Origin of the sequence: Streptococcus sp. 1343 (genome assembly GCF_013277355.1) — a bacterium.
GTDB lineage: Bacteria > Bacillota > Bacilli > Lactobacillales > Streptococcaceae > Streptococcus > Streptococcus pseudopneumoniae.
The window spans coordinates 1-40433 of record NZ_VMMT01000036.1 but is presented as its reverse complement, the minus strand read 5'-3'; the positions used below and the strand labels follow the sequence as shown (position 1 = coordinate 40433).

General features: G+C 41.2%; 36 protein-coding genes and 1 pseudogene. 33 read left to right on the top strand and 4 right to left on the bottom strand.

What is annotated here, in order from left to right; genetic code table 11:
* The 10 genes from HT709_RS05910 to HT709_RS05865 all read left to right on the top strand — a co-directional run.
* Nucleotides 1-1367, top strand: a 1367-nt coding sequence (locus HT709_RS05910; protein WP_172925594.1) for an Ig-like domain-containing protein, incomplete at its 5' end; no start/stop codon positions are given.
* A gap of 336 nt (nucleotides 1368-1703) precedes the next feature.
* Nucleotides 1704-2054: an IS66 family insertion sequence element accessory protein TnpB gene (tnpB, locus tag HT709_RS05905; RefSeq protein WP_023937629.1), complete on the top strand. Its 351-nt coding sequence runs from the start codon at nucleotides 1704-1706 to the stop codon at nucleotides 2052-2054.
* A 237-nt stretch (nucleotides 2055-2291) separates the two neighbouring features.
* Nucleotides 2292-3569, top strand: a complete 1278-nt coding sequence (locus HT709_RS05900; RefSeq protein WP_119919461.1) for an ABC transporter permease — start codon at nucleotides 2292-2294, stop codon at nucleotides 3567-3569.
* 126 nt (nucleotides 3570-3695) lie between these two features.
* Nucleotides 3696-4343: an ABC transporter ATP-binding subunit Vex2 gene (gene vex2 / locus HT709_RS05895; protein ID WP_000173719.1), complete on the top strand. Its 648-nt coding sequence runs from the start codon at nucleotides 3696-3698 to the stop codon at nucleotides 4341-4343.
* A gap of 55 nt (nucleotides 4344-4398) precedes the next feature.
* Nucleotides 4399-5778, top strand: coding sequence for an ABC transporter permease subunit Vex3 (vex3, locus tag HT709_RS05890; protein WP_000902986.1), 1380 nt, complete (start codon nucleotides 4399-4401; stop codon nucleotides 5776-5778).
* Between the two features lie 297 nt (nucleotides 5779-6075).
* Nucleotides 6076-7896: a CAP domain-containing protein gene (locus HT709_RS05885; RefSeq protein ID WP_172925593.1), complete on the top strand. Its 1821-nt coding sequence runs from the start codon at nucleotides 6076-6078 to the stop codon at nucleotides 7894-7896.
* Nucleotides 7859-8620, top strand: coding sequence for a hypothetical protein (locus HT709_RS05880; protein WP_014017210.1), 762 nt, complete (start codon nucleotides 7859-7861; stop codon nucleotides 8618-8620). Before HT709_RS05885 ends, HT709_RS05880 begins: the two co-directional genes overlap by 38 nt.
* Before the next feature lie 355 nt (nucleotides 8621-8975).
* Nucleotides 8976-9632, top strand: a complete 657-nt coding sequence (gene vncR / locus HT709_RS05875; RefSeq protein ID WP_000697964.1) for a response regulator transcription factor VncR — start codon at nucleotides 8976-8978, stop codon at nucleotides 9630-9632.
* Nucleotides 9629-10957, top strand: coding sequence for a sensor histidine kinase VncS (vncS, locus tag HT709_RS05870; RefSeq protein ID WP_001254965.1), 1329 nt, complete (start codon nucleotides 9629-9631; stop codon nucleotides 10955-10957). Before vncR ends, vncS begins: the two co-directional genes overlap by 4 nt.
* A 140-nt stretch (nucleotides 10958-11097) precedes the next feature.
* Nucleotides 11098-11979, top strand: a complete 882-nt coding sequence (locus tag HT709_RS05865; RefSeq protein WP_001019001.1) for a class II fructose-bisphosphate aldolase — start codon at nucleotides 11098-11100, stop codon at nucleotides 11977-11979.
* A 320-nt stretch (nucleotides 11980-12299) separates the two neighbouring features.
* Here HT709_RS05865 and HT709_RS05860 read toward each other — a convergent pair whose 3' ends face one another.
* The 3 genes and pseudogenes from HT709_RS05860 to HT709_RS05850 all read right to left on the bottom strand — a co-directional run.
* Complete coding sequence (locus tag HT709_RS05860) at nucleotides 12300-13490, bottom strand: ferric reductase-like transmembrane domain-containing protein (protein WP_000835817.1); 1191 nt, start codon at nucleotides 13488-13490, stop codon at nucleotides 12300-12302.
* A gap of 281 nt (nucleotides 13491-13771) precedes the next feature.
* A complete protein-coding gene (locus tag HT709_RS05855) occupies nucleotides 13772-14431 on the bottom strand; it encodes an amino acid ABC transporter permease (RefSeq protein WP_000443887.1) in 660 nt (219 codons plus the stop codon).
* Nucleotides 14432-14668: 237 nt separating this feature from the next.
* A pseudogene (locus HT709_RS05850) lies at nucleotides 14669-15298 on the bottom strand (amino acid ABC transporter ATP-binding protein); the annotation flags it as partial.
* Nucleotides 15299-15474: 176 nt separating this feature from the next.
* Between HT709_RS05850 and recJ the strand changes: the two are divergent.
* The 8 genes from recJ (at nucleotide 15475) to HT709_RS05810 (ending at nucleotide 26458) form a co-directional block, all read left to right on the top strand.
* A complete protein-coding gene (recJ, locus tag HT709_RS05845) occupies nucleotides 15475-17697 on the top strand; it encodes a single-stranded-DNA-specific exonuclease RecJ (protein WP_171043527.1) in 2223 nt (740 codons plus the stop codon).
* A 174-nt stretch (nucleotides 17698-17871) separates the two neighbouring features.
* Nucleotides 17872-19533, top strand: a complete 1662-nt coding sequence (locus tag HT709_RS05840) for a ribonuclease J (protein WP_055310796.1) — start codon at nucleotides 17872-17874, stop codon at nucleotides 19531-19533.
* Nucleotides 19534-19601: 68 nt separating this feature from the next.
* A complete protein-coding gene (locus tag HT709_RS05835) occupies nucleotides 19602-20381 on the top strand; it encodes an alpha/beta hydrolase family protein (protein WP_055310795.1) in 780 nt (259 codons plus the stop codon).
* Nucleotides 20382-20511: 130 nt separating this feature from the next.
* Nucleotides 20512-21732, top strand: a complete 1221-nt coding sequence (locus tag HT709_RS05830; RefSeq protein WP_138701768.1) for an aminoacyltransferase — start codon at nucleotides 20512-20514, stop codon at nucleotides 21730-21732.
* Between the two features lie 4 nt (nucleotides 21733-21736).
* Nucleotides 21737-22969 carry a peptidoglycan bridge formation alanyltransferase MurN gene (gene murN / locus HT709_RS05825; RefSeq protein WP_023936587.1) on the top strand — a complete coding sequence of 411 codons (1233 nt, stop codon included), beginning with the start codon at nucleotides 21737-21739 and terminating at the stop codon, nucleotides 22967-22969.
* Between the two features lie 78 nt (nucleotides 22970-23047).
* Nucleotides 23048-23749, top strand: a complete 702-nt coding sequence (locus HT709_RS05820) for a M57 family metalloprotease (protein WP_031222852.1) — start codon at nucleotides 23048-23050, stop codon at nucleotides 23747-23749.
* 38 nt (nucleotides 23750-23787) lie between these two features.
* Nucleotides 23788-25635, top strand: coding sequence for an excinuclease ABC subunit UvrC (uvrC, locus tag HT709_RS05815; RefSeq protein ID WP_023936583.1), 1848 nt, complete (start codon nucleotides 23788-23790; stop codon nucleotides 25633-25635).
* Nucleotides 25625-26458, top strand: coding sequence for a metallophosphoesterase family protein (locus tag HT709_RS05810; RefSeq protein ID WP_023936581.1), 834 nt, complete (start codon nucleotides 25625-25627; stop codon nucleotides 26456-26458). Before uvrC ends, HT709_RS05810 begins: the two co-directional genes overlap by 11 nt.
* A gap of 65 nt (nucleotides 26459-26523) precedes the next feature.
* Here the strand turns inward: HT709_RS05810 and HT709_RS05805 are convergent, their stop codons facing one another.
* Nucleotides 26524-27324: an amino acid ABC transporter substrate-binding protein gene (locus HT709_RS05805; RefSeq protein ID WP_050223147.1), complete on the bottom strand. Its 801-nt coding sequence runs from the start codon at nucleotides 27322-27324 to the stop codon at nucleotides 26524-26526.
* Between the two features lie 170 nt (nucleotides 27325-27494).
* On the opposite strand from HT709_RS05805, the gene HT709_RS05800 reads away from it, so the two are divergent.
* The 15 genes from HT709_RS05800 to HT709_RS05735 all read left to right on the top strand — a co-directional run bounded on the left by HT709_RS05800 (nucleotide 27495) and on the right by HT709_RS05735 (nucleotide 40086).
* Nucleotides 27495-28100 (top strand): nitroreductase family protein, encoded by a 606-nt coding sequence (locus HT709_RS05800; protein WP_050223148.1) that lies wholly within the window; start codon nucleotides 27495-27497, stop codon nucleotides 28098-28100.
* A gap of 12 nt (nucleotides 28101-28112) precedes the next feature.
* Nucleotides 28113-29513: a dipeptidase PepV gene (gene pepV, locus HT709_RS05795; protein ID WP_023939001.1), complete on the top strand. Its 1401-nt coding sequence runs from the start codon at nucleotides 28113-28115 to the stop codon at nucleotides 29511-29513.
* A gap of 42 nt (nucleotides 29514-29555) precedes the next feature.
* Nucleotides 29556-30134: a uracil-DNA glycosylase family protein gene (locus HT709_RS05790; RefSeq protein ID WP_023938999.1), complete on the top strand. Its 579-nt coding sequence runs from the start codon at nucleotides 29556-29558 to the stop codon at nucleotides 30132-30134.
* 155 nt (nucleotides 30135-30289) lie between these two features.
* Entirely contained in the window at nucleotides 30290-30577 is a 288-nt protein-coding gene (locus HT709_RS05785) for a rhodanese-like domain-containing protein (RefSeq protein ID WP_000659161.1), read from the top strand.
* Between the two features lie 171 nt (nucleotides 30578-30748).
* On the top strand, nucleotides 30749-32074 hold the full coding sequence (gene brnQ, locus HT709_RS05780) for a branched-chain amino acid transport system II carrier protein (RefSeq protein WP_031222542.1): 1326 nt from the start codon (nucleotides 30749-30751) through the stop codon (nucleotides 32072-32074).
* Between the two features lie 97 nt (nucleotides 32075-32171).
* A complete protein-coding gene (locus HT709_RS05775) occupies nucleotides 32172-33209 on the top strand; it encodes a M42 family metallopeptidase (RefSeq protein WP_023938993.1) in 1038 nt (345 codons plus the stop codon).
* A gap of 1 nt (nucleotide 33210) precedes the next feature.
* Nucleotides 33211-33681, top strand: a complete 471-nt coding sequence (locus HT709_RS05770) for an HIT family protein (RefSeq protein WP_050223150.1) — start codon at nucleotides 33211-33213, stop codon at nucleotides 33679-33681.
* A gap of 2 nt (nucleotides 33682-33683) precedes the next feature.
* On the top strand, nucleotides 33684-34400 hold the full coding sequence (gene ldcB, locus HT709_RS05765) for an LD-carboxypeptidase LdcB/DacB (RefSeq protein ID WP_023936566.1): 717 nt from the start codon (nucleotides 33684-33686) through the stop codon (nucleotides 34398-34400).
* Nucleotides 34401-34522: 122 nt separating this feature from the next.
* A complete protein-coding gene (rplK, locus tag HT709_RS05760) occupies nucleotides 34523-34948 on the top strand; it encodes a 50S ribosomal protein L11 (protein WP_001085812.1) in 426 nt (141 codons plus the stop codon).
* Nucleotides 34949-35155: 207 nt separating this feature from the next.
* Entirely contained in the window at nucleotides 35156-35845 is a 690-nt protein-coding gene (rplA, locus tag HT709_RS05755; protein WP_001085675.1) for a 50S ribosomal protein L1, read from the top strand.
* Nucleotides 35846-36079: 234 nt separating this feature from the next.
* Nucleotides 36080-36442, top strand: a complete 363-nt coding sequence (locus tag HT709_RS05750; RefSeq protein ID WP_000895062.1) for a protein-export chaperone SecB — start codon at nucleotides 36080-36082, stop codon at nucleotides 36440-36442.
* Between the two features lie 398 nt (nucleotides 36443-36840).
* Nucleotides 36841-37086: a hypothetical protein gene (locus HT709_RS12180; RefSeq protein WP_000643401.1), complete on the top strand. Its 246-nt coding sequence runs from the start codon at nucleotides 36841-36843 to the stop codon at nucleotides 37084-37086.
* 400 nt (nucleotides 37087-37486) lie between these two features.
* Nucleotides 37487-38479, top strand: coding sequence for an ATP-binding cassette domain-containing protein (locus tag HT709_RS05745; protein ID WP_172925592.1), 993 nt, complete (start codon nucleotides 37487-37489; stop codon nucleotides 38477-38479).
* A gap of 1 nt (nucleotide 38480) precedes the next feature.
* A complete protein-coding gene (locus HT709_RS05740; RefSeq protein WP_000594191.1) occupies nucleotides 38481-39299 on the top strand; it encodes an ABC-2 family transporter protein in 819 nt (272 codons plus the stop codon).
* Nucleotide 39300: 1 nt separating this feature from the next.
* Entirely contained in the window at nucleotides 39301-40086 is a 786-nt protein-coding gene (locus HT709_RS05735; protein WP_000760734.1) for an ABC transporter permease, read from the top strand.
* The last annotated feature ends 347 nt before the right edge of the window (nucleotides 40087-40433 follow it).

Sequence of the window (40433 nt, the reverse complement as noted above, 5' to 3'; positions counted from 1 at the left end):
CAGCTAAACCAGTTGTAGAAACAGATTTAACAGGCAAAGCCGGCACTAAAGATCCAGTTGAAGTAACAGCAGAACCAGGATCTAAGGTTGAGTTGTTCGACAAAGATGGCAACAAGATTGGTGAAGGTACAGCTAACGACGAAGGCAAAGCAACCATTACACCAACGAAAGAACTTCCAGCAGGTGGCGTAACAGCTAAAGCAACAGATCCAGCCGGAAACGTATCAGAAGCAAGTGAACCAAAAGAAGCAACACCAGCTAAAGATACCACAGCGCCAGCTAAACCAGAAGTTAAGACAGACTTGACAGGTAAAGCCGGCACTAAAGATCCAGTTGAAGTAACAGCAGAACCAGGATCTAAGGTTGAGTTGTTCGACAAAGACGGCAACAAGATTGGTGAAGGCGTAGCTAACGACGAAGGTAAAGCAACCATTACACCAACGAAAGAAATTCCAGCAGGTGGCGTAACAGCTAAAGCAACAGATCCAGCCGGAAACGTATCAGAAGCAAGTGAACCAAAAGAAGCAACACCAGCTAAAGATACCACAGCCCCAGCTAAACCAGTAGACCCATCAACTAAGGATACAGACAGCGATGGCTTGACTGATAAGGAAGAAGTAGAAAAAGGAACAGACCCTACTAAAGCTGATACAGATGGCGATGGCTTCACAGATAAAGAAGAAGTAGATAAGGGAACAAATCCGAAAGATCCAAACTCGAAACCAGAATCTAAACCAGTAGGTCCATCAACTAAGGATTCAGATAGTGTTAAAGATCTATCAGTAACATCAGTTAAAGATCCAAGCAACTTGACTGATGCAGAAAGAGCTAAGGTAGCCGAAGAAGTTAAGAAATCTAACCCAACTGCAACAGATGTTAAAGTAGGTAAAGATGGAACAATAACTGTAACCTTCCCAGATGGCTCAACAGCAGTAATTCCAGCAGCTAAAGCAGTTGAGAAAGCTAAAGATGCAGATAGTGTTAAGGACCCGTCAGCAACACCAGTTAAAGATCCAAGCAACTTGACTGACGCAGAAAAAGCTAAGGTAGCCGAAGAAGTTAAGAAATCTAACCCAACTGCGAAAGATATTAAGGTAAACAAAGACGGATCAGTAGTTGTAACCTTTGAAGATGGTACTACATCTGTTATTCCAGCAGATAAGACAGTCAAGAAATCAGATAGTTCAGTAGCAGTTAATCCAGCTACCAACCAAGATTCACCTGCTCAAGCACCAGCTGAGAAAGCAGGAGCGAAAGAATTGCCAAATACTGGTACAGAACAATCTAGCGCTTCACTTGCTCTAGCACTTCTTGCAGCAGCAACAGGGGGACTCCTTATCGCGAAAAAGCGCAAGGAAGAAGAGTAAGAAATTACTTTGATAAAATAATTCATAGGATAAACATTCTGTAAATTTAACGAAAATAGATTGGAACACTATGTTCTAGTCGCCCCCAAAAGGATAGCATCTCCGAGAGGAGATGTTATCCTTTTTTTACTAGTGAATCAAATGATATAGTGGATTGAATTTATAATAGCACGGTAAGCGCGTCATAACAAGGTATCTATCATTCATGGAGTTCCTCCTGTATACTATTCGTAAAGTAAAACTATTGGAAGATATTTTAATGCCACAACCTATTGTTCCTGTAGAGATTCCACAATCTCGAAATGATAGAAGAGCTTTTGGATAAGGTGTTGCTCTATGACAATTCATCTATCTAGCCTAGGGCAGGTCTATCTCGTGTGTGGGAAAACGGATATGAGGCAAGGCATTGATTCACTGGCTTATCTCATTAAAACCCACTTTGAATTAAATCCCTTTTCAGGTCAAGTCTTTCTCTTTTGTGGTGGACGTAAAGACCGCTTTAAATCCCTTTACTGGGATGGTCAAGGATTTTGGCTACTATATAAACGCTTTGAGAGCGGCAGACTGACTTGGCCCAGTACAGAAAAGGATATCAAAGCTCTCACGCCTGAACAAGTAGACTGGCTTATGAAGGGCTTTTCTATCACTCCCAAAATAAATTCATCAGAAAGTCGTGATTTCTATTGAAAGACGGGCATCTGGNNNTGGACTCTTTTAGCCTAAGAAAAACGTGGACTGATTTTGTGTTTGGATTATGACCTTGAACGACATGCTTTAAAAGTTAGTTGAACCGCCGTATGCCGAACGGCACGTACGGTGGTGTGAGAGGGGCTAGAGATTATCCCCTACTCGATATTTTTTTCGTATTTCATAAACATTTCATATTTGGGTTTTATAATAGTCTTACAAATATGGAGGTGACAAATGAATCCAATCCAAAGATCTTGGGCTTATGTCAGCAGAAAACGACTGAGAAGTTTTATTTTATTTCTGATTTTATTGGTCCTATTGGCTGGAATTTCAGCCTGTTTGACGCTGATGAAGTCCAACAAAACAGTTGAAACCAATCTTTACAAATCACTCAATACATCTTTTTCTATTAAGAAGATAGAAAATGGTCAGACTTTCAAGTTGTCGGACTTATCATCCGTGAGCCAGATTAAGGGACTGGAACATGTCTCTCCTGAACTCGAGACGGTCGCAAAACTAAAAGACAAGGAAGCAGTGAGTGGCGAGCAGAGCGTGGAGCGTGATGATTTGTCAGCTGCAGACAAAAACTTGGTCAGCTTAACGGCTCTTGAGGATTCATCCAAGGATGTGACCTTTACCAGTTCGGCCTTCAACCTAAAAGAAGGGCGACACCTTCAAAAAGGGGATTCCAAGAAAATCCTGATCCACGAAGAGTTGGCTAAGAAGAACGGTCTTTCGCTTCATGACAAGATTGGCTTGGATGCTGGTCAGTCTGAATCTGGAAAAGGACAAACAGTAGAGTTTGAGATTATCGGCATCTTTTCTGGTAAAAAACAAGAGAAATTCACAGGCTTGTCTTCTGACTTCAGTGAAAATCAAGTCTTTACAGATTATGAAAGTAGCCAAACCCTTTTGGGCAATAGTGAAGCTCAAGTCAGTGCAGCACGCTTCTATGTAGAAAATCCTAAGAAAATGGACGGACTCATGAAGCAGGTAGAAAACTTGGCCTTGGAAAATCAAGGCTACCAAGTCGAAAAGGAAAACAAGGCTTTTGAACAAATCAAAGACTCAGTGGAAACCTTTCAAACCTTCCTGACCATCTTCCTTTATGGGATGTTGATAGCAGGAGTAGGGGCCTTGATTTTGGTCTTGTCTCTCTGGTTGAGAGAAAGGGTCTACGAAGTGGGGATTTTACTAGCACTTGGAAAAGGCAAGAGCTCGATCTTCCTACAGTTCTGTTTAGAGGTAGTTTTGGTATCTCTTGGTGCCTTGCTTCCAGCATTTGCTGCAGGCAACGCCATCACATCCTACCTACTCCAAACTCTACTAGCAAGTGGAGAGCAGGCAAGCTTACAAGACACGCTAGCCAAAGCAAGCAGTTTATCAACCAGCATCCTATCTTTTGCAGCATCCTATGTTTTTCTAGTTCTGCTTAGTTGCTTATCTGTAGCCCTTTGTTTCCTATTCTTATTTAGAAAAGCGCCGAAAGAAATTTTATCATCTATTAGTTAATACTCTTTGAAAATCTCTTCAAACCGCGTTAGCTGTATCTGCAACCTCAAAGTTGTGCTTTGAGCAACCTACAGCTAGCTTCCTAGTTTGCTCTTTGATTTTCATTGAGTATAAGAAGGAGAAATCATGACTTTATTACAATTACAAGACCTTAACTACCGTTATAAGAACACTGCTGAGGCAGTCCTATATCAGATCAATTATCATTTTGAACCTGGGAAATTTTACAGTATTATTGGGGAGTCAGGAGCGGGGAAATCCACTCTCTTGTCCCTACTTGCTGGTTTAGATAGTCCTGTTGAAGGTTCGATTCTTTTCCAAGGAGAGGATATTCGTAAGAAGGGGTATTCCTACCATCGTATGCACCATATTTCCCTGGTATTTCAAAATTATAACTTGATAGATTATCTTTCTCCACTGGAAAATATCCGCTTGGTCAACAAAAAGGCAAGCAAGGATACACTGCTTGAGCTTGGTTTAGATGAAAATCAGATCAAGCGGAATGTTCTCCAGTTATCAGGTGGTCAACAGCAACGTGTTGCCATTGCTCGCAGTTTGGTCTCAGAAGCTCCAGTTATTCTAGCTGATGAGCCAACAGGAAATCTGGATCCTAAAACTGCTGGAGATATTGTCGAACTGCTCAAATCACTTGCCCAGAAAACAGGTAAATGTGTCATCGTCGTAACCCACAGCAAAGAAGTGGCACAAGCATCAGATATTACACTTGAGTTGAAAGATAAGAAACTGACTGAAACTCGAAATACTACGAAATAATACGAACTTTTTCTGTTCAAACTATAAAATAGAATAAAATCTAGAAAGGGAATCTATGTTACACAACGCATTTGCCTATGTTACAAGGAAGTTTTTCAAATCGATTGTCATCTTCCTGATTATTCTCCTCATGGCGAGCTTGAGTTTGGTCGGCTTGTCAATCAAGGGAGCTACTGCCAAGGCTTCTCAGGAGACCTTTAAAAATATCACCAATAGCTTCTCCATGCAAATCAATCGTCGCGTCAACCAAGGAACGCCTCGTGGTGCTGGGAATATTAAGGGTGAAGACATCAAAAAAATCACCGAAAACAAGGCCATCGAGTCTTATGTCAAACGTATCAACGCTATCGGAGATTTGACTGGATATGACCTCATTGAAACGCCAGAAACCAAGAAGAATCTCACTGCTGATCGTGCCAAACGTTTTGGAAGTAGCTTGATGATTACAGGTGTCAATGACTCCTCTAAAGAAGACAAGTTTGTCTCTGGTTCTTATAAACTAGTCGAAGGAGAGCACTTAACCAACGACGACAAGGATAAAATCCTCTTGCACAAGGACTTGGCAGCCAAACACGGCTGGAAAGTAGGGGACAAGGTTAAACTGGACTCTAATATCTACGATGCAGATAATGAAAAAGGAGCCAAGGAAACAGTTGAAGTGACAATCAAGGGACTCTTTGATGGTCATAATAAGTCAGCAGTAACCTACTCACAAGAACTTTACGAAAACACAGCTATTACAGACATTCACACTGCTGCAAAACTTTATGGATACACAGAAGACACAGCCATTTATGGGGACGCAACCTTCTTTGTAACAGCAGACAAGAACTTGGATGATGTTATGAAAGAGTTGAATGGCATCAGTGGTATCAACTGGAAGAGCTACACACTCGTTAAGAGTTCCTCTAACTACCCAGCTCTAGAGCAATCCATTTCTGGTATGTACAAGATGGCCAACCTCCTCTTCTGGGGTAGCTTGAGCTTCTCAGTCCTTCTCCTTGCACTCTTGCTTAGTCTTTGGATCAACGCCCGTCGTAAGGAAGTGGGCATTCTCCTCTCTATCGGTCTTAAGCAGGCAAGTATCTTGGGGCAATTCATCACCGAATCCATCTTGATTGCAATTCCTGCTCTTGTTTCTGCTTACTTCCTAGCCAGCTACACAGCTCGTGCCATCGGAAATACTGTCCTTGCCAATGTGACTTCAGGTGTTGCCAAGCAAGCCAGCAAGGCGGCTCAAGCCTCTAACCTTGGTGGTGGTGCAGAAGTAGATGGATTTAGCAAGACCTTATCGAGCCTAGACATTTCTATTCAGACATCAGATTTTATCATCGTCTTTGTCCTTGCCTTGGTTCTAGTGGTGGCCGTTATGACGCTTGCTTCAAGCAATCTCCTTAGAAAACAACCAAAAGAGCTTTTGCTGGATGGTGAATAATACTGATGCTAGACTGAAAAATGAGGCTAGCAACTGAAAGTTTTAAAATGATACATGAAGCAGAAAGCAGTGGTGAAAATCATTGCTTTCAGTTGCTTTCTTTGTACTTTAGTGTTAAATATGATATACTAAAGTTATGGAATTTATTAGAAAGGGGTTTCGCAACTTATATATGGAATTGTGCATAAAAATCTATAGATAAATCTGTAGAAGCCTATCCATATCGCAAACATAGGCTAGTAGACCTAGGCAGGGTCTACCTTGGAAAATATAGAATAGTGAGGAAAAATAAATATTATGAGACAAACAAATGTTAGAGGAAGCTTATCCCTCCGTGGTTTTAGAAAATTAAGAACGGGTGCAATTGTTGCGACAGGTGTGATTCTACTGGGGCTAGGCTTTTTAGCTCCAACTGTATCAGCCAGTGAACAAGATGGTGTTTGGGTAGCCAGAACAGTTGAGGAAGTGAAAGCTGATATTCTAAATATAGACAATTTATCACACTACACAATTAAGTGGGGAGATACATTGAGTGCTATTAGTGGGGCAACAGGGCTATCTGTTGATAGTTTGGTTGAGATAAATCGTATTGCAAATAGAGATTTGATTTTTGCTAATAATAAATTGTATTTTAGCGAAGAGGCTTTTCTAAAAGATGGAAATACAGAAGTAAAAAGACAGCGAGTGTCGATTGATAATTCTGGTAGTCGTCAAAGTTATGAAGTTGAAACAAAAACAGATACTGTAACTGGTGAACAAAGGACTACTGTTAAACAAACGACACCAGTAGCTGTGGAAATCCCAGCGGCGTCAGCAGAGAAAGCTGAAGAGTCAGTATTGCCGGCATCGAAATCAGAAACCTCAGTCTCAGTTGCGCCAAAAGCCGAAACAAGATCAGAAACTTTACATGCTCCATCTGCAGATACTACAATTGAATCAGGGAACTCAACTGAATCAAGTCCAGTAGTAGACAAGGCCCTTTCAAATATAGGGACAACAAATCAACCTGTAGTTTCAAATCCAAGTTCTGAAGCGCCAGCACCGAAAGTGGAAGAGCCAATGGTATCAGAACCAAAATCGGAAGCACCAGCGACCCCAGCACCAAAAGTGGAAGAACCAGAGTCACCGGCGCCAAAAGCGGAAGAACCAGCAACACTGGCACCAGAAGTAGAAGAGCCAACGGTATCAGAACCAAAAGCAGAAGCACCAGAGTCACCAGCGCCAAAAGCAGAAGAGCCAATGGTATCAGAACCAAAATCAGAAGCACCAGCGACCCCAGCGCCAAAAGCAGAAGAGCCAATGGTATCAGAACCAAGAGCAGAAGCACCAGCAGCGCCAGCGCCAAAAGCAGAAGCACCAGCGTCTCCAGCACCAAAATCAGAAGCACCGGTAGCTACAAGACCAACCACGGAAGATCCAGTAACACCGAAAGGGGAAGCACCGGCTGTACCACAAAAGGAGGTGCAGACTGTATTTAAATCGGAAGTGAGTCAAGCATCTGCTGGCAATGTTTTGGTGGGAATCAAAGGAGAATTTTTAACACCAGATCAACAAGCTATCTTAGATTCTCTTAATAAGATTCGTAAAGAGGCTTTTGAGGAGAAATTAGTAGATAAGTATGTTCCGATTAAGTGGTCAACACAACTGGAAAAAACGGCTCTTATGAGAGCTGCTGAGTCTTCTATTACGAATGCCCATGCTCGTCTCTCTGACAAAAATATTTGGACAGCTTTTCCGACTGGTACTAGAACATTTGGAGAAAACTTGGCGTGGAATTATAAAGGATTTGCAGAGGCGATTAAGCAATGGTACTCAGAAAAAGCCGATTATATTAAAAAATCAAAGGGTGAGACAGTTGCAGGTCAAACTGGTCATTATAAATCATTGATAAATCCTCTATATACTTATACAGGTCTTGGTGCATTTAATAACCCTCGTCATGAACATCACTGGATTACTGTTGCACAAATTTTAGGAGATAAGGTCGACTCGGAGGCTTTAGTTGGACAGTATGGGCCAGCAATTCAAGAAGCAGAGGTGACAGAATCTCAACTTTCCTCATTTAAAACAAAAGCTGATATTGTCGAAAACACATCTGATAGAAGAGACAAACAGTAAAGATGTTAATTCACAGGAAGCGTCTTCAGAAACAAGAGATGTAACATCGCACGGTAACGGAGCAACAGAGGAAGCAAAGACTGTAGAATCTACGGAAAGCACAGAGAAAAGCCAAGTAGAACCAGCTGAAAACACATCAGCTACGGATATGGCAGAAACAGGAAAAACATCTGTAGCTCCATCATCAGACTCAGAAAAAGTATTGACCACCACAGAAGAAACTGGAGAAGCGACTTCGTCTGATTCTAACTTAGTAAATTCACAAGAAAATAATTCTGAGACACAAGATGGAACAACAAATGCCACATCAGAAGAATCGTCAGAGTCAAAAGAAGCATCAGTTACCTCTGAAAGTGAGTCAACAGACACACAACCATCTGTAGAAGTAGGAACAGAAGAAACACTAGCTCCAAAAGACGCAGGAACAACAGTAGAAGCTGAAGAAGTTGTAACATCAGCTCCTCAAAAGGTCAAAGTCAATGTTTTTTATAACTTTGATAAAATGAAAGATATTGCAGGTTTTCTAGGAGATATCAATGGAACTCCTCTTGAAATCGCGGAAGGTTCAACAGATGATGAAGTAAAAGTGGCAGTCAAGAACCAAGTTGATGCTAAGAAAGAAGAGTTGGGCAAACGTGGCTATACTTTAAAAGAGGACTATGTCTATCAAGCTAATGGGAAAGATTATAACTACGTTGTAACATTTTCAAAAGCAGCTAAATAATTTTCATTCTATAGAGAGTGAAATGCAAGCAGAGAGAGCGATAGGCTCTCTTTGTTTTATCGAGTGGTCAGTTGCTTACAGACAAAAGGCCAGTAAGAGATTATAATAGAAAATAGAGTAGGTATTTATACTCTTCGAAAATCTCTTCAAACCACGTCAGCGTCGCCTTACCGTATGTATGGTTACTGACTTCGTCAGTTTCATCTACAACCTCAAAACCATGTTTTGAGCTGACTTCGTCAGTTTCATCTACAACCTCAAAGCAGTGCTTTGAGCAACCTGCGGCTAGCTTCCTAGTTTGCTTTTTGATTTTTATTGAGTATAAGAAAAATAAAAAATAGAGAGCAGTTAAAGTATGAAAATTTTAATTGTAGAAGATGAAGAGATGATCCGTGAGGGGGTCAGTGATTATTTGACGGATTGTGGCTATGAAACCCTTGAGGCTGCAGATGGGCAAGAAGCCTTAGAAAAATTTTCCAGCTATGAAGTAGCCTTGATTTTACTAGATATCCAGATGCCCAAGCTCAATGGTCTAGAAGTCCTAGCTGAGATTCGTAAAACCAGTCAGGTTCCTGTCTTGATGCTGACCGCCTTTCAGGATGAGGAATACAAGATGAGTGCCTTTGCTTCTCTGGCAGATGGCTATCTGGAAAAGCCCTTCTCCCTCTCCCTCTTAAAAGTGAGGGTGGATGCAATTTTCAAGAGATACTACGATACAGGACGAATCTTCTCTTATAAAGATGCCAGGGTGGATTTTGAGAGCTACAGTGCCAGTCTAGCAGGTCAAGAAGTGCTTATCAATGCCAAAGAGTTGGAAATTCTGGACTATCTGGTGAAAAATGAAGGCCGGGCCTTGACTCGGTCTCAGATAATCGATGCCGTCTGGAAAGCGACAGATGAGGTTCCCTTTGACCGTGTCATTGATGTTTATATCAAGGAATTGCGGAAAAAACTAGACCTGGACTGCATCCTCACTGTGCGCAATGTTGGTTATAAATTGGAGCGAAAATGAGACGAACAGGTTTATTTACAAAGATATTTATCTATACCTTCTCGATATTTAGTGTTCTGGTTATCTGCCTTCATTTAGCTATTTATTTTCTATTTCCCTCGACTTATCTGAGTCATCGTCAGGAAACCATTGGCCAGAAAGCGACAGCTATTGCCAAGTCCCTAGAAGGAAAGGATAGGCAGAGCATCGAGCAAGTGTTAGAGCTGTATTCCCAGACTAGTGATATCAAGGGGGGCGTTAAGGGCGAGATGACAGAGGACAAGTTAGAAGTCAAGGACAGCATTCCTCTGGATACGGACCGTCAGACCACCTCTCTCTTTATTGAGGAGCGTGAGGTGACAACGCAAGATGGTAGCACCATGACTCTCCAGTTTCTGGTTTCTATGGATTTGCAAAAGGAAGCAGAGCAAATCAGTCTCCAATTTCTTCCCTATACCTTGCTGGCATCCTTTCTAATTTCCCTCTTGGTGGCCTACATCTATGCTCGGACCATTGTTGCCCCGATCTTGGAAATCAAACGGGTGACTCGTAGAATGATGGAACTGGATTCCCAAGTGCGATTGCGCGTGGATTCTAGGGATGAGATTGGTGATCTCAAGGAACAAATCAATAGCCTCTACCAGCATCTTTTGACTGTCATTGCAGACTTGCATGACAAGAATGAAGCCATTCTCCAGCTGGAGAAGATGAAGGTCGAATTCCTACGAGGGGCTTCTCATGAACTGAAAACACCGCTGGCTAGTTTGAAAATCCTGATCGAAAACATGAAAGAGAATATCGGTCGTTATAAGGATAGAGACCAGTATCTGGGAGTTGCCTTGGGGATTGTGGATGAACTCAATCACCATGTTCTGCAGATACTTTCCCTCTCTTCTGTGCAGGAGTTGCGAGATGATAGGGAAGAAATTGACCTCCTCCAGATGACACAAAGTCTGGTTAAGGATTATGCCTTGCTCGCCAAGGAAAGAGAGCTCCAGATTGACAATAGTTTGACCCATCAGCAGGCTTATCTAAACCCATCAGTTATGAAGTTGATTCTTTCTAATCTCATCAGCAATGCCATCAAGCACTCTGTTCCAGGTGGCTTGGTTGGCATTGGAGAAAGAGAAGGGGAACTCTTTATCGAGAATAGCTGTAGCTCAGAAGAACAAGAAAAACTAGCCCAGTCTTTTTCTGATAATGCTAGTCGCAAGCCCAAAGGGCCTGGGATGGGACTCTTTGTGGTCAAGAGTCTATTGGAACATGAAAAATTAGCTTATCATTTCGAGATGGAGGAGAATCGTTTAACCTTCTTCATAGCTTTTCCAAAAGTCGCCCAAGACTAGAGATAGAAAGGGTTTACATGGATGAAGCTAGAAGAAATTAAATCGAAACTACGGGAAAAACTAGATTTTTTTGTCAAAAAGTGATAAAATGAACAATGTAAATGGGGTGACCCATAAAAATATACAGGAGGCCTGATAAAATGGCAATCGTTTCAGCAGAAAAATTTGTCCAAGCAGCTCGTGACAACGGTTATGCAGTTGGTGGATTTAACACAAACAACCTTGAGTGGACTCAAGCTATCTTGCGCGCAGCAGAAGCTAAAAAAGCTCCAGTTTTGATCCAAACTTCAATGGGTGCTGCTAAATACATGGGTGGTTACAAAGTTGCTCGCAACTTGATCGCTAACCTTGTTGAATCAATGGGTATCACTGTACCAGTAGCTATCCACCTTGACCACGGCCACTACGAAGATGCACTTGAGTGTATCGAAGTTGGTTACACTTCAATCATGTTTGACGGTTCACACCTTCCAGTTGAAGAAAACCTTAAATTGGCTAAAGAAGTTGTTGAAAAAGCACACGCTAAAGGTATCTCAGTAGAAGCTGAAGTTGGTACTATCGGTGGTGAAGAAGACGGAATCATCGGTAAAGGTGAATTGGCTCCAATCGAAGACGCTAAAGCAATGGTTGAAACTGGTATCGACTTCTTGGCAGCTGGTATTGGTAACATCCATGGTCCTTACCCAGCAAACTGGGAAGGTCTTGACCTTGACCACTTGCAAAAATTGACAGAAGCTCTTCCAGGATTCCCAATCGTATTGCACGGTGGTTCAGGTATTCCTGATGAGCAAATCCAAGCAGCTATCAAACTTGGTGTTGCCAAAGTTAACGTTAACACAGAATGCCAAATCGCATTCGCTAACGCAACTCGTAAATTTGCTCGTGACTACGAAGCAAACGAAGCAGAATACGATAAGAAAAAACTCTTCGACCCACGTAAATTCTTGGCTGACGGTGTAAAAGCTATCCAAGCATCGGTTGAAGAACGTATCGACGTATTCGGTTCAGAAGGTAAAGCATAATCTAGCTGAATAATACAGATAAAACCTGCCTGTGAGGGTGGGTTTTTTGATTTCAAGCTACTCGTTTTAGTATAGTAAACTGAATCTAGACTAGCACAATGCTGCTTCTATAGCGTTTTGAAACTAGAACAGGACAATATAACTGCTAAAATATTTCTATAAATTCATTTGATTTTCCTAATCAATTTGTTCGTATCCTATTTCATTCCACTATAAAACATTCTTATCAATTGATTTGAATTCCAAAATTTCATCGCTCTGGTCTTATTTCATTTGGCTATAAAAAACTCTCCTGGGGAATCCCAGGAGAGTATGAGTACTTATTTGAACTTGAATCCTTCGTAAATAAGCTCTGCTTTTGGATTTTGTTTCTTAATCTGTTTGGCAAGTGTCTTCATCATAGAAAGGGGACCACACATATAGACGGTTGCATGTTCGGGCACTTCTTTTTGTTCAAAATTAAGATAGCCGTCTTTCGTACTGTCGATTAGATGGAGTTCAAAATTAGGATTTTTCTGAGCATAGTTACGGAGTAAATCTAGGTAGACTGCATTTTCATCTCCACGGAAGCTATAGTAGAAGTGAACCTGTTTATCTAAAATAGGATGTTCACGGATGTAAGAGATGAAGGGGGTGATCCCAATACCTCCAGCAATCCAAACCTGATTTTCTCGTCCTTCTTCTATGATCATGTGTCCGTAAGCTCTGTCTAGGGTTACTTTGCTGCCGGCTTGAAGATTATCATAGATATTATTGGTATGGTCGCCTGAATTTTTAACAGTAAAGTAAAGAGTTTGGCCATGACCTCCTGAGATAGAAAAGGGATGCGGAGCACTTTCAAAGCCTTCTTGGAAAATCTTTAGAAAGGCAAATTGTCCTGATTGATAGTTGAAAGGTCTGCTAAGATGGATTTGAATTTCTCTAGTATCGTGATTTAAGCGTTTGAGATGGGTAATTTTCCCTAGATAGGGGAAGGAAATCTTTTGATATAGAAAAATGATATAAAAACCAGCTAGTAAGCCTAAAAGGGCATAGCTACCAACAAGAAAACTTAGAAGATTAAATGTAAGGAGACGATTGCCCATTATCATGTAGATGTGAAAGAGTCCTAAAATATAGGCTAGGTAAACCAGGCGGTGAATCCATCGCCAAGCTTCGTATTGGATGTATTTGCCTAAATAGGCGACAAGGATGATGCTGGCAAAGATATAGATGGCAAGATTACCAAACTGAGCAGCTAAGCGAGAGCCCCACAAACCGCCCATACTAAAGTTATGAAAGATTAGTAGGATGATTGAGAGAAAGGCTGTGAATTTGTGGACGGTGTAGACCTTCTCCAAACCGTGAAACCAGCTTTCTAGTAGTGGGAGACGAGTGGCTAGGATAAAAGTCAGAGATAGGCTTGTTAAAGCTAGTCCTGGAATCATGAATTGGGGAGAAGTGTTCATCCAAGTCAAAAGAGTCAAGATAAAACTAGCTATGATAAAGAGTAGTCCTTTGATTGATTTCATAGAAAATTCCATTTCATTTAGATTTCGATTTGTTGTAAATGAATTTGTTACATTTTATCATAGAAAATGTATGGTGTCAAATCTAGGTGTGTAAATCTCTGTTCTTATAAAAAACTCTCCAATTGAACTGGAGAGTGGCTGTTTATACTCAATGAAAATCAAAGAGCAAACTAGGAAGCTAGCCCGCAGGCTGCTCAAAACACCGTTTTGAGNNACGAAGTCAGTAACCATACATACGGCAAGGTGAAGCTGACGTGGTTTGAAGAGATTTTCGAAGAGTATTATTCTGCAGCTTGTTGCCAACGTTTGGCTAGCATATGAGACAGGCTAGAAATGGCTAGGTTAAAGCTGAAGTAGATGAGGGCAATCAGTATATAAAGACTGAAGACCTGCTCTGGTTCGAAATAACGGCCCATGAGAATTTGGCTGGCTCCAAAGAGTTCTTGTAGGGCGATAACAGAGTAGAGGAGACTGGTATCCTTAATCACGGTTACAAACTGAGAAATGATGGCTGGCAGCATTTTACGAATGGCTTGTGGGAGAATGATGTAGTAGAGGATTTGGGTTGAAGTGAAGCCTTGTGACATTCCTGCTTCGTACTGCCCCTTGGCTACGGCATTGAGACCGCCTCGGATAATCTCAGCTAAAGCCGCTGATGTAAAGAGTGTGAAGGCAGTGATTCCTGCTGGAGTGGATTTCATCTTGAAAATTAAAAAGATAGTAAAGATCCAGAGAAGGTTGGGAACGTTGCGCACAAATTCGATATAAATGCTGGAAATAATGCGCAAGACAGGATTTTTGCCATTTCTCATGACAGCTAGCACCGTACCGATAAGGGTAGAGAGGACGATGGCAATCAGAGAAATGTAGAGGGTCAAGCCAAATCCTTTAAAGATAAAGACTAGGTTATCTGGGGTCAAAACTTCTAAAATGGATTCCATAGTAACCTCCTAAAGTGAATAGGCTTTTTTATTAGCTTGTTCCATCTTGCGACCAAACTGGGCAACAGGGAAGCATAGAGAAAAGTAGAGAAGGGCAGCGCCTAGAAAGGCTGGAATGTAGTTTCCGTTAAGTGCTGACCAAGACTTGGTCACAAACATCAAGTCCACTCCAGAGATGATAGCGACTGTTGAGGTGTTCTTGATGAGGTTGACAATTTGGTTGGTCAAAGGAGGGAGAATGATGCGGTCGGCAACTTCACGGGCAAAGCCCATTTCATGGGTAACGACAATCATATTCATACCATCGTGGGCCAATTTTTGCATAACCGCTAGAACATCGCCGATGGTTTCAGGGTCAAGAGCAGATGTTGGTTCATCAAAGAGAAGAAGCTCAGGATGCATAGCGAGTCCACGTGCAATGACAATCCGTTGCTTTTGTCCACCAGACAGCATGGCTGGATAAGAATCTTTTTTATCCCACATATTTACAAATTCCAGATATTTTTGAGCTGTTTTTTCAGCTTCTTTTTTATCAATTCCTAGAACTTTTATGGGTGCGAGTGTTACGTTTTCTAACACTGTTTTATGCGGATAGAGGTTAAAATGCTGGAAAACCATGCCGACTTCCTTACGAAGAGGCACCAAATCTTTCTGGCTGGCACCAGCAACTTGGTGGCCATTGACTAGAAGACTTCCCTTGTCAACAGCCTCCAAACCATTGATGGTGCGGATAAGAGTGGATTTTCCAGAACCAGATGGTCCGAGTAGGACAACGACTTGTCCTTTTTCAAAACGGAGATTGATGTCGCGGAGTGCGTGGTAGTCTCCGTAATATTTTTCGACGTGTTCAAATTCTACTAAAGCCATAAGGAGTCTCCTTTGCATTAGATTTTATAACATGATTCTGCACCAAAAGATTTGTCTTGTCAAATCATATCTGAAAAAATTCACTAAAATTTTATAAAAAAGCAATCTGGATAGAGAAAACGTCTAAATCATGTTATAATGAAGCAATAGAATTCTTAGAAAGAGTGGATGTCTTTTTGATAACACCTACTTATGAATGGCAGTTTGCCCCGCAGGTAGAAGATGCGGATTTTACAAAGATAGCCAAGAAGGCTGGACTGGGTCCTGAGGTGGCTCGGTTATTGTTTGAGAGAGGGATTCAGGACCAAGAAAGTCTGAAGAAGTTTTTAGAACCTTCCTTGGAGAATTTGCATGACCCTTATCTGCTCCATGATATGGACAAGGCAGTGGAACGGATTCGTCAGGCCATTGAAGAAGGGGAAAATATTCTCGTTTATGGAGACTACGATGCGGATGGCATGACTTCGGCTTCGATTGTGAAGGAAAGTTTGGAACAACTTGGTGCTGAGTGCCGAGTTTACCTGCCAAATCGTTTTACCGATGGCTATGGCCCTAATGCTAGTGTTTATAAATACTTTATCGAGCAAGAAGGGATTTCCTTGATTGTGACGGTGGACAATGGGGTTGTTGGTCATGAGGCTATTGCATTGGCTCAGTCTATGGGAGTAGATGTCATTGTGACTGACCACCATTCCATGCCTGAAACCCTACCAGATGCCTATGCCATCGTTCATCCTGAACATCCGGATGCGGACTATCCTTTCAAATATTTGGCTGGTTGTGGAGTTGCTTTCAAGTTGGCTTGTGCCCTGTTAGAAGAAGTACAAGTGGAATTGCTTGATTTGGTCGCTATTGGTACCATTGCTGATATGGTTAGTTTGACAGATGAGAACCGTATCTTGGTTCAGTATGGTCTGGAAATGTTGGGACATACTCAGCGCATTGGTTTACAAGAAATGCTGGATATGGCTGGGATTGCCGCCAACGAAGTAACAGAAGAAACGGTTGGTTTCCAGATTGCTCCTCGTTTGAATGCCTTGGGCCGCTTGGATGATCCCAATCCTGCTATTGATTTGCTGACTGGCTTTGACGATGAGGAAGCTCACGAGATTGCCCTCATGATTCATCAGAAAAACGAAGAGCGCAAGGAAATCGTCCAGTCTATCTATGAAGAAGCTAAGACCATGGTGGATCCTGAGAAGAAGGTTCAAGTCTTGGCCAAGGAAGGCTGGAATCCTGGGGTTCTAGGGATCGTGGCTGGTCGTTTGTTGGAAGAATTAGGGCAGACAGTCATCGTTCTCAATATAGAAGACGGTCGTGCCAAGGGTAGTGCTCGTAGTGTGGAAGCGGTCGATATTTTTGAGGCTCTGGATCCTCATCGAGACCTCTTCATCGCATTTGGCGGTCATGCTGGTGCGGCTGGCATGACGCTGGAAGTTGAGAAACTCTCGGATTTATCTCAGATTTTAGAAGACTATGTCCGTGAAAAAGGTGCAGATGCTGGTGGCAAGAACAAGTTAAACCTAGATGAAGAGCTGGATTTGGAGACACTTAGCTTGGAAACGGTCAAAAGTTTTGAACGTTTGGCACCTTTTGGCATGGACAATCAGAAACCTGTCTTTTATATAAAGGATTTTCAGGTCGAAAGTGCCCGTACTATGGGGGCAGGCAATGCTCATCTCAAGTTGAAAATTTCCAAGGGTGAGGCGAGTTTTGAAGTGGTAGCCTTTGGCCAAGGCAGATGGGCGACAGAGTTTTCTCAAACCAAGAATCTAGAGTTGGCAGTCAAATTGTCTGTCAACCAATGGAATGGCCAAACTGCCCTCCAGTTGATGATGGTGGATGCGCGTGTGGAGGGTGTTCAACTTTTTAACATTCGTGGGAAAAATGCAGTCTTGCCAGAAGGGGTTCCAGTCTTGGATTTTGATGAAGAACTGCCAGATATAGCGACTAGTGAAGCTGTGGTTGTAAAAACCATTCCTGAGGATATTACCTTGTTGAAGACCATTTTTCAGGAGCAGAATTTTTCTGCTGTTTATTTCAAAAATGACATTGACAAGGCCTACTATTTGACAGGTTATGGGACTAGAGATCAGTTTGCCAAATTGTACAAGACTATTTACCAGTTCCCAGAGTTTGATATTCGCTACAAGCTGAAAGATTTGGCTGCATATCTTAATATTCAACAAATCTTGCTGGTCAAGATGATTCAAGTATTTGAAGAACTAGGCTTTGTGACGATAAAAGATGGTGTGATGACAGTCAATAAAGAGGCGCCAAAGCGGGAGATAGGAGAAAGTCAAATTTACCAAAATCTCAAACAAACCGTTAAAGACCAAGAAATGATGGCGCTGGGTACGGTGCAAGAAATTTATGATTTTTTGATGGAAAAAGAGTAGAAGTTAGGAAAGAGTTGGGAAATCAACTCTTTTTTGAAAACAGACCTTCATTTTGAAAATCATCAAAAAAATGGTATAATGGTAGGAAAAGATTCGGCTGAAAGTATTAGAACTTTTAGAATAAGAGGGTAGAGTTGCCCTATAATCAAGATAAACTAAGATTTTGGAGGAAAAATGAGTAATATCAGTTTAACAACACTTGGTGGTGTGCGTGAGAATGGAAAAAATATGTACATTGCTGAAATTGGAGAGTCCATTTTTGTTTTGAATGTAGGGTTAAAATATCCTGAAAATGAACAATTAGGGGTCGATGTGGTGATTCCAAACATGGATTACCTTTTTGAAAATAGCGACCGTATTGCTGGGGTTTTCTTGACCCACGGGCATGCGGATGCGATTGGTGCTCTACCTTATCTCTTGGCAGAGGCTAAAGTTCCTGTATTTGGGTCTGAGTTGACCATTGAGTTGGCAAAGCTCTTTGTCAAAGGAAATGATGCCGTTAAGAAATTTAATGATTTCCATGTCATTGATGAGAATACGGAGATTGATTTTGGTGGGACAGTGGTTTCCTTCTTCCCTACGACTTACTCCGTTCCAGAGAGTCTGGGAATTGTCTTGAAGACATCGGAAGGAAGCATCGTTTATACAGGTGACTTCAAATTTGACCAAACGGCTAGTGAATCTTATGCAACTGATTTTGCTCGTTTGGCAGAGATTGGTCGTGACGGCGTCCTGGCTCTCCTCAGTGATTCGGCCAATGCAGACAGCAATATTCAGGTGGCTAGTGAAAGTGAAGTTAGGGATGAAATTACCCAAACTATTGCTGACTGGGAAGGTCGTATCATCGTTGCAGCTGTTTCCAGTAATCTTTCTCGTATTCAGCAGATTTTTGACGCTGCGGATAAAACAGGTCGACGTATCGTCTTGACAGGATTTGATATTGAAAATATCGTCCGCACAGCGATTCGTCTTAAGAAGTTGTCTTTAGCCAACGAAATTCTCTTGATTAAGCCTAAAGATATGTCTCGCTTTGAAGACCATGAGTTGATTATTCTTGAGACAGGTCGTATGGGTGAACCTATCAATGGACTTCGTAAGATGTCGATTGGTCGCCATCGTTATGTAGAAATCAAGGATGGGGACCTGGTCTATATTGCTACGGCTCCGTCTATTGCTAAAGAAGCCTTTGTTGCGCGTGTAGAAAATATGATTTATCAGGCAGGTGGGGTTGTCAAATTGATTACCCAAAGTTTACATGTATCAGGGCACGGAAATGTGCGTGATTTGCAGCTGATGATCAATCTTTTGCAACCTAAGTACCTCTTCCCTGTCCAAGGGGAGTATCGTGAGTTGGATGCTCACGCTAAGGCTGCCATGGCAGTTGGGATGTTGCCAGAACGCATCTTCATTCCTAAAAAGGGGACGACCATGGCTTACGAGAATGGAGACTTTGTTCCAGCTGGATCGGTTTCAGCAGGAGATATCTTAATTGATGGGAATGCCATTGGTGATGTTGGAAATGTGGTTCTTCGTGACCGTAAGGTTTTGTCAGAGGACGGTATTTTCATCGTAGCAATTACCGTTAATCGTCGTGAGAAGAAAATTGTGGCCAAGGCACGTGTTCACACGCGTGGATTCGTTTATCTCAAGAAGAGCCGCGATATTCTCCGTGAAAGTTCAGAATTGATTAACCAAACGGTAGAAGACTATCTTCAAGGAGATGACTTTGACTGGGCAGATCTTAAAGGCAAGGTTCGGGATAATCTGACCAAGTATCTCTTTGATCAAACTAAGCGTCGTCCAGCTATTCTACCAGTAGTCATGGAAGCAAAATAATCATTGAAATAAGTAAAGATAAAGTCTAGTTTCGGCTTTTTCTTATCGGAAAATAGAAGGAGAAAATCATGGCAGTAATGAAAATCGAGTATTACTCACAAGTTTTGGATATGGAGTGGGGGGTGAATGTCCTCTACCCTGATGCCAATCGAGTGGAAGAACCAGAGTGTCAAGATATTCCCGTCTTGTACCTCTTGCACGGGATGTCTGGCAATCATAATAGTTGGCTCAAACGGACCAATGTAGAACGCTTGCTTCGGGGGACTAATCTCATCGTCGTCATGCCCAATACCAGCAACGGTTGGTACACTGATACCCAGTATGGTTTTGACTATTACACAGCTCTAGCAGAGGAATTGCCACAGGTTCTGAAACGCTTCTTCCCTAATATGACTAGTAAGCGTGAAAAGACCTTTATCGCTGGTCTCTCCATGGGAGGCTACGGCTGTTTCAAATTGGCTCTTGCGACAAATCGTTTTTCTCATGCAGCTAGTTTTTCAGGTGCTCTCAGCTTTCAAGATTTTTCTCCTGAGAGCCAAAATCTGGGAAGTCCAGCCTACTGGAGAGGTGTTTTTGGAGAGATTAGAGACTGGACAACTAGTCCCTATTCTCTTGAAAGTCTGGCTAAAAAATCGGATAAAAATACCAAACTTTGGGCGTGGTGTGGCGAACAGGATTTCTTGTATGAAGCCAATAATCTAGCAGTGAAAAATTTCAAAAAATTAGGTTTTGATGTGACCTATAGCCATAGCGCTGGAACTCACGAGTGGTATTATTGGGAAAAACAATTGGAACGGTTTCTAGCAACCCTGCCAATCGATTTCAAATTAGAAGAGAGATTGAGTTAGTTTTTTATAAATGAACCACTATCTATAGTTATTCTTGGCTTCAAAACAATGATGGAAGTCTGTTTTCACTAGACTTTTCAAACGAAAGTAGTAGAATAGGAATAAGATATTGGAGGAAAGAGAGTAGGAAATGTACCGTTATCAAATTGGCATTCCCACATTAGAATATGATCAGTTTGTCAAAGAACATGAATTAGCCAATGTATTACAAAGTAGTGCTTGGGAAGAAGTGAAGTCTGATTGGCAACATGAGAAGTTTGGTGTTTACAGGGAAGAAAAATTACTGGCGACAGCTAGTATTTTGATTAGAACTCTTCCGTTAGGCTATAAAATGTTTTACGTCCCAAGAGGACCTATATTGGATTATGGAGATACAGAACTCTTGAGTTTTGTCATTCAGTCCATTAAGTCTTATGCTCGTAGCAAGAGAGCTATTTTTGTGACTTTTGACCCAAGTATTTGCCTGTCTCAAAGTTTAATTAATCAGGAAAAAACAGAATTTCCTGAAAATCTGGCTATTATTGATAGTTTGCAACAAATGGGAGTAAGGTGGTCAGGAAAAACAGAGGAAATGGGAAACACCATTCAACCTCGTATTCAGGCGAAAATATACAAGGAAAATTTTGAAGAAGATAAACTTTCCAAGTCAACAAAACAGGCTATTCGAACAGCACGGAATAAGGGGGTAGAGATTCAATTTGGTGGAACTGAATTATTGGACTCTTTTTCCTTTTTGATGAAAAAAACCGAGAAGCGGAAAGAGATTCATTTGAGGAATGAAGCCTATTATAAAAAGTTGTTAGATAATTTTAAGGACAAGGCCTACATCACCTTGGCAACCTTGGATGTCTCTAAACGTTCGCAAGAATTAGAAGAACAGTTAGCGAAAAACAGAGCCTTGGAAGAGACCTTTACTGATTCGACTCGAACTTCAAAAGTAGAAGCGCAGAAGAAGGAAAAAGAACGTTTGTTAGAGGAATTGACTTTCCTGCAGGAATATATGGATGCAGGTCAAGCAAGAGTTCCCTTAGCGGCTACCTTGACTTTAGAATTCGGACAAACTTCTGTCAATCTATACGCAGGAATGGATGAAGATTTTAGACGTTATAAAGCTCCTATTTTGACTTGGTATGAGACAGCTCGATATTCCTTTGAACGTGGCATTTTATGGCAAAATTTAGGAGGCGTCGAGAATGCTTTAGATGGTGGACTCTATCGTTTTAAAGCTAATTTTAATCCAACGATCGAAGAATACTTGGGTGAATTTACAATTCCTACCCATCCTCTCTATCCTCTGTTAAGACTTGCTCTTGATTTCCGTAAAACATTAAGAAAAAAACATAGAAAGTAAGTATATGGCACTAACTACACTCACGAAAGAAGAGTTTCGTACTTATTCTGATCAGGTTTCTTCTCGTTCCTTTATGCAATCTGTTCAGATGGGGGACTTGTTAGAAAAAAGAGGGGCTCGAATTGTTTATCTTGCTTTGAAACAAGGAGGAGAGATTCAAGTTGCAGCTCTGGTTTATAGCTTGCCCATGCTGGGTGGTCTGCATATGGAGATCAATTCGGGGCCGATTTATACCCAACAAGATGCTCTTCCAGTTTTTTATGCGGAGTTAAAAGAATATGCCAAGCAAAATGGCGTATTAGAGCTGCTTGTAAAACCTTATGAAACTTATCAAACTTTTGATAGCCAAGGTAATCCAATAGATGCTGAGAAAAAAAGTATCATTCAAGGTTTAACTGATTTAGGTTATCAATTTGATGGATTGACAAGAGGTTACCCAGGTGGAGAACCAGATTGGTTATACTATAAAGATTTGACTGAATTAACTGAAAAGAGTTTGCTTAAAAGTTTTAGCAAAAAGGGTAAACCCTTGGTGAAAAAGGCTGAAACCTTTGGCATTCGGTTGAAAAAGTTAAAACGTGAAGAACTATCGATTTTTAAGAATATCACAAAAGAAACCTCTGAACGTAGAGAATATAGTGATAAAAGTTTAGAATATTATGAGCATTTTTATGATACTTTTGGAGAACAAGCGGAGTTTCTCATAGCAAGCTTAAATTTTTCGGACTATATGAGCAAATTGCAAGGTGAACAAAGTAAACTAGAAGAAAACTTGAACAAGTTGCGACTTGATTTGAGTAAAAATCCTCATTCTGAGAAAAAACAAAATCAACTGAGAGAATATTCTAGTCAATTTGAAACGTTTGAAGTTCGAAAAGCAGAAGCGCGAGACTTGATTGAAAAATATGGAGAAGAAGATATTGTTTTAGCCGGGAGTTTATTTGTTTATATGCCTCAGGAAACGACTTATCTCTTTAGTGGTTCCTACACTGAGTTTAATAAATTCTATGCCCCTGCACTGCTTCAAAAATATGTTATGTTGGAAAGCATAAAACGTGGAATACCTAAATACAACTTCCTAGGCATTCAAGGGATTTTTGATGGAAGTGATGGTGTTTTGCGTTTTAAACAGAATTTTAATGGCTATATTGTACGCAAAGCAGGTACTTTCCGTTACCATCCATCACCTTTAAAATGCAAAGCTATCCAGTTACTCAAAAAAATAGTAGGACGTTAAGATGAAAAAGTCAGTATTTAGCTTTCTTTTAGCTTCTTTTAGTAAAATAATTTTTATTTGCTAGAAAGGTGGAGAGACATGCGCTGGCTTTTTCGTTTAATAGGGGCTTTCTTTTCTTTTGTGTGGCGTTTGTTTTGGCGTCTGGTTTGGATAGTTGTGCTTTTATGTGTGCTTGCTTTCGGACTTCTCTGGTATCTGAACGGGGATTTTCAAGGAGCGCTAAAGCAAGCAGAACGGTCAGTAAAAATTGGTCAACAAAGTATTGACCAATGGGAGAAAACAGGGCAACTGCCTAAGTTAAGCCAGACAGATAGTCACCAGCATTCTGAAGGAAGGTGGCCACAGGCCTCTGCTCGTATTTACCTGGATCCGCAGATGGATTCACGCTTTCAAGAGGCTTATTTAGAAGCAATCCAGAACTGGAATCAAACTGGTGCTTTTAACTTTGAACTCGTGACTGAGTCTAGTAAGGCGGATATTACGGCTACGGAGATGAACGACGGAGGCACTCCTGTGGCAGGAGAGGCGGAAAGTCAAACTAATCTCTTAACAGGGCAATTCTTGTCCGTAACGGTGCGCTTGAATCATTATTATTTGTCCAATCCATACTATGGCTATTCCTATGAACGCCTTGTCCATACGGCAGAACATGAGTTAGGTCATGCGATTGGCTTGGACCATACAGATGAGAAGTCTGTCATGCAACCAGCAGGTTCTTTTTATGGTATCCAGGAAGAGGATGTTGAAAGACTTCGAAAATTATATGAGACCAATGAGTAGGGGATTATCTTTCCCTACTTTTTTGCTATAATGGAATTATGAACAACTTGATTAAATCAAAACTAGAGCTCTTGCCGACCAGCCCTGGTTGTTACATTCACAAGGATAAAAACGGCACCATTATCTATGTAGGAAAGGCTAAAAATCTGCGTAACCGCGTGCGGTCCTATTTCCGTGGAAGTCATGATACCAAAACAGAGGCTTTGGTGTCTGAAATTGTAGATTTTGAATTTATCGTTACGGAGTCTAATATTGAGGCACTTCTCCTAGAAATCAACCTGATTAAGGAAAATAAGCCTAAATACAATATCATGCTCAAGGATGACAAGTCCTATCCCTTCATCAAAATCACTAATGAGCGCTATCCACGCTTGATTATCACTCGTCAGGTCAAGAAGGACGGAGGTCTCTACTTTGGTCCCTATCCAGATGTGGGGGCGGCCAATGAAATCAAGCGACTACTGGATCGGATTTTCCCTTTTCGTAAGTGTACCAATCCACCGTCTAAGGTCTGTTTTTACTACCATATCGGCCAATGCATGAGCCACACCATCTGTAAGAAGGATGAGGACTATTTCAAGTCTATGGCTCAGGAGGTTTCTGATTTTCTGAAAGGCCAAGATGATAAAATCATTGATAACCTCAAGGGCAAAATGGCAGCGGCGGCTCAGACTATGGAGTTTGAACGTGCGGCGGAATACCGTGACCTGATTCAGGCTATTGGAACGCTTCGAACCAAGCAACGGGTCATGGCTAAGGATCTCCAAAATCGCGATGTCTTTGGCTACTATGTGGATAAGGGCTGGATGTGTGTGCAAGTTTTCTTTGTTCGTCAGGGCAAGCTCATCGAGCGCGATGTCAATCTATTCCCCTACTTCAATGATCCAGATGAGGATTTTTTGACCTATGTAGGACAATTCTATCAAGAAAAATCTCATCTAGTTCCCAATGAGGTACTGATTCCGCAGGATATTGACCAAGAAGCTGTCAAGGCTTTGGTGGATTCCAAGATTCTTAAGCCTCAACGTGGAGAGAAAAAGCAGCTGGTCAATTTAGCTATAAAAAATGCACGCGTTAGTCTGGAGCAGAAATTTAACCTGCTAGAAAAATCAGTCGAAAAGACCCAAGGAGCTATTGAAAATCTAGGACGTTTGCTCCAAATTCCGACTCCAGTTCGCATCGAGTCCTTCGATAATTCCAACATCATGGGGACTAGTCCTGTTTCAGCTATGGTGGTCTTTGTCAACGGCAAACCAAGTAAAAAAGATTATCGTAAGTATAAAATCAAGACTGTCGTTGGACCAGACGACTATGCCAGTATGCGTGAGGTTATTCGCAGACGTTATGGTCGAGTACAACGAGAAGGTTTGACTCCTCCAGATTTGATTGTCATTGATGGGGGACAAGGGCAAGTCAATATCGCCAAGCAAGTCATCCAAGAGGAACTAGGTTTGGATATTCCAATTGCAGGTCTGCAAAAGAATGATAAGCACCAAACCCATGAATTGCTCTTTGGAGATCCGCTGGAAGTGGTGGACTTGTCTCGCAATTCTCAGGAATTTTTCCTCCTCCAACGCATTCAAGATGAGGTACACCGCTTTGCTATCACTTTCCACCGCCAACTGCGCTCTAAAAATTCCTTTTCATCACAATTGGATGGGATTGACGGTCTGGGATCTAAACGCAAGCAAAATCTCATGAGGCACTTCAAGTCTCTGACCAAAATCAAGGAAGCAAGTGTGGATGAGATTGTCGAAGTCGGAGTACCAAGAGCAGTAGCAGAAGCAGTTCAGAGGAAGTTGAATCCGCAGGAGGCAGAAGTCTTGCCTCAAGTGGCGGAAGAAAGTGTAGAATACCAAACAGAAGGAGACCATCATGAACCATAAAATCGCAATTTTATCAGATATTCATGGCAATGCGACGGCGCTAGAAGCAGTGATTGCAGATGCTAAAAATCAAGGAGTCAGCGAATACTGGCTTCTGGGAGATATTTTTCTTCCTGGTCCAGGCGCAAATGACTTGGTCGCCCTGCTAAAGGACCTTCCTATCACAACCAGTGTTCGAGGCAATTGGGATGATCGTGTCCTTGAGGCCTTGGATGGCGAATATGGTTTGGAACATCCGAAAGAAATCCAGTCAATGCGCATGACCCAGTTTTTGATGGAGCAAATGGATCCTGCAACGATTGTCTGGCTACGAAGCTTGCCTTTGCTGGAAAAGAAAGAAATTGACGGATTGCGCTTTTCTATCTCTCATAATTTGCCAAATAAGAACTATGGTGGTGACTTGCTAGTTGAGAATGATACAGAGAAATTTGACCAACTCCTCGATGAGGAAACGGACGTGGCAGTCTATGGTCATGTTCACAAGCAGTTGCTTCGTTATGGCAGTCAAGGGCAACAAATCATCAATCCAGGGTCGATTGGCATGCCCTATTTTAATTGGGAGGCGTTAAAAAATCACCGTGCCCAGTATGTCGTGATAGAAGTTGAAGATGGGGAATTGGTAAATATCCTATTTCGTAAAGTCGCTTATGACTATGAAGCGGAGTTAGAACTGGCCAAGTCCAAGGGGCTTCCCTTTATCGAAATGTATGAAGAACTACGTCGTGACGATAACTATCAGGGGCACAATCTGGAATTATTAGCAAGCTTAATAGAAAAGCATGGGTATGTAGAAGATGTGAAGAATTTTTTTGATTTTTTGTAAGAGTTTCCTAAAATAACCAATGCAAATTAAAAACGATTGGCTCGTCCAATCGCTTTTAGTATATCTTATTGTAACTGAGATTGATCTGGGAGATAAGAACCACCTAGATAGGTATTGCTGAGTTTTTCGAGTGTTCCGTCTTGGTAGAGTTCTTTGAGTGCTTTATCAAATTGTTCTTTAAACTCTTTTTGGTCGCTTGAGAAAACAATATAATTGTTGGGGCTATCGACAGAAGGTAAATCAACAACTGAGAGATCTAGGTCGCGGTCCTTGATGATCTTTTGAACGGATACCTTGTCAAAGACTAGGAAATCAAATTCACCGTTAGCAAGGTCTAGGATTCGTTTACCGATATCTTCACCAGAAAAATCGATAGTAGCAGGATTGTCAGTGTGTTTCTGATTCCAGTTATTGATGAATTGAGCGTTTGAAGTTCCGGTATCCTCTTGCGTTGTTTTGCCAGCAATTTGATCAAGAGAAGTCAAAGGATTTTTCTTGTTGCTAACAAGGACGAGGGGATTGTTGGAAATCGGAAGCGAGTATAGGTATTTTTCAGCACGCTCTTTTGTGTAACTCAAGTTATTGGCAGCTGCTTGATAGTGACCAGAATCAAGTCCAGGGAAGATACTTTCCCAGGCAGTTCTTTGGAATTGAATCTCGTAGTCGCTGAGTTTTTCATCCACTGCTTTTAGAACTTCGATATCGAAGCCTGTCAGATTTCCCTTGTCTTCGTAGTCAAATGGCGGCACGTCGCCAGCTGTAGCAAGGACGATTGTCTTTTGAGCGCTAGTCTCTTTGGGTGTAGATTGATTCCCACAGGCAACCAAAAATGGTAGGATAGCTAGTAATAGGCTAAATTTTTTCATACTGTCTCCATTCAAATGTAAAGTACTTGCTAGTTTATCAGAAATGTTCCTGATAAACCAATATATATCTTTTATGTCTGTGATAGAAAAACTTAATCATGAAAAATCCCTGCAAGCTCTTTCAAATTATGGTAGAATGGAAGCAGTAGAATTAGAAAAGGAAATCGATTATGAAATTTCTTGAATTAAATAAAAAACGTCATGCGACTAAGCATTTCACTGATAAGCCAGTTGATCCAAAAGATGTGCGTACGGCTATCGAAATTGCAACCTTGGCACCAAGTGCCCACAACAGCCAGCCTTGGAAATTTGTGGTGGTACGTGAGAAAAATGCCGAACTAGCAAAATTGGCTTACGGTTCCAACTTTGAACAGGTATCATCAGCGCCTGTAACTATTGCCCTCTTTACGGATACAGACCTTGCCAAACGTGCTCGTAAGATTGCCCGAGTTGGTGGTGCTAACAATTTCTCAGAAGAACAACTTCAATACTTCATGAAAAATTTGCCAGCTGAATTTGCACGCTACAATGAACAACAAGTCAGCGACTACCTAGCCCTCAATGCAGGTTTGGTTGCTATGAACTTGGTTCTAGCTCTTACAGACCAAGGGATTGGTTCCAACATTATCCTTGGTTTTGACAAATCAAAAGTTAATGAAGTTTTGGAAATCGCAGACCGTTTCCGCCCAGAACTCTTGATCACAGTGGGTTATACAGACGAAAAATTGCAACCAAGCTACCGCTTGCCAGTAGATGAAATCATCGAGAAAAGATAGAAAGAAGAAAAAATGACAGCAATTGATTTTACAGCAGAAGTAGAAAAACGCAAAGAAGACCTCTTGGCTGACTTGTTTAGCCTTTTGGAAATCAATTCAGAACGTGATGACAGCAAGGTTGATGCTGAACATCCATTTGGGCCTGGTCCAGTAAAAGCCTTGGAGAAATTCCTTGAAATCGCAGACCGTGATGGCTACCCAACTAAGAATGTCGATAACTACGCAGGACATTTTGAGTTTGGTGATGGAGAAGAAGTTCTCGGAATCTTTGCCCACATGGATGTGGTGCCTGCTGGTAGCGGTTGGGACACAGACCCTTACACACCAACTATCAAAGATGGTCGCCTTTATGCGCGTGGGGCTTCAGATGACAAGGGACCTACAACAGCTTGCTACTATGGTTTGAAAATCATCAAAGAATTGGGCCTTCCAACTTCTAAGAAAGTTCGCTTCATCGTTGGAACAGACGAAGAATCAGGTTGGGCAGACATGGACTACTACTTTGAGCACGTAGGACTTGCCAAACCAGATTTCGGTTTCTCACCAGATGCTGAATTTCCAATCATCAATGGTGAAAAAGGAAATATCACGGAATACCTCCACTTTGCAGGAGAAAATACAGGTGCTGCCCGTCTTCACAGCTTTACAGGTGGTTTACGTGAAAACATGGTACCAGAATCAGCAACAGCAGTCGTTTCAGGTGATTTAGCTGACTTGCAAGCTAAACTAGATGCCTTTGTTGCAGAACACAAACTTAGAGGAGAACTCCAAGAAGAAGCTGGCCAATACAAGGTGACGATCATTGGTAAATCAGCCCATGGTGCTATGCCTGCTTCAGGTGTCAATGGCGCAACTTACCTTGCCCTCTTCCTCAGCCAGTTTGGCTTTGCTGGTCCAGCCAAAGACTACCTTGACATCGCAGGTAAAATTCTATTGAACGATCATGAGGGTGAAAATCTCAAGATTGCTCATGTGGATGAAAAGATGGGTGCTCTTTCTATGAATGCTGGCGTCTTCCGCTTCGATGAAACAAGTGCTGATAATACCATTGCCCTTAATATCCGCTATCCAAAAGGAACAAGTCCAGAACAAATCAAGTCAATCCTAGAAAACTTGCCAGTTGCTTCTGTCAGTCTATCAGAACATGGTCACACGCCTCACTATGTGCCAATGGAAGATCCACTTGTGCAAACCTTGTTGAATGTCTATGAAAAACAAACTGGCCTTAAAGGTCACGAGCAAGTTATCGGTGGTGGAACCTTTGGTCGCTTGTTAGAGCGCGGAGTTGCCTATGGTGCTATGTTCCCAGACTCAATTGACACCATGCACCAAGCCAATGAATTTATCGCCTTGGATGATCTCTTCCGAGCAGCAGCAATCTATGCCGAAGCTATTTATGAATTGATCAAATAAAACGATAGAAGTCTGAGATTGTATGCTTGGACTGGAAAGTAGATGTCTCAAATTGAAAGAATCAAGCAGGCTATCATGGCGGATCCGCAGAATGCTAGCTATACAGAGCGTGGCATCGAGCCTCTTTTTGCAGCACCAAAGACTGCTCGCATCAATATCATCGGTCAAGCACCGGGGCTTAAAACACAGGAGGCAGGCCTTTACTGGAAGGATAAGAGTGGTGACCGCCTGAGAGACTGGCTAGGTGTGGATGAAGATGCCTTTTACAATTCAGGTTATTTTGCTGTTTTGCCTATGGATTTCTACTTTCCAGGGCATGGTAAGTCAGGCGACCTGCCACCGCGAACTGGTTTTGCAGAAAAATGGCATCCGCAGCTCTTACAGGAATTGCCTGATATTCAGTTAACCCTCTTGATTGGGCAATATGCCCAAGCCTACTATTTACAGGAGAAAATCAGTGGGAAGGTAACGGAGAGGGTGAAACACTATAAAGACTATCTGCCAACCTATTTTCCACTAGTTCACCCCTCACCACGAAATCAAATCTGGATGGCCAAAAATCCTTGGTTTGAGTCAGAAGTGGTGCCAGATTTGAAAAAAAGAATTAAAACCATTTTATAGTCAATGAAAATCAAAGAGCAAACTAGGAAGCTAGCCGCAGGTTGCTCAAAGTACAGCTTTGAGGTTGTGGATAGNNNAAGTCAGTAACCATACCTATGGTAAGGCGACGCTGACGTGGTTTGAAGAGATTTTCGAAGAGCATTAGGAGAAAAAGAATGAAAGAAATAACCTTTGACGCATTTTACCAGCTTTATCAAAACGACCAACTTTCTCTAGTGGACGTGAGAGAAGTGGACGAATTTGAAACTCTTCATTTAGAAGGTGCCCACAACCTACCACTTAGTCAATTGGCTGATACCTATGATCAGTTGGATAAGAACCAGTTACATTATGTTATTTGCAAATCTGGAATGAGATCGGCGCGTGCTTGCCAATTTCTAGCTGAACAAAGTTATGAGGTTATCAATGTACAAGGTGGCATGACGGCCTTTGAAGAACTCTAAACGTAAGAATTTTCTCCTGCTTGGTGTGGACTGGGTAGGAGAATTTTATTTTTAGACAATTCTCATTTTTAAGAATCTTGAAAACATTCAATATTTACTTCGTGAAGCTTTTTTCATACTCCTATTCATGATATACTAGGTCAGTATTTTATAAATATGAAGGAGATTTTCATGGCTAAAAAAGGTGCCCTAACAGGTTTGCTCCTGTTTGGAATATTTTTTGGTGCGGGGAACTTGATTTTTCCGCCTTCTCTAGGTGCTCTATCTGGAGAACATTTTCTTCCTGCCATCGCAGGTTTTGTTTTTTCAGGCGTAGGTATCGCCGTTTTGACCCTTATTATTGGAACGCTAAATCCTAAAGGATATATTTACGAGATTTCAACAAAGATAGCGCCTTGGTTTGCGACTCTTTACCTCTCAGTTCTTTACTTGTCAATTGGTCCATTCTTTGCTATCCCACGTACAGCTACAACAGCTTACGAAGTAGGGATTAGCCCCCTTTTGTCGGATGCAAATAAAGGTCTTGGTTTGATTGTCTTTACGGTTCTTTACTTTGCAGCAGCCTATTTGATTTCGCTTAATCCATCAAAAATCTTGGACCGCATTGGACGTATTTTAACGCCAGTCTTTGCGATTTTGATTGTTATCTTGGTTGTTCTGGGAGCTTTCAAATACGGTGGAACAAGTCCTCAAGCTGCTTCAGCTGCTTATCAAGCTTCTGCCTTTGGGACAGGTTTCCTAGAAGGTTATAACACCTTGGACGCCCTCGCCTCAGTTGCCTTTAGCGTAATCGCAGTTCAAACCTTGAAACAACTTGGATTTTCAAGTAAGAAAGAATACATTTCGACTATTTGGGTGGTTGGTATCGTTGTAGCCCTTGCCTTTAGTGCTCTTTACATTGGTTTAGGATTCCTTGGAAATCATTTCCCAGTACCAGCTGAGGCTATGAAAGGTGGAACACCAGGTGTTTACATCTTGTCACAAGCCACTCAAGAAATATTTGGTTCAACAGCTCAACTCTTCCTCGCAGCTATGGTTACTGTAACCTGCTTCACAACAACAGTTGGTCTGATTGTGTCAACAGCTGAGTTCTTTAATGAACGCTTCCCACAAATCAGCTACAAGGTTTATGCGACAGCCTTTACCTTGATTGGCTTTGCCATTGCCAATTTGGGTCTTGATGCGATTATCAAGTACTCCATTCCAGTATTGGTTATCTTGTACCCAATCACCATTGCCATCGTTATGATTGTCATTGTCAACAAATTCGTGGCTCTTTCAAAACCAGGTATGCAGTTGACAATTGCTGTTGTTACAGCTATTGGCATTGCAAGCGTACTAGGAAGCTCCTTTAAGGTTGAATTTTTTGCAAATCTTGTTAGCGTTCTTCCTTTTGCCAAGGCCTCACTCCCATGGTTGGTTCCAGCCATTGTCGGAATCTTGCTCTCATTGGTTCTACCAAACAAGCAAGAAAGCGATGTTTTTGAAATGGAATAATTACTAAAATCACTTTTGTAGTCAAGTCTACAGGAGTGGTTTTCTTTTTTTATCCTATGATAAATGTGTTATAATAGGTAGCAAAAGAGGTGAAGAAATGAATCAAACAGTAGAATATATCAAAGAACTAACAGCTATTGCATCGCCAACAGGCTTCACTCGTGAGATTTCGGACTATTTAGTCAAGACTTTAGAAGGTTTTGGTTACCAGCCGGTTCGCACAGCTAAGGGCGGTGTCAATGTGACCATTAAAGGTCAAAAAGATGAACAACACCGCTATGTGACTGCCCATGTAGATACGCTGGGTGCCATTGTCCGTGCTGTCAAACCAGACGGTCGTCTCAAAATGGACCGTATCGGTGGTTTTCCTTGGAACATGATTGAAGGAGAAAACTGTACCGTTCATGTGGCTAGCACAGGTCAAAAGCTATCAGGTACCATCCTCATCCACCAAACTTCTTGCCATGTCTATAAGGATGCAGGAACTGCAGAACGCACGCAGGACAATATGGAAGTGCGTTTGGACGCCAAAGTAACAAATGAAAAAGAAACTCGTGCCTTGGGGATTGAGGTCGGTGATTTTATCAGTTTTGACCCACGAACTGTCGTGACAGAGACAGGTTTTATCAAGTCTCGTCATTTGGACGACAAGGTCAGCGCAGCGATTTTGCTTAACCTGCTTCGTATCTATAAGGAAGAGAAGATTGAATTGCCCGTAACAACCCATTTTGCTTTTTCAGTCTTTGAAGAAGTGGGACACGGTGCTAATTCTAACATTCCTGCTCAGGTAGTAGAATATCTGGCTGTGGACATGGGAGCTATGGGAGATGACCAGCAGACAGACGAATATACAGTATCCATCTGTGTCAAGGATGCTTCAGGTCCTTATCACTATGACTTCCGTCAACACTTGGTTGCTTTGGCTAAAGAGCAAGATATTCCATTTAAGCTGGATATCTATCCATTTTATGGTTCGGATGCTTCAGCAGCTATGTCTGCAGGGGCAGAAGTCAAACACGCCCTTCTCGGTGCTGGTATCGAGTCTAGTCATTCTTATGAGCGCACTCATATTGACTCGGTGGTTGCAACAGAGCGTATGGTTGATGCTTATCTAAAAAGCAACTTGGTAGATTGATATGTGTCTTATTTGTCAGAGAATTGAGCTCATTAAAGCTGGGGAAAATCCCTATTTTGTCAAAGAGTTGGAAACAGGCTATCTTGTTATTGGAGACCACCAGTATTTTGAAGGCTATAGTCTTTTTCTAGCCAAGGAACATGTCACCGAATTGCATCATTTAGAAAAGGAAACGAGGCTCCGTTTTCTAGAGGAAATGAGTTTAGTCCAAGAGGCAGTTGCCAAGGCCTTTACTGCTGAGAAAATGAATATCGAGCTTCTAGGCAATGGCGATGCCCACCTTCATTGGCACATTTTCCCTAGACGAACAGGTGATATGAATGGTCACGGCCTCAAGGGACGTGGTCCAGTCTGGTGGGTTCCCTTTGAAGAAATGACAGCAGAAACCTGCCAAGCAAAACCTGATGAGATTGAAAAATTAGTCAAACGTTTATCGTCAGAACTAGATAAACTATTAGAAATAAAGGAGTAAAAATGAAAAAAAGATACCTTGTCTTGACAGCCTTGCTAGCCTTGACATTGGCAGCTTGTTCACAAGAAAAAACAAAAAATGAAGATGGAGCAGCTAAAACAGAGCAAACAGCTAAAGCTGATGGAACAGTCGGTAGTAATTCTCAAGGAACTGCCCAGAAAAAAGCAGAAGTGGTCAATAAAGGAGACTACTACAGCATCCAAGGGAAATACGATGAAATCATCGTAGCAAATAAACACTATCCATTGTCGAAAGACTACAATCCAGGGGAAAATCCAACAGCCAAGGCAGAGTTGGTCAAACTCATCAAGGCTATGCAAGAGGCAGGTTTCCCGATTAGCGACCATTATAGTGGTTTTAGAAGTTATGAAACTCAGACCAAGCTCTATCAAGATTATGTCAACCAAGATGGGAAGGCAGCAGCTGACCGTTACTCTGCCCGTCCTGGCTATAGCGAACACCAGACAGGCTTGGCCTTTGATGTGATTGGGACTGATGGTGATTTGGTAACAGAAGAAAAAGCAGCCCAATGGCTTTTGGATCATGCAGCTGATTATGGCTTTGTTGTCCGTTATCTCAAAGGTAAGGAAAAGGAAACAGGCTATATGGCTGAAGAATGGCACCTGCGTTATGTCGGAAAAGAAGCAAAAGAAATTGCTGCAAGTGGTCTCAGTTTGGAAGAGTATTACGGCTTTGAAGGCGGAGATTACGTCGATTAAAAAATAAACTTTTCTCTTGCAATTCCAGATAAATAGTGTATAATAGATGGGTATGTGAAAAGCATACTTGTGGGAGGTAAAAATCTCTAATTACCGCCAAAACCACAAAGGAGGATTTAAAAATGGCTAAAAAAGTCGAAAAACTTGTAAAATTGCAAATCCCTGCTGGTAAAGCTACACCAGCTCCACCGGTTGGACCTGCTCTTGGTCAAGCTGGTATCAACATCATGGGATTCACAAAAGAGTTCAACGCTCGTACAGCTGACCAAGCTGGGATGATTATTCCAGTTGTTATCTCAGTTTACGAAGATAAATCATTTACTTTCGTTACGAAAACACCACCAGCTGCTGTTCTTTTGAAAAAAGCTGCAGGTGTTGAAAAAGGATCAAGTACACCTAATAAAACTAAAGTTGCTACAGTTACTCGTGCACAAGTACAAGAAATTGCAGAAACTAAGATGCCAGATTTGAACGCAGCAAACGTAGAGTCTGCAATGCGTATGATCGAAGGTACTGCTCGTTCTATGGGATTCACTGTTGTTGACTAATCAATAACACAGTAGAAAATCTCACAGCAGTCTATTAGTTGCTTTTCATACTAGGCAAGTGACTGATACTTGTACTTGGGTACAGCAAGGGAACTTAAGGCCGTAGGAAAAGGAAAGTAATAGACTGAAAACCCGCAAGACTTCATCATTTCGAGGAGTGACGTGGGAGATGAAAATCGATTGAACCACTTACAAGGAGAATAGAAAATGGCTAAAAAAAGCAAACAACTTCGTGCTGCTCTTGAGAAAATCGACAGCACAAAAGCATACAGCGTAGAAGAAGCTGTAGCACTTGCAAAAGAAACTAACTTTGCAAAATTTGACGCAACTGTAGAAGTTGCTTACAACTTGAACATCGACGTTAAAAAAGCTGACCAACAAATCCGTGGAGCAATGGTATTGCCAAACGGTACTGGTAAAACTTCACGCGTTCTTGTTTTCGCACGCGGTGCAAAAGCTGAAGAAGCAAAAGCTGCTGGTGCAGACTTTGTTGGTGAAGATGACCTTGTTGCTAAAATCAACGACGGTTGGTTGGACTTCGACGTAGTTATCGCTACACCTGATATGATGGCTCTTGTTGGACGTCTTGGACGTGTCCTTGGACCACGTAACTTGATGCCAAACCCTAAAACTGGTACTGTAACAATGGATGTTGCTAAAGCAGTTGAAGAGTCTAAAGGTGGTAAAATCACTTACCGTGCTGACCGTGCAGGTAACGTTCAAGCAATCATCGGTAAAGTATCATTTGAAGCTGAAAAATTGGTTGAAAACTTCAAAGCTTTCAACGAAACAATCCAAAAAGCAAAACCAGCTACAGCTAAAGGAACTTACGTAACAAACTTGACTATCACAACTACTCAAGGTGTTGGTATCAAAGTTGACGTAAACTCACTTTAATCAGTAGTTAAAGTAATGTAAAAAAGTTGAAGACGCTATGTCTCAACTTTTTTTGATTTCAAAATCTAGTGGAATAAATCTGGAATAGTCCATCGAGCTTTCTAATACTCTTCGAAAATCTCTTCAAACCACGTCAACGTCGCCTTGCCGTGAGTATGGTTACTGACTTCGTNNTTTGAGCAACCTGCGGCTAGTTTCCTAGTTTGCTCTTTGATTTTCATTGAGTATAACACATTGTTAGAAGTTGGTTTAAATTTCCTAATCAGTTTGTTCACATTTACCTTCGATATATTATATCCCATAGTTAAGGTTGGTCATACAGATGATTATAGTCATGGAGCCGTAAAACTTAGTGTTTCTTTAGTTGACAAAGATGCCATGAAAAAAATATCTGTAACTGTAATAGGATATTTTGAAATAAATATAGATGAAAATATCACCGATATTCTATACGTAAATGGTACTGCTATTCTTTATCCTTATTTACGTTCTATTGTTTCAATAGTTTCGGCAATTGATAGCAGTGAAGCAATGTTGCTACCTACCATTAATGTTTTAGAGTTACTAGATAAATCTCAACCTTTTGAAGAAGAATAATTTATTAGCTCACTAAATTGAGGGTAAGGAAAAGTAAAAGCTGTAAGAAAAATGTCTTGCATTATACAGCAACCTTTTGGGAATGAGTAGATGGATTGAATAAAATTTGATTAAGAGTGGATGATTTATCTGTAGATTATTATTGGACAGTTAGTCTTGAAGTAGTCTAAGAATTAGGTTATAATCAGTAGAATCCTTGCTAATAATGAGGAGGTTAGTTTATGTATAGTAGACTGAATCTAAAATAGTACGAAACAATTGCTAAAACATTTATAGAAATTAATTTTACTTTCCCAATCGATTTGTTCTCATCTTATTTCAATCCGCTATATATTATGGTATCGAATCTTCATCAGAATGATAAAATTAATCAATTGATATCTGATTACAAACAGAATATGAAAGCTTTTTATATCACTATTGAAAAATTTATACGAGATGATGAAAGCCTTAAGTGTTATTTTATAAAGGTTATTTCAAGTCGTTCCAAGGTAACAAGTCTAGATCAGATTGAAGCTGATAAAACGATACAAAGAAAATATTCAAGTGAGCTAAAAAAATTTATTGGATTTTATAATGAGATTATTTGTGAGGAAAATAGTTTCCTACATGTACGAAAGAGGTGGTCGAGTTGGTTTAGGTAGTCGATGCGTGAGTTGATAATTCTCAGGGTATGGACTTCTTTTTCATGAATGAGGTAAAAGAGCAGGTATTGTTTAGAGACAATCATTCTGAGCATATTTTCTGGATAGAGGGAGTATCCGATTTTATGATCAAAGTTAATACCGCCCTCTGGTGAGAAGATGAGTAGGTTGGTAATTTAAACTATTCAACTGAATTTTTGATTAAAAGTATTATTTTATGAGAGAAATCCTAATTTCACAATCCATAGGCAAACGCTTGCATTCTGTTTTTTATTGGACTATAATAGATTGGTATAAAGCCTTCTGTAGTAATAAAATATAGAAGGTGTAGAAAGTAAGGATTTAGAATATTTGTAGTTAAAAACACAATGTTGTTATTCCTTATGATAGGGAGATAGATATGGCAATGATAGAAGTGGAACATCTTCAGAAAAATTTTGTGAAGACTGTTAAGGAACCGGGCTTGAAGGGGGCTTTGCGCTCCTTTATTCATCCTGAAAAGCAGACCTTTGAAGCGGTCAAGGATTTGACCTTTGAAGTTCCAAAAGGGCAGATTTTAGGATTTATCGGGGAAAATGGTGCTGGGAAGTCGACAACCATTAAAATGCTGACAGGAATTTTGAAACCAACATCTGGTTTTTGTCGGATTAACGGCAAGATTCCCCAGGACAATCGGCAAGATTATGTCAAAGATATTGGCGTAGTCTTTGGACAACGCACCCAGCTATGGTGGGATTTGGCTCTGCAAGAGACCTACACTGTCTTAAAAGAGATTTATGATGTGCCAGACTCGCTCTTTCATAAGCGTATGGACTTTTTGAATGAAGTCTTGGATTTGAAGGACTTTATCAAGGATCCCGTGCGGACTCTTTCACTGGGACAACGGATGCGGGCGGATATTGCGGCCTCCTTGCTCCACAATCCCAAGGTTCTTTTTTTAGATGAGCCGACCATTGGTTTGGACGTTTCGGTTAAGGATAATATTCGTCGGGCAATTACTCAGATCAATCAAGAGGAAGAAACTACCATTCTTTTGACCACTCACGATTTGAGTGATATTGAGCAACTTTGTGATCGGATTTTCATGATTGACAAGGGGCAAGAGATTTTTGATGGAACGGTGAGCCAACTCAAGGAGACCTTTGGTAAGATGAAGACTCTCTCTTTTGAACTGCTACCAGGTCAAAGTCATCTCGTCTCTCACTATGAAGGTCTGTCTGATATGACCATTGATAGACAAGGAAACAGCCTCAACATTGAATTTGATAGTTCTCGCTACCAGTCAGCTGACATTATCAAGCAAACCCTGTCTGATTTTGAAATCCGCGATTTGAAAATGGTGGATACGGATATTGAGGATATTATCCGTCGCTTCTACCGAAAGGAGCTCTAGGATGATCAAATTGTGGAGACGTTATAAACCCTTTATCAATGCAGGGGTTCAGGAGTTGATTACTTACCGAGTCAACTTTATTCTCTATCGGATTGGCGATGTCATGGGGGCTTTTGTGGCCTTTTATCTCTGGAAGGCTGTCTTTGATTCTTCGCAAGAGTCTTTGATTCAGGGCTTCAGTATGGCGGATATCACCCTCTACATCATCATGAGTTTTGTGACCAATCTTCTGACTAGATCCGATTCGTCCTTTATGATTGGGGAGGAGGTCAAGGATGGCTCCATTATCATGCGTTTGTTGCGACCAGTGCATTTTGCGGCCTCCTATCTTTTCACCGAGCTTGGTTCCAAGTGGTTGATTTTTATCAGCGTTGGCCTTCCATTTTTAAGTGTCATTGTTTTGATGAAAATCTTATCTGGGCAAGGGATTGTAGAAGTGCTGGGATTAACTGTCCTTTATCTCTTTAGCCTAACTTTGGCTTATCTGATTAACTTTTTCTTTAATATTTGCTTTGGATTTTCAGCCTTTGTGTTTAAAAATCTTTGGGGTTCCAATCTACTCAAGACTTCCATAGTGGCCTTTATGTCTGGAAGTTTGATTCCCTTGGCTTTCTTTCCAAAGGTTGTTGCAGATATTCTGTCCTTCCTGCCTTTTTCATCCTTGATTTATACCCCAGTCATGATTATTGTTGGGAAATACGATGCTAATCAGATGCTTCAGGCACTCGCTTTGCAGTTTTTCTGGCTCTTAGTGATGGTGGGCTTGTCTCAGTTGATTTGGAAACGAGTCCAGTCCTTTATCACCATTCAAGGAGGTTAGTATGAAAAAATATCAACGCATGCATCTGATTTTTATCAGACAATACATCAAGCAAATCATGGAATACAAGGTGGATTTTGTGGTTGGTGTCTTGGGAGTCTTTCTGACTCAAGGCCTGAATCTCTTATTTCTCAATGTCATCTTTCAACACATCCCATCCCTAGAAGGTTGGACTTTTCAAGAAATTGCCTTTATCTATGGTTTTTCCTTGATTCCTAAGGGCTTGGACCATCTCTTTTTTGACAATCTCTGGGCACTGGGGCAACGCTTGGTGCGAAAAGGAGAATTTGATAAGTATCTGACTCGTCCTATCAATCCTCTCTTTCACATCTTGGTTGAGACCTTTCAGATTGATGCCTTAGGCGAACTCTTGGTCGGTGGTATTTTATTGGGAACAACCATGACCAGCATTGCTTGGACTCTTCCAAAATTCCTGCTTTTCCTAGTCTGTATTCCTTTTGCGACCTTGATTTATACTTCTCTTAAAATCGCGACAGCCAGTATCGCCTTTTGGACCAAGCAGTCAGGCGCCATGATTTACATCTTCTATATGTTCAATGACTTTGCTAAGTATCCGATTTCTATTTACAATTCTCTTCTTCGTTGGTTGATTAGCTTTATCGTGCCTTTCGCCTTTACAGCCTACTATCCTGCTAGCTATTTCTTGCAGGACAAGGATGTACTCTTTAACATCGGAGGTTTGATTTTGATTTCCCTTGTCTTTTTTGGTATTTCCTTGAAACTATGGGACAGGGGCTTGGATTCTTATGAAAGTGCTGGATCCTAAGATGAAGAAACTCAAAGCCTTGTCTTAGGACAGGCTTTTTCTAATAGAGATGAAAATTCCTTGACATCTATTCTCAGAGTGCTATACTGTAAGTGTAATCGCCGATTTATCTCAGTTGGTAGAGCAAGGCACTCGTAAAGCCTAGGTCACAGGTGAACATATGACTGAAGATTTGAAAAAATAGATATGTATAAATAACCGTTAACCCCAATTATTCACCCCTAATCTAAAAACCATCCAGAATCCTTGCCTTAGCTTAGATCCTGGATGGTTTCTTTTTTCACCCAATGGGTGTTTTTTACTAGACAAAAAAGAGTTTCCCCTTTACGGTATAAGTGTAGAAAAAA

Coding starts and splice junctions, on each gene's coding strand:
- vex2 (WP_000173719.1), top strand. CDS start 3,696: ATGACTTTATTACAATTACAAGACCTTAACTACCGTTATAAGAACACT.
- HT709_RS05790 (WP_023938999.1), top strand. CDS start 29,556: ATGTCTCAAATTGAAAGAATCAAGCAGGCTATCATGGCGGATCCGCAG.
- HT709_RS05745 (WP_172925592.1), top strand. CDS start 37,487: ATGGCAATGATAGAAGTGGAACATCTTCAGAAAAATTTTGTGAAGACT.
- vncS (WP_001254965.1), top strand. CDS start 9,629: ATGAGACGAACAGGTTTATTTACAAAGATATTTATCTATACCTTCTCG.
- HT709_RS05810 (WP_023936581.1), top strand. CDS start 25,625: ATGAACCATAAAATCGCAATTTTATCAGATATTCATGGCAATGCGACG.
- uvrC (WP_023936583.1), top strand. CDS start 23,788: ATGAACAACTTGATTAAATCAAAACTAGAGCTCTTGCCGACCAGCCCT.
- HT709_RS05885 (WP_172925593.1), top strand. CDS start 6,076: ATGAGACAAACAAATGTTAGAGGAAGCTTATCCCTCCGTGGTTTTAGA.
- HT709_RS05785 (WP_000659161.1), top strand. CDS start 30,290: ATGAAAGAAATAACCTTTGACGCATTTTACCAGCTTTATCAAAACGAC.
- ldcB (WP_023936566.1), top strand. CDS start 33,684: ATGAAAAAAAGATACCTTGTCTTGACAGCCTTGCTAGCCTTGACATTG.
- pepV (WP_023939001.1), top strand. CDS start 28,113: ATGACAGCAATTGATTTTACAGCAGAAGTAGAAAAACGCAAAGAAGAC.
- tnpB (WP_023937629.1), top strand. CDS start 1,704: ATGACAATTCATCTATCTAGCCTAGGGCAGGTCTATCTCGTGTGTGGG.
- HT709_RS05855 (WP_000443887.1), bottom strand. CDS start 14,431: ATGGAATCCATTTTAGAAGTTTTGACCCCAGATAACCTAGTCTTTATC.
- murN (WP_023936587.1), top strand. CDS start 21,737: ATGGCACTAACTACACTCACGAAAGAAGAGTTTCGTACTTATTCTGAT.
- HT709_RS05735 (WP_000760734.1), top strand. CDS start 39,301: ATGAAAAAATATCAACGCATGCATCTGATTTTTATCAGACAATACATC.
- rplA (WP_001085675.1), top strand. CDS start 35,156: ATGGCTAAAAAAAGCAAACAACTTCGTGCTGCTCTTGAGAAAATCGAC.
- HT709_RS05865 (WP_001019001.1), top strand. CDS start 11,098: ATGGCAATCGTTTCAGCAGAAAAATTTGTCCAAGCAGCTCGTGACAAC.
- HT709_RS05805 (WP_050223147.1), bottom strand. CDS start 27,324: ATGAAAAAATTTAGCCTATTACTAGCTATCCTACCATTTTTGGTTGCC.
- HT709_RS05740 (WP_000594191.1), top strand. CDS start 38,481: ATGATCAAATTGTGGAGACGTTATAAACCCTTTATCAATGCAGGGGTT.
- HT709_RS05835 (WP_055310795.1), top strand. CDS start 19,602: ATGGCAGTAATGAAAATCGAGTATTACTCACAAGTTTTGGATATGGAG.
- HT709_RS05830 (WP_138701768.1), top strand. CDS start 20,512: ATGTACCGTTATCAAATTGGCATTCCCACATTAGAATATGATCAGTTT.
- HT709_RS05820 (WP_031222852.1), top strand. CDS start 23,048: ATGCGCTGGCTTTTTCGTTTAATAGGGGCTTTCTTTTCTTTTGTGTGG.
- HT709_RS05775 (WP_023938993.1), top strand. CDS start 32,172: ATGAATCAAACAGTAGAATATATCAAAGAACTAACAGCTATTGCATCG.
- rplK (WP_001085812.1), top strand. CDS start 34,523: ATGGCTAAAAAAGTCGAAAAACTTGTAAAATTGCAAATCCCTGCTGGT.
- vncR (WP_000697964.1), top strand. CDS start 8,976: ATGAAAATTTTAATTGTAGAAGATGAAGAGATGATCCGTGAGGGGGTC.
- HT709_RS05840 (WP_055310796.1), top strand. CDS start 17,872: ATGAGTAATATCAGTTTAACAACACTTGGTGGTGTGCGTGAGAATGGA.
- HT709_RS05900 (WP_119919461.1), top strand. CDS start 2,292: ATGAATCCAATCCAAAGATCTTGGGCTTATGTCAGCAGAAAACGACTG.
- HT709_RS05800 (WP_050223148.1), top strand. CDS start 27,495: ATGAAATTTCTTGAATTAAATAAAAAACGTCATGCGACTAAGCATTTC.
- brnQ (WP_031222542.1), top strand. CDS start 30,749: ATGGCTAAAAAAGGTGCCCTAACAGGTTTGCTCCTGTTTGGAATATTT.
- HT709_RS12180 (WP_000643401.1), top strand. CDS start 36,841: ATGAAAGCTTTTTATATCACTATTGAAAAATTTATACGAGATGATGAA.
- HT709_RS05860 (WP_000835817.1), bottom strand. CDS start 13,490: ATGAAATCAATCAAAGGACTACTCTTTATCATAGCTAGTTTTATCTTG.
- HT709_RS05770 (WP_050223150.1), top strand. CDS start 33,211: ATGTGTCTTATTTGTCAGAGAATTGAGCTCATTAAAGCTGGGGAAAAT.
- vex3 (WP_000902986.1), top strand. CDS start 4,399: ATGTTACACAACGCATTTGCCTATGTTACAAGGAAGTTTTTCAAATCG.